The 57,671-nt window shown below is 36.3% G+C and carries 62 protein-coding genes and 1 other RNA gene (2 of these 63 cut by a window edge); 58 read left to right on the top strand and 5 right to left on the bottom strand.

The window, feature by feature from the left end:
• From JOC86_RS04300 to JOC86_RS04170, 27 genes are all read left to right on the top strand, one after another.
• Window positions 1-13: the 3' end of a DUF2768 domain-containing protein gene (locus JOC86_RS04300; RefSeq protein ID WP_205168524.1), read on the top strand. It extends 185 nt beyond the left edge of the window; the window shows 13 of its 198 coding nt (coding positions 186-198); its start codon lies beyond the left edge, outside the window; the stop codon is at window positions 11-13.
• A gap of 24 nt (window positions 14-37) precedes the next feature.
• Window positions 38-748 (top strand): hypothetical protein, encoded by a 711-nt coding sequence (locus JOC86_RS04295; protein ID WP_205168523.1) that lies wholly within the window; start codon window positions 38-40, stop codon window positions 746-748.
• A 348-nt stretch (window positions 749-1,096) separates the two neighbouring features.
• Complete coding sequence (gene spoIVA, locus JOC86_RS04290; RefSeq protein WP_205168522.1) at window positions 1,097-2,575, top strand: stage IV sporulation protein A; 1,479 nt, start codon at window positions 1,097-1,099, stop codon at window positions 2,573-2,575.
• A gap of 808 nt (window positions 2,576-3,383) precedes the next feature.
• Window positions 3,384-3,656, top strand: a complete 273-nt coding sequence (locus JOC86_RS04285) for an HU family DNA-binding protein (RefSeq protein ID WP_205168521.1) — start codon at window positions 3,384-3,386, stop codon at window positions 3,654-3,656.
• Between the two features lie 194 nt (window positions 3,657-3,850).
• Window positions 3,851-4,417, top strand: a complete 567-nt coding sequence (gene folE / locus JOC86_RS04280; RefSeq protein WP_205168520.1) for a GTP cyclohydrolase I FolE — start codon at window positions 3,851-3,853, stop codon at window positions 4,415-4,417.
• Window positions 4,418-4,484: 67 nt separating this feature from the next.
• A complete protein-coding gene (gene mtrB / locus JOC86_RS04275; RefSeq protein ID WP_205168519.1) occupies window positions 4,485-4,712 on the top strand; it encodes a trp RNA-binding attenuation protein MtrB in 228 nt (75 codons plus the stop codon).
• Between the two features lie 351 nt (window positions 4,713-5,063).
• Window positions 5,064-5,885, top strand: a complete 822-nt coding sequence (locus JOC86_RS04270; protein WP_205168518.1) for a heptaprenyl diphosphate synthase component 1 — start codon at window positions 5,064-5,066, stop codon at window positions 5,883-5,885.
• A gap of 2 nt (window positions 5,886-5,887) precedes the next feature.
• The gene (locus tag JOC86_RS04265; RefSeq protein WP_205168517.1) at window positions 5,888-6,598 is read left to right on the top strand and encodes a demethylmenaquinone methyltransferase; all 711 of its coding nucleotides are present in this window, start codon (window positions 5,888-5,890) and stop codon (window positions 6,596-6,598) included.
• Between the two features lie 89 nt (window positions 6,599-6,687).
• Window positions 6,688-7,650, top strand: coding sequence for a heptaprenyl diphosphate synthase component II (hepT, locus tag JOC86_RS04260; RefSeq protein ID WP_205168516.1), 963 nt, complete (start codon window positions 6,688-6,690; stop codon window positions 7,648-7,650).
• Between the two features lie 111 nt (window positions 7,651-7,761).
• Window positions 7,762-8,208 carry a nucleoside-diphosphate kinase gene (gene ndk / locus JOC86_RS04255; protein ID WP_205168515.1) on the top strand — a complete coding sequence of 149 codons (447 nt, stop codon included), beginning with the start codon at window positions 7,762-7,764 and terminating at the stop codon, window positions 8,206-8,208.
• Between the two features lie 276 nt (window positions 8,209-8,484).
• A complete protein-coding gene (locus JOC86_RS04250) occupies window positions 8,485-9,258 on the top strand; it encodes a CheR family methyltransferase (RefSeq protein WP_205168514.1) in 774 nt (257 codons plus the stop codon).
• Window positions 9,259-9,542: 284 nt separating this feature from the next.
• On the top strand, window positions 9,543-10,715 hold the full coding sequence (gene aroC, locus JOC86_RS04245; protein WP_205168513.1) for a chorismate synthase: 1,173 nt from the start codon (window positions 9,543-9,545) through the stop codon (window positions 10,713-10,715).
• Between the two features lie 2 nt (window positions 10,716-10,717).
• The gene (aroB, locus tag JOC86_RS04240; RefSeq protein WP_205168512.1) at window positions 10,718-11,800 is read left to right on the top strand and encodes a 3-dehydroquinate synthase; all 1,083 of its coding nucleotides are present in this window, start codon (window positions 10,718-10,720) and stop codon (window positions 11,798-11,800) included.
• 13 nt (window positions 11,801-11,813) lie between these two features.
• The gene (aroH, locus tag JOC86_RS04235; RefSeq protein ID WP_205168511.1) at window positions 11,814-12,191 is read left to right on the top strand and encodes a chorismate mutase; all 378 of its coding nucleotides are present in this window, start codon (window positions 11,814-11,816) and stop codon (window positions 12,189-12,191) included.
• Window positions 12,192-12,248: 57 nt separating this feature from the next.
• Window positions 12,249-13,358 (top strand): histidinol-phosphate transaminase, encoded by a 1,110-nt coding sequence (hisC, locus tag JOC86_RS04230; protein ID WP_205168510.1) that lies wholly within the window; start codon window positions 12,249-12,251, stop codon window positions 13,356-13,358.
• Window positions 13,355-14,458 (top strand): prephenate dehydrogenase, encoded by a 1,104-nt coding sequence (locus JOC86_RS04225; RefSeq protein WP_205168509.1) that lies wholly within the window; start codon window positions 13,355-13,357, stop codon window positions 14,456-14,458. The genes hisC and JOC86_RS04225 overlap by 4 nt, the downstream gene beginning before the upstream one ends.
• Window positions 14,459-14,471: 13 nt before the next feature.
• On the top strand, window positions 14,472-15,761 hold the full coding sequence (gene aroA / locus JOC86_RS04220) for a 3-phosphoshikimate 1-carboxyvinyltransferase (RefSeq protein ID WP_205168508.1): 1,290 nt from the start codon (window positions 14,472-14,474) through the stop codon (window positions 15,759-15,761).
• 149 nt (window positions 15,762-15,910) lie between these two features.
• Entirely contained in the window at window positions 15,911-16,807 is an 897-nt protein-coding gene (locus JOC86_RS04215; protein WP_205168507.1) for a hypothetical protein, read from the top strand.
• A gap of 143 nt (window positions 16,808-16,950) precedes the next feature.
• On the top strand, window positions 16,951-18,237 hold the full coding sequence (locus JOC86_RS04210; RefSeq protein WP_338021707.1) for a tetratricopeptide repeat protein: 1,287 nt from the start codon (window positions 16,951-16,953) through the stop codon (window positions 18,235-18,237).
• Window positions 18,238-18,282: 45 nt separating this feature from the next.
• Complete coding sequence (locus tag JOC86_RS04205) at window positions 18,283-18,828, top strand: ReoY family proteolytic degradation factor (protein ID WP_205168506.1); 546 nt, start codon at window positions 18,283-18,285, stop codon at window positions 18,826-18,828.
• Between the two features lie 310 nt (window positions 18,829-19,138).
• Complete coding sequence (locus tag JOC86_RS04200; protein WP_205168505.1) at window positions 19,139-19,597, top strand: YpiF family protein; 459 nt, start codon at window positions 19,139-19,141, stop codon at window positions 19,595-19,597.
• Between the two features lie 153 nt (window positions 19,598-19,750).
• On the top strand, window positions 19,751-20,260 hold the full coding sequence (locus JOC86_RS04195) for a QcrA and Rieske domain-containing protein (RefSeq protein WP_205168504.1): 510 nt from the start codon (window positions 19,751-19,753) through the stop codon (window positions 20,258-20,260).
• A 13-nt stretch (window positions 20,261-20,273) separates the two neighbouring features.
• Window positions 20,274-20,948: a menaquinol-cytochrome c reductase cytochrome b subunit gene (gene qcrB, locus JOC86_RS04190; RefSeq protein WP_205168503.1), complete on the top strand. Its 675-nt coding sequence runs from the start codon at window positions 20,274-20,276 to the stop codon at window positions 20,946-20,948.
• Between the two features lie 61 nt (window positions 20,949-21,009).
• Window positions 21,010-21,780 carry a menaquinol-cytochrome c reductase cytochrome b/c subunit gene (locus JOC86_RS04185; RefSeq protein WP_205168502.1) on the top strand — a complete coding sequence of 257 codons (771 nt, stop codon included), beginning with the start codon at window positions 21,010-21,012 and terminating at the stop codon, window positions 21,778-21,780.
• 152 nt (window positions 21,781-21,932) lie between these two features.
• Window positions 21,933-22,532, top strand: coding sequence for a lipoprotein heptaprenylglyceryl N-acetyltransferase LhaT (gene lhaT, locus JOC86_RS04180; RefSeq protein WP_205168501.1), 600 nt, complete (start codon window positions 21,933-21,935; stop codon window positions 22,530-22,532).
• Between the two features lie 99 nt (window positions 22,533-22,631).
• Window positions 22,632-23,420, top strand: a complete 789-nt coding sequence (gene ypjB, locus JOC86_RS04175) for a sporulation protein YpjB (RefSeq protein ID WP_239587373.1) — start codon at window positions 22,632-22,634, stop codon at window positions 23,418-23,420.
• A 58-nt stretch (window positions 23,421-23,478) separates the two neighbouring features.
• Window positions 23,479-24,159, top strand: a complete 681-nt coding sequence (locus JOC86_RS04170; RefSeq protein WP_205168500.1) for a zinc metallopeptidase — start codon at window positions 23,479-23,481, stop codon at window positions 24,157-24,159.
• A 52-nt stretch (window positions 24,160-24,211) separates the two neighbouring features.
• On the opposite strand, the gene JOC86_RS04165 is transcribed toward JOC86_RS04170, so the two are convergent.
• Entirely contained in the window at window positions 24,212-25,084 is an 873-nt protein-coding gene (locus JOC86_RS04165) for a YitT family protein (RefSeq protein WP_205168499.1), read from the bottom strand.
• Window positions 25,085-25,285: 201 nt separating this feature from the next.
• Here JOC86_RS04165 and JOC86_RS04160 point away from each other — a divergent pair, with 201 nt between their 5' ends.
• The 19 genes from JOC86_RS04160 to JOC86_RS04070 all read left to right on the top strand — a co-directional run bounded on the left by JOC86_RS04160 (window position 25,286) and on the right by JOC86_RS04070 (window position 42,979).
• Window positions 25,286-25,636, top strand: a complete 351-nt coding sequence (locus JOC86_RS04160) for a nucleotide pyrophosphohydrolase (RefSeq protein ID WP_205168498.1) — start codon at window positions 25,286-25,288, stop codon at window positions 25,634-25,636.
• Window positions 25,623-26,423 (top strand): 4-hydroxy-tetrahydrodipicolinate reductase, encoded by an 801-nt coding sequence (gene dapB / locus JOC86_RS04155; RefSeq protein WP_205168497.1) that lies wholly within the window; start codon window positions 25,623-25,625, stop codon window positions 26,421-26,423. Before JOC86_RS04160 ends, dapB begins: the two co-directional genes overlap by 14 nt.
• A 16-nt stretch (window positions 26,424-26,439) precedes the next feature.
• Window positions 26,440-26,859, top strand: a complete 420-nt coding sequence (gene mgsA, locus JOC86_RS04150; RefSeq protein ID WP_205168496.1) for a methylglyoxal synthase — start codon at window positions 26,440-26,442, stop codon at window positions 26,857-26,859.
• Entirely contained in the window at window positions 26,856-27,560 is a 705-nt protein-coding gene (gene bshB1 / locus JOC86_RS04145; protein WP_205168495.1) for a bacillithiol biosynthesis deacetylase BshB1, read from the top strand. Before mgsA ends, bshB1 begins: the two co-directional genes overlap by 4 nt.
• Before the next feature lie 2 nt (window positions 27,561-27,562).
• Window positions 27,563-28,693: an N-acetyl-alpha-D-glucosaminyl L-malate synthase BshA gene (gene bshA / locus JOC86_RS04140; RefSeq protein ID WP_205168494.1), complete on the top strand. Its 1,131-nt coding sequence runs from the start codon at window positions 27,563-27,565 to the stop codon at window positions 28,691-28,693.
• A 9-nt stretch (window positions 28,694-28,702) separates the two neighbouring features.
• Window positions 28,703-29,908 carry a CCA tRNA nucleotidyltransferase gene (locus JOC86_RS04135; protein ID WP_239587371.1) on the top strand — a complete coding sequence of 402 codons (1,206 nt, stop codon included), beginning with the start codon at window positions 28,703-28,705 and terminating at the stop codon, window positions 29,906-29,908.
• The gene (locus tag JOC86_RS04130; protein ID WP_205168493.1) at window positions 29,893-30,885 is read left to right on the top strand and encodes a biotin--[acetyl-CoA-carboxylase] ligase; all 993 of its coding nucleotides are present in this window, start codon (window positions 29,893-29,895) and stop codon (window positions 30,883-30,885) included. The genes JOC86_RS04135 and JOC86_RS04130 overlap by 16 nt, the downstream gene beginning before the upstream one ends.
• 268 nt (window positions 30,886-31,153) lie before the next feature.
• Window positions 31,154-31,993 carry a 3-methyl-2-oxobutanoate hydroxymethyltransferase gene (panB, locus tag JOC86_RS04125; RefSeq protein ID WP_205168492.1) on the top strand — a complete coding sequence of 280 codons (840 nt, stop codon included), beginning with the start codon at window positions 31,154-31,156 and terminating at the stop codon, window positions 31,991-31,993.
• Window positions 31,990-32,838, top strand: a complete 849-nt coding sequence (gene panC, locus JOC86_RS04120; RefSeq protein ID WP_205168491.1) for a pantoate--beta-alanine ligase — start codon at window positions 31,990-31,992, stop codon at window positions 32,836-32,838. The genes panB and panC overlap by 4 nt, the downstream gene beginning before the upstream one ends.
• 18 nt (window positions 32,839-32,856) lie before the next feature.
• Window positions 32,857-33,240, top strand: a complete 384-nt coding sequence (gene panD / locus JOC86_RS04115) for an aspartate 1-decarboxylase (protein WP_205168490.1) — start codon at window positions 32,857-32,859, stop codon at window positions 33,238-33,240.
• A gap of 358 nt (window positions 33,241-33,598) precedes the next feature.
• Entirely contained in the window at window positions 33,599-36,406 is a 2,808-nt protein-coding gene (dinG, locus tag JOC86_RS04110) for an ATP-dependent DNA helicase DinG (protein ID WP_205168489.1), read from the top strand.
• 68 nt (window positions 36,407-36,474) lie between these two features.
• Window positions 36,475-37,353, top strand: a complete 879-nt coding sequence (locus JOC86_RS04105; protein ID WP_205168488.1) for a ComEC/Rec2 family competence protein — start codon at window positions 36,475-36,477, stop codon at window positions 37,351-37,353.
• A gap of 203 nt (window positions 37,354-37,556) precedes the next feature.
• Complete coding sequence (locus tag JOC86_RS04100) at window positions 37,557-37,727, top strand: YpmA family protein (protein WP_205168487.1); 171 nt, start codon at window positions 37,557-37,559, stop codon at window positions 37,725-37,727.
• Between the two features lie 14 nt (window positions 37,728-37,741).
• Window positions 37,742-38,218: a cell wall elongation regulator TseB-like domain-containing protein gene (locus JOC86_RS04095; protein WP_205168486.1), complete on the top strand. Its 477-nt coding sequence runs from the start codon at window positions 37,742-37,744 to the stop codon at window positions 38,216-38,218.
• Window positions 38,219-38,235: 17 nt separating this feature from the next.
• Window positions 38,236-39,447 carry a pyridoxal phosphate-dependent aminotransferase gene (locus tag JOC86_RS04090; RefSeq protein ID WP_205168485.1) on the top strand — a complete coding sequence of 404 codons (1,212 nt, stop codon included), beginning with the start codon at window positions 38,236-38,238 and terminating at the stop codon, window positions 39,445-39,447.
• A gap of 108 nt (window positions 39,448-39,555) precedes the next feature.
• On the top strand, window positions 39,556-40,848 hold the full coding sequence (gene asnS, locus JOC86_RS04085) for an asparagine--tRNA ligase (RefSeq protein WP_205168484.1): 1,293 nt from the start codon (window positions 39,556-39,558) through the stop codon (window positions 40,846-40,848).
• Between the two features lie 176 nt (window positions 40,849-41,024).
• Window positions 41,025-41,732 (top strand): DnaD domain-containing protein, encoded by a 708-nt coding sequence (locus tag JOC86_RS04080; RefSeq protein ID WP_205168483.1) that lies wholly within the window; start codon window positions 41,025-41,027, stop codon window positions 41,730-41,732.
• A 76-nt stretch (window positions 41,733-41,808) separates the two neighbouring features.
• Window positions 41,809-42,465: an endonuclease III gene (gene nth / locus JOC86_RS04075; RefSeq protein WP_205168482.1), complete on the top strand. Its 657-nt coding sequence runs from the start codon at window positions 41,809-41,811 to the stop codon at window positions 42,463-42,465.
• A gap of 7 nt (window positions 42,466-42,472) precedes the next feature.
• Window positions 42,473-42,979: a YpoC family protein gene (locus JOC86_RS04070; RefSeq protein ID WP_205168481.1), complete on the top strand. Its 507-nt coding sequence runs from the start codon at window positions 42,473-42,475 to the stop codon at window positions 42,977-42,979.
• Window positions 42,980-43,016: 37 nt separating this feature from the next.
• Here JOC86_RS04070 and JOC86_RS04065 read toward each other — a convergent pair whose 3' ends face one another.
• Together JOC86_RS04065 and recU are read right to left on the bottom strand one after the other, a co-directional pair.
• Window positions 43,017-45,704, bottom strand: coding sequence for a penicillin-binding protein 1A (locus JOC86_RS04065; protein WP_205168480.1), 2,688 nt, complete (start codon window positions 45,702-45,704; stop codon window positions 43,017-43,019).
• 28 nt (window positions 45,705-45,732) lie between these two features.
• Window positions 45,733-46,350 (bottom strand): Holliday junction resolvase RecU, encoded by a 618-nt coding sequence (gene recU, locus JOC86_RS04060; RefSeq protein WP_205168479.1) that lies wholly within the window; start codon window positions 46,348-46,350, stop codon window positions 45,733-45,735.
• Between the two features lie 115 nt (window positions 46,351-46,465).
• Here recU and JOC86_RS04055 point away from each other — a divergent pair, with 115 nt between their 5' ends.
• The 3 genes from JOC86_RS04055 to JOC86_RS04045 all read left to right on the top strand — a co-directional run bounded on the left by JOC86_RS04055 (window position 46,466) and on the right by JOC86_RS04045 (window position 48,747).
• Window positions 46,466-47,461 carry a DUF2515 family protein gene (locus JOC86_RS04055; protein ID WP_205168478.1) on the top strand — a complete coding sequence of 332 codons (996 nt, stop codon included), beginning with the start codon at window positions 46,466-46,468 and terminating at the stop codon, window positions 47,459-47,461.
• 343 nt (window positions 47,462-47,804) lie between these two features.
• Entirely contained in the window at window positions 47,805-48,065 is a 261-nt protein-coding gene (locus JOC86_RS04050) for a hypothetical protein (protein ID WP_205168477.1), read from the top strand.
• A 334-nt stretch (window positions 48,066-48,399) separates the two neighbouring features.
• On the top strand, window positions 48,400-48,747 hold the full coding sequence (locus tag JOC86_RS04045) for a YppE family protein (protein ID WP_205168476.1): 348 nt from the start codon (window positions 48,400-48,402) through the stop codon (window positions 48,745-48,747).
• A gap of 184 nt (window positions 48,748-48,931) precedes the next feature.
• Here the strand turns inward: JOC86_RS04045 and yppF are convergent, their stop codons facing one another.
• The gene (gene yppF / locus JOC86_RS04040; protein ID WP_205168475.1) at window positions 48,932-49,117 is read right to left on the bottom strand and encodes a YppF family protein; all 186 of its coding nucleotides are present in this window, start codon (window positions 49,115-49,117) and stop codon (window positions 48,932-48,934) included.
• A 192-nt stretch (window positions 49,118-49,309) separates the two neighbouring features.
• Between yppF and JOC86_RS04035 the strand changes: the two genes are divergently transcribed.
• Window positions 49,310-49,795, top strand: a complete 486-nt coding sequence (locus tag JOC86_RS04035) for a YppG family protein (RefSeq protein ID WP_205168474.1) — start codon at window positions 49,310-49,312, stop codon at window positions 49,793-49,795.
• Between the two features lie 194 nt (window positions 49,796-49,989).
• Here JOC86_RS04035 and JOC86_RS04030 read toward each other — a convergent pair whose 3' ends face one another.
• Window positions 49,990-50,463, bottom strand: a complete 474-nt coding sequence (locus JOC86_RS04030) for an Hsp20/alpha crystallin family protein (protein WP_205168473.1) — start codon at window positions 50,461-50,463, stop codon at window positions 49,990-49,992.
• A gap of 139 nt (window positions 50,464-50,602) precedes the next feature.
• Between JOC86_RS04030 and JOC86_RS04025 the strand changes: the two genes are divergently transcribed.
• The 8 genes from JOC86_RS04025 to JOC86_RS03990 form a co-directional block, all read left to right on the top strand.
• The gene (locus JOC86_RS04025) at window positions 50,603-51,379 is read left to right on the top strand and encodes an alpha/beta fold hydrolase (RefSeq protein WP_205168472.1); all 777 of its coding nucleotides are present in this window, start codon (window positions 50,603-50,605) and stop codon (window positions 51,377-51,379) included.
• A gap of 184 nt (window positions 51,380-51,563) precedes the next feature.
• Complete coding sequence (locus tag JOC86_RS04020) at window positions 51,564-53,858, top strand: DEAD/DEAH box helicase (protein WP_205168471.1); 2,295 nt, start codon at window positions 51,564-51,566, stop codon at window positions 53,856-53,858.
• Window positions 53,849-55,078: a ribonuclease H-like domain-containing protein gene (locus tag JOC86_RS04015; protein WP_205168470.1), complete on the top strand. Its 1,230-nt coding sequence runs from the start codon at window positions 53,849-53,851 to the stop codon at window positions 55,076-55,078. Before JOC86_RS04020 ends, JOC86_RS04015 begins: the two co-directional genes overlap by 10 nt.
• Before the next feature lie 397 nt (window positions 55,079-55,475).
• Window positions 55,476-55,796: a CotD family spore coat protein gene (locus JOC86_RS04010; protein ID WP_205168469.1), complete on the top strand. Its 321-nt coding sequence runs from the start codon at window positions 55,476-55,478 to the stop codon at window positions 55,794-55,796.
• Window positions 55,797-55,992: 196 nt separating this feature from the next.
• Window positions 55,993-56,571 (top strand): SLOG family protein, encoded by a 579-nt coding sequence (locus JOC86_RS04005; protein WP_205168468.1) that lies wholly within the window; start codon window positions 55,993-55,995, stop codon window positions 56,569-56,571.
• 59 nt (window positions 56,572-56,630) lie between these two features.
• Window positions 56,631-56,930, top strand: coding sequence for a cell division regulator GpsB (gene gpsB / locus JOC86_RS04000; protein WP_205168467.1), 300 nt, complete (start codon window positions 56,631-56,633; stop codon window positions 56,928-56,930).
• Window positions 56,931-57,008: 78 nt separating this feature from the next.
• An RNA gene (gene rnpB, locus JOC86_RS03995) (RNase P RNA component class B) lies at window positions 57,009-57,399 on the top strand.
• A 122-nt stretch (window positions 57,400-57,521) separates the two neighbouring features.
• Window positions 57,522-57,671, top strand: the 5' end (the start) of a protein-coding gene (locus JOC86_RS03990) for a THUMP domain-containing class I SAM-dependent RNA methyltransferase (RefSeq protein ID WP_205168466.1). Its footprint extends 990 nt past the window's final position; only the first 150 of its 1,140 coding nucleotides appear in the window; the start codon lies at window positions 57,522-57,524; the stop codon falls past the right edge of the window.

The raw sequence follows: 57,671 nt of genomic DNA, 5'->3' as shown, positions 1-57,671 counted from the left end.
ACCGACAAATTAGCGTAGAAGAGAAGGGAGTATAACGATGAAAAAAAAGCTTTTAAACGCTCTGCTTCTATGTCTAACAGCATCCTTATTATCAGGATGTTTATATCCAGAAGAGAATCGGACCCAGAATCAGGTTCCATATAAGGACCAATTACTGACTGTTCAGACAGCTGTAGAGCAATTTCAAAAAGCTGAGGGTGGGATTTTACCAATTAAAACAAGAGATGAAAGTACCCCAATATATCGAAAGTACCCGATAGATTTCAAAAAAATCGTACCACAATACACGGCTGAAATTCCAGGGAACGCATTTGAGAATGGAGGTATTTTTCAGTACGTATTAATTGACGTTGAAGAAAATCCGACCGTAAAGCTATTTGATCTAAGAATGGCTGAAAAAATAAGAGAGATTAAAATTAGAATTAAAGCACAGGGCTACCCACCATTTAAAGAAGAAATATCAAAAAATGTTTATACATTGAATTATAAAGAAATTGGCTATAAAGAAGAACCGTATGTAATGAGTCCATATACAAATAATAATCTCCCCCTTTTAATTTCAGGTGATGGGAATATTTATGTGGATTATCGTCCAGACCTTTTTCAAAAAATAAAAGAAGAAAATTTGAAGCCCGAGCAAGGAGAGGACATCCGAAACATCCTAGTAAAAGATTCGGAATTTGTTCCCGCCTATTCGCTCCCTATAACAGTTAATAAAAATAATGAACCTGTCTTTCTGATGAAGTAGGCATAACCCTTCCCTTACAAAATATATTGTAGGGGAAGGGTTTTTTTATCCTTTCAAAAACTCTAGGGAGCAGATTTTCCTTTTTTAAAAAGTGCCTTAAATCATTTTATATTGTTTATTAATTTATTTTAGAATGAGGCTAAAACAAAGAGGAAGATGTATTCATAAAGGCAATATAAATCCATCATGTCCTAAAAGCATAAATACTATTTACTATTTCTAGTCATAAGGAGGTAAAAAAATCATATTAATAGTCATAAGTCATTAGGACAACGTCATAAACATATAATGTCCAAACATAATATCCGGATGAAACATCCCTGGAAGATAAAGATGGGAGGGAATCTCTTGGAAAGAGTAGATCTATTTAAAGATATTGCAGAAAGAACTGGCGGAGATATTTATTTAGGTGTAGTAGGAGCCGTTCGTACAGGAAAATCCACTTTCATAAAAAAGTTTATGGAATTGGTCGTCCTTCCTAACATTGCGAGTGAAACAGATCGTGCGCGTGCACAGGATGAACTACCTCAGAGCGCAGCTGGTAGAACCATCATGACAACGGAACCGAAGTTTGTTCCAAATTCAGCTGTATCTGTTCATGTAGATGAGGGGTTGGAAGTAAATGTTAGATTAGTAGATTGTGTCGGCTATACGGTCCCTGGTGCCAAAGGGTACGAAGATGAAAATGGACCTAGAATGATTAATACACCTTGGTATGAAGAACCAATTCCTTTTCATGAAGCGGCAGAGATTGGAACGCGTAAGGTTATTCAGGAGCATTCTACAATTGGGGTAGTCGTAACAACAGATGGTTCAATTGGTGAAATTCCTAGAAGCGATTATTTAGAAGCAGAAGAAAGAGTCATCGAAGAACTTAAAGAAGTTGGCAAACCATTTATCATGGTCATTAACTCAGCAAGACCATATGCACCTGAAACAGAAGATCTTAGATTAAAACTACAGGATAAATACGATATTCCAGTATTGGCTATGAGTGTGGAAAGTATGCGGGAATCAGATGTGCTTAGTGTATTAAGAGAAGCACTCTTTGAATTCCCTGTGCTTGAAGTAAATGTGAACCTTCCAAGCTGGGTAATGGTTTTGAAAGAAGAGCATTGGTTACGTGAAAGTTATCAAGAGGCCGTGAAAGAAACGGTGAAGGATATCAAACGTCTTCGTGATGTTGACCGAGTAGTTCATACGTTCAGTGACTTGGAGTATATTGAGAGAGCCGGGTTAGCTGGCATTGATATGGGGCAAGGTGTTGCTGAAATTGATTTATACGCACCAGATGAACTCTATGATGAAGTGTTAAAAGAGATCGTTGGTGTTGAAATCCGTGGTAAAGATCATTTATTAGAGCTAATGCAGGATTTTGCTCATGCTAAGGCGGAATATGACCAAATATCTGATGCCTTAAGAATGGTGAAACAAACAGGGTATGGAATTGCTGCACCTTCATTAGCTGACATGAGTTTGGATGAACCAGAGATCATTCGCCAGGGATCACGATTTGGAGTCAGCCTTAAAGCTGTTGCCCCATCTATTCACATGATCAAAGTGGATGTCCAATCAAAATTTGAACCAATTATTGGTACTGAAAAACAAAGTGAAGAACTCGTCAGGTATTTAATGCAGGACTTTGAAGATGATCCATTATCTATATGGAATTCTGATATCTTTGGTAGAAGTTTAAGTTCTATCGTGAGAGAAGGAATTCAAGCAAAGCTCTCACTAATGCCTGAAAATGCACGCTATAAATTAAAGGACACATTAGAAAGAATTATAAATGAAGGCTCTGGTGGGCTCATAGCGATTATTTTGTAGCGACTCTCGAAAGGGGGTCTTTTTTTTATTAAAGGAAGTGAAAAGGTTCTTAATGAAACATCAAATACCTTAATTAATAAAGATTTAGCACATTTTCGATTAATCGATTTTATTAAAGTGCATCAAAAGGTAGCTCAAAAATCATAAAATGCTGAACTCAAAATGTAAAAAAATTGATGATGCCTTGAAAAAAAGCGAAAAAGCCGAAATGAGGGTCTCAATAGAGCAGAATAAGGTCCTGAAGAAGCGAAAAAGCTGGAATGAGGACCTCAAAGGAGTCGAATGAGGTCCTGAAAAAGCAAACAAGCCGAAATGAGGGTCTCAATAGAGCAGAATGAGGTCCTGAAAAAGCAAACAAGCCGGAATGAGGACCTTAATAGAGCAGAATGAGGTCCTGAAAAAACAAAAAAGCCGAAATGAGGACTCAATAGTGAGGAATGCTTATAATTTATTTCGTTTCTTTTAAAATGTGAAATTCTCGATTTTTAAACAAAACATGTTAATTCTTTGTTGATTAGGAAAAAGAAAAAGAATAAGCAATAATCGCAATTATTCGGGAAAAACAGGAGATTTTATTACATTTATGTATCAAATAAGAAAAGATTCCCATTATTTCTTGATTTATTCTTGCTAACCGTATTTTAATGTGATAATCTTTTAAAAGAATTGTTGTTGAACATTGATTCAACAACGTTTCTGACGGTTTTTTTTACGTCTGATGTATAGAAACCGTCAAAGTTGTTTACTAATGTAACAAACAGTTAATGAATCATGACTGAAACATTTCCTTTGGGAGGAGGTGAATGGCATGAACAAGACAGAACTAATTAATGCTGTTGCAGAAGCTGCTGAGCTTTCTAAAAAGGACGCGACTAAGGCAGTTGATGCCGTTTTTGATACTATTCAAAACGCACTAGCAAATGGTGATAAAGTACAGTTAATCGGTTTTGGTAACTTTGAAGTTCGTGAACGTGCAGCTCGTAAGGGTCGTAACCCACAAACTGGTGAAGAAATCGAAATCGCAGCTAGCAAAGTACCTGCATTCAAACCAGGTAAAGCGCTTAAAGAAGCTGTTAAGTAATTACATAGCTTTTTAGCGTAAAGAAAAGGTCCGCAATTAGTTTGCGGACCTTTTTGAATTTTATGCAGAAATATTTGAATCATTGATTTAGAAAGTAGACAATATTAAAGCGTCATGTTTTGCCGGTCTTAAATGCTTATGCTAATATAAGTACAGTTAATAATTTTTAGTTATAGTTGTAGGAGGAAAGCATTATGGCTGAAGTCAACCGTTCTCAAATCGAGGAGGCAGTTCGTCTAATATTAGAAGCAATAGGTGAGGATCCAAACCGTGAAGGTTTATTAGATACACCGAAAAGAGTGGCAAAAATGTATGAAGAAGTTTTTGCTGGTTTAAATCATGATCCAAAAGAATATTTTGAAACCATTTTTACAGAGGATCATGAAGAAGTCGTATTAGTTAAAGATATTCCTTTTTATTCAATGTGCGAACATCATTTAGTACCTTTCTTCGGGAAAGCACATGTAGCATATATTCCTCGTAATGGCAAAGTGACAGGCTTAAGTAAGCTTGCTAGAGCGGTAGAATCTGTTGCGAGAAGACCGCAGCTTCAAGAACGAATTACCTCTACTGTTGCGGATACGATTATGGAGAAATTAGAACCATATGGTGTGATGGTGGTTGTCGAAGCCGAGCATATGTGTATGACGATGCGAGGGGTAAAGAAACCGGGGTCTCAAACTGTCACAACAGCAGTGAGAGGGAATTTCAAGGAAGATGGTCAAGCTCGTTCGGAAATTCTGTCTTATATAAAGAACTAAAGTTCTCCTATTTTGTGGTGTCAAATAGAGCTTTAATGGGAGCTTGTATAAAAATGAGGTGGCAATAATGAGTCAAGGTCAATCAGATTTTGTCATGATTAAAGCAATAGAAGATGGAGTGAATGTGATCGGATTAACTAGAGGTTCTGATACAAGATTCCATCATTCAGAGAAACTTGATAAGGGAGAAGTGATGATTGCTCAATTTACAGAGCACACTTCTGCCATTAAAGTGAGAGGTAAAGCCAAGATCATCACCTCCTTTGGAGAGACAGAAAGTGATTATAAGAAATAACCTTTCAAGGTCAGTACTTTTTCGAAGTGATTCCCTCGCTTTGAAGAGTGGCTGACCTTATCTATTATTAATGTTGGCCGATTTCGCTCACTTTGCTGAATATTAGAATAAAGCAATGCCTATGATGATTTGTGTGCTTAATGGTCAGAGGTAAGAGGACGGACTCGAGGCAATTGGCGATTGACCAATAGCTTAATTTAACAGACCTAAACAACAATCTTTACGAAAAGAGTCATTTACGCTTTTCTATCATTTAATTTGAGTTATTCGCTCAACTACAACTGTTGTGTTATAATATTTGTTGCCGAAAGTAAACTGATATACATATATAGAAATGAGGATAAAAGGGTTATGAATTTAGTCAATTGGTTCCAACAAACATCAACTATTAAACAATATCTAGAACATAAACTTACCCATTCCTATTTAAAAAAATATATTGAAAATCCTCATATAGATGAAGAGAGAATTTCATTTTTATTATTGCCTTTTTATGAGGAAAAGCACAATGAACGAGATATTGTGAAAGTAATTTCAACAGTGATGCTTATACAAATTGCTTTGGATACCCACGAGAAAGTGACAAATTCAAATACTGATCCTCTCAAAGAAAGACAGTTGACCGTTTTAGCGGGAGACTACTTTAGTGGTTTATATTATAAAATTCTAGCAGATATTGACAATGTAAAGCTTATTCGTTCATTAGCGGAAGGTACAAAGCTTGTAAATGAGCATAAAATTGCCGTTTACAAATCTGAAAAGAACACTCTTGATGGAATTATAACTAGCATTAAAAAAGTAGAATCCAGTATAATCTCGAAATTTTACTCTTTTTATCAACAAGAATATTGGCAGGAATTAATGGAAGAGTTTCTTTTATTAAGAAGACTGCTAGCGGAAAAGAAATTATTTGAAAATGGTTCTCCATCGTTACTGTTTGAATCCATTAAAAAGGTTACATTTCCGAATATTTCTGAAGAAAAATACTTAACTAAAGATCAAAGCAAATATTTGATTTCCATTTGTGAGGACTATATTTCTAAAGTGAAAAAAACATTATTGAATATTCTTGAAGATATTGTCATCCCTGTTGAAATAATAGAATCGGAAATAAGAATACTGATTCAATCGCCACATCATCTTAGAACGAAAATATATGCGGAAGAGGGTTAACCATGCAACAGTCTAAAGAAGAAAGAGTTCATAATGTATTCGAAAAAATCTATTCAAATTATGACAAGATGAACTCTGTGATCAGCTTTCAACAACATAAGCGTTGGAGAAAAGATACCATGAAGAAAATGAATGTCATGAATGGGGCACGTGCTCTTGATGTCTGCTGTGGTACAGCTGATTGGACTCTTTCATTGGCGGATGCGGTTGGTGAGAATGGCAAAGTGTACGGGTTAGATTTTAGTCAAAATATGTTGAAAATCGGAGAGGAAAAGGTTAAGAATTCCCATCATCATAATCTAGAATTAATTCATGGAAATGCGATGGAGCTACCTTTTAAGGATAATACCTTTAACTATGTTACAATTGGATTCGGCTTACGTAACGTCCCCGATTATTTACACGTTTTAAAGGAAATGAATCGTGTATTGAAGCCAGGTGGAATGGCCGTTTGTTTAGAAACCTCTCAACCAACTATGTTTGGCTATCGCCAATTATATTATTTTTATTTTAGATTCTTTATGCCGGCATTTGGAAAAGTATTTGCGAGAAGCTTTAAAGAATATTCGTGGTTACAGGAATCTGCACGTGATTTCCCGGGAATGAAAGATTTAGCCAAAATGTTCGAAGAAGCTGGCTTTGAAAAAGTAAATTTCAAACCATATAACGGTGGAGTGGCAGCAATGCATATGGGATTCAAAACGAACGAATAAGGGCAAAACATAAGCCTTCTGTACCAAAGTGGGTCAATTTTAAGATCTACCCCTAATGCGAGAAACTATTTAAGCTAGGTGGAAATGACATGAAGTTAAAAATGATGTATTCGTTCCTTAAAGCGGATATCGACTTAATTGAAAAGGAATTAGAGGCGGCTATTGAATCCCAATCCCCTCTTCTTCAAGAAGCCTCCCTACAATTGATTCATGCAGGTGGAAAGAGAATTCGTCCTGTGTTTGTTTTGTTAGCGGCTAAATTTGGTGATTATGATATTCATAAGATAAAAAATGTGGCAGTAGCACTTGAATTAATTCATATGGCATCACTGGTTCACGATGATGTCATTGATGATGCTGAAATGCGCAGAGGAAAGCCAACAGTTAAATCACAGTGGGATAATCGAATCGCTATGTATACTGGAGATTATATGTTTGCACGAGCATTGGAATACATGACTGTTATTGAAAACCCTCAAGCGCATAAAATTTTATCTGATACAATGGTTGAAGTATGCGTTGGTGAAATTCAGCAAATAAAAGATAAATATCATTATGGTCAGAATTTAAGAGATTACTTAAGAAGAATTAAAAGGAAAACAGCCATTTTAATAGCCGCAAGTTGCCAATTAGGAGCTTTGGCCTCAGGTGCAAAAGAGAATATTCATAAAGCTTTATATCAATTTGGTTATAACGTCGGTATGTCTTTTCAAATCACAGATGATATTTTAGATTTTACAGCCACTTCAGAGGTTTTAGGGAAACCTGCAGGAAGTGATTTACTTCAAGGGAATATTACCCTCCCAGTCCTTTATGGTATGGAAAATAAAGAAGTCCATGAAAGGGTTATGAAAGTACATGAAGGAACGAAAGAAGAAGCCATGACGGAAGTGATTCAAGCCATCAAAGCTTCCAATGCAATAGAACAATCTCATGAGCTCAGTCAACGTTATCTCCAAAAAGCATTATCTAATCTTGATGAATTACCAAATGGCCGCACAAAGAAAACTCTAAGAGATATTGCCCTTTACATTGGAAGAAGGAAATTTTAGAAAATTTCAAATGGAAACGTTGCCAAATGAATCAATCAATGTTACTATTTTCGTGGGTTGTCCAAAAAAAGTGACAACTATACATACATAATGAATGTAGGAGTGGGAAAGATGGAAAAAACATTTCTAATGGTAAAACCAGACGGAGTACAAAGAGGGTTAATCGGTGAGATCGTTTCACGTTTTGAAAAAAAGGGCTTTCAACTTGCTGGGGCAAAATTAATGAGTATTTCTCAAGAGCTTGCTGAAGAGCATTATGGAGAGCATAAAGAGCGTCCTTTCTTTGGAGAACTTGTTGACTTTATCACTTCAGGTCCAGTATTCGCTATGGTATGGCAAGGAGAAGATGTCATTGCAACTGCGCGTCAAATGATGGGAGCAACAAACCCTAAAGATGCTGTGCCTGCTACAATTCGTGGCGATTTTGGTCTAACAGTTGGCAAGAACGTTATTCACGGATCTGATTCACCTGAAAGCGCTCAAAGAGAAATCGGCTTATTCTTTAAAGAGGAAGAGCTAATTGAGTATTCAAAATTAATCAACGAATGGATTTATTAATCTATTATTAAGAAAAGGGCCAAAATTGGTCCTTTTTTTAATGGAAGTAAAATAGTTAGCCTTACCTGATAAAACAAAATAGTTTAACAAGACGACACTGTAGTTGAATTTGTTGTCGACAATCCTTAGAAGTTTCTATCCCTTCGTTCCATTTACAAGTCGTTCCTCCAAATTGTTCTTAAATAATTGTGAAAGTATAAAACAATTTACTCTACTTCCTTTAATTTTCGCTATACTAGAAATGGTGGACATTTACTGTATTGGAGAGAATTACATATGACTAATGATTATCCGAGGTTTGTTGAATCAATAAAAGTTAAAACCGGCATTGATCTTTCACTTTATAAAGAGGAACAAATGAAAAGAAGATTAACATCTTTTTTTCAAAAGAAAGGCTTTAAGAACTTTAATGAGTTGTATAAAGAGTTAGATTGTAACTCACATGTACTAAATGAGTTTCTAGATCGTATGACGATTAACGTTACTGAGTTTTATAGAAATTATAAAAGATGGGAAGTTCTGCAGAATAAGATATTACCAACACTTATTTGTGAAAACAGCAAACCAAAAATTTGGAGTGCGGCATGCTCTACTGGAGAAGAGCCTTACACAATCGCAATGGTCTTAAATCAATTTATGCCATATTCACAAATAGCTATTACTGCTTCAGATATCGATGGAAATGCTATTATGAAAGCGAAAAGAGGGGTTTTTTCAGAAAGATCATTAAATGAAGTGCCAAATGAGATAAGAAAGAAATATTTTACACGTAATGGTGAGTTCTATAAAATATCGGATGAAATTAAGCAGACAGTTATTTTTAATAAGCATAACTTGTTAGCAGACAAATTTGATCAAATGTTCGATTTAATCATTTGCAGGAACGTATTAATTTATTTTACTGAGGAAGCAAAGTCCATAATCTATAAGAAATTCAGTGATGCTCTTCGCCCTGGAGGAGTATTATTTGTAGGAAGTACAGAACAAATCTTTCATCCACAAACCTATGGGCTAGAGACAGAAGAGACGTTTTTTTATAGAAAAAAATAATTAATGCTTTAATATCGAATGCAGATAGATTATGATGTTATGAAAGTAGATAATGATGGAACTAAAGAATTCATCATACACATACAAAATGTGTGAAAAAGCTAAAAATAAATGCCGGGGTGATCCGTATAAAGGGGGTCAGCCCTTGTTTTATAGGAGAAACGATAAAAAAAACTATGAAAAAAATTTATAAAATTTGAAAAAATATACTAGGAACGTTAAACATGAATATGTTATATTGGTACATAATCACGATTTAACGCGTTGAAGGGAGAAAGTTTTTTATGAGGTATTTAACATCTGGAGAATCACATGGTCCACAACTAACAACGATCATTGAAGGTTTGCCAGCAGGAATGGCTATCGCTGCTTCTGATATTAACAATGACTTAGCCAGAAGACAAAAAGGATATGGTCGAGGAAGACGAATGCAAATTGAGACGGATCGCGTCCAAATTGTCGGAGGAGTTCGGCATGGCTACACACTTGGCTCACCAGTCTCCCTTGTTGTTGAAAACAAAGACTGGACTCATTGGACAAAAATTATGGGGATAGAACCTTTAGAGGAAGGTGAGGAAGATTCTGTTAAGAGAAAAGTATCACGTCCCCGTCCTGGTCATGCTGATTTGAATGGTGGAATGAAATATGGTCACAGAGATATGAGAAATGTGCTTGAACGTTCATCTGCTAGAGAGACCACCGTAAGAGTGGCAGCAGGGTCAGTTGCAAAAAAATTACTGAGTTTATTAGGAATCAAGGTTGTTGGTCATGTTGTAGAGATTGGTGGGATCAAAGCCGAAAATCTAAAATATGAATCCATCGAAGATCTTGTCAAACGAACGGAGAATTCTCCCGTCAGATGCCTTGATGAGCAAGCAGGTGTAAAGATGATGGAAGCTATAGACGATGCCAAAAACAAGGGAGATTCCATCGGTGGTGTTGTAGAAGTAATCGTTGAAGGCATGCCTGCTGGTGTTGGGAGTTATGTTCACTATGATCGTAAACTAGATGCTAATATAGCTCGAGCGATAATGAGTATCAATGCGTTTAAAGGAGTAGAGTTTGGATTAGGTTTTGAGATGGCTCGTAAACCAGGTAGTGAAGTTCATGATGAGATTGCCTGGACAAAAGAAGAGGGATATTACCGGAGAACCAATCGGTTGGGTGGCTTTGAAGGGGGGATGACTACAGGTATGCCTATCGTAGTGAAAGGAGTTATGAAACCAATTCCAACCCTCTATAAACCATTAAAGAGTGTTGATATTGAAACGAAGGAAGAATTCCAAGCTAGCATTGAACGTTCTGACAGCTGTGCTGTACCATCGGCTAGCGTTGTCGCTGAATCCGTTGTGGCTTGGGAACTTGCATCTGCTCTTACGGAACAATTTTCTAGTGACCGTTTCGATATTCTTGAAAGGTCACTAGAAGAGCATCGACAATACACAAAGGAGTTTTAATAGTGGAATCGATGATAATTGAAACTCAATCCAAATCCTATCCGGTATTTATCGGTAAAGGGGTAATTGGAGAATTAGAAGAGTGGTTTATGAAACACTTGCCTCAAGCTTCTCATATATTAATTATTGCAGACGAAGAAGTTTTTGGTCTTCATGGTGAAATGTTGGTTAACGCATTACCGAAAAATTTTTCTTGGTCTGTTCATAAAGTGCCTGCAGGTGAAAAAGCTAAAACCTTTCAAACATATGAGAATTGTTTAAGCGATGCACTTGAGAAAGAATTGGACAGAAAAGCTGTTGTTATCGCGTTTGGCGGTGGGGCGATAGGGGATTTAGCAGGATTTGTGGCCTCTACTTTTATGAGAGGGATAGGTTTCATTCAAATTCCTACTACGATTCTAGCCCATGATAGTGCAGTCGGAGGAAAAGTAGCGATAAACCATGAAAAAGGCAAAAACATGGTGGGGCAATTTTATCAACCTGAAGCGGTCTTTTATGATTTAAACTTTTTATCAACTTTACCTAGGAAAGAAATTCGATCAGGGATGGCTGAAGTGATCAAGCATGCATTGATTGCTGACCCTAAGCTATTAAAGGAACTGAAAGATAATTTAACAAGCTTAGATAAAATGGATGCTATTTCTCTAGAAAATTATTTAAAAGCCGGAATAAAAATTAAAGCAAAAATTGTTTCTCAAGATGAAAGAGAAACGGGAGTAAGAGCCTATTTGAATTTCGGTCACACCTATGGTCATGCAATTGAAAATGTTAGTGGGTATGGTACTGTCACGCATGGAGAAGCCGTTATGGTAGGGATAATTTTTGCATTATATTTAAGCAAAGAAACTTCTTCGCTTTCAATAGATTTAGAGCAGTTTACGGGATGGGTCCGCTCATTGGGATATAAGATGTCCATTATTGATAAGCTTCCATTTGAAGATTTATATAATGCGATGAAAAGAGATAAAAAATCATCCAAAAGTAAGCCTCGTTTTGTAGTATTAGAAGAAATCGGGCAACCAAAATTAATCGAAGTTGATATCGACCATCTTCGAAAGGCTGATCAGTTTATAAGAAATCGGTAAGGGGGAGAATGACATGATCAGAGGAATCAGGGGAGCAATCACGATTCATGTGGATAATGAATCACAAATTATTGATTCTACAGAGAAACTCATTCGAACCATGATAGCTAAAAATGATATAGAAGCAGCCAATGTTGCTTCTGTTTTCATATCTGCTACTTCTGACATTCAAACTGGGTTTCCAGCAAAAGCATTAAGGAAATTTCCGGGTTGGACATATGTTCCGGTTATGTGCATGCAAGAGATGGATGTTGAAGAAAGCTTAGCAAGATGTGTTCGAGTGATGATTCATTATAATACAAACAAGTCTCAAGAGGATATTCATCATGTTTATTTAGAAGAGGCCATTAAATTAAGGCCGGATCTTATTAAACATAAAACATCAAATTAATGTCGTTTTAGTTTATTTATGAACTAAATAACACATAAAGATCAAGGAGGATTGGCAGTGGATTGGAAAAAGCAAATTAAAGGCTTAAAAGCTTATCAACCAGGAAGAACAATAGATGAGGTAAAAGAAATATATGGCTTGGATAAAGTAGTGAAGCTTGCTTCAAATGAGAATCCTTTTGGTTACTCTTCACTCGTTGATGTGTTTTTAAGAGATTCTTATTTAAATCACGCCATCTATCCTGATGGTTATGCAAAGAATTTACGGACAAAGATCTCTTCTAAGTTAGGCGTGAATCTAAATCAGATTCTACTTGGGAATGGTTCTGATGAGATTATTCAGATGATTTCAAGAGCCCTCTTACAACCAGGAAAGAATACGGTTATGGCAATACCGACATTTCCACAATATAAACATAATGCAACCGTTGAAGGGGCGGAAGTTCGGGAGGTCGCTCTGAATTCGAAGGGTGAGCATCGTTTAGACGAAATGTTAGAACAAATAGATAACTCTACAACAGTTGTTTGGTTGTGCAGTCCTAATAATCCAACAGGCACCTATATTACGGAAAAGGACATTATTTCGTTTTTAGATAATGTCCCTGAACATGTTTTAGTAGTTTTAGATGAAGCTTACTACGAATATGTGGTGGCGGATCATTACTATGATTCACTAGAACTTTTAAAAATCTATCCTAATCTGTTAGTTACAAGAACATTTTCAAAAGCCTATGGATTGGCTGGGTTTAGAGTTGGATACGCGATATCTAGCGAGGAAATTATTAGTCAATTAGAACCCTTAAGAGAGCCATTTAATAATAATTCCTTAGGTCAAGGTGCAGCTGCTGTCGCGCTTCAAGATCAAGAATTTATTGCCGAATGCAGACAAAATAATAAACAAGGATTAGAACGATTCTATCAATTTTGTGATGAAGAAGGACTACTCTATTACCCTTCGCAAGGAAATTTTATCTTAATTGACTTTGGAGTTAATGGTGACGAAGTGTTTCAATTTCTTCTTAGCAAAGGTTATATTGTCCGTTCAGGGCAAGCTCTTGGTTTTCCAACGAGTGTTAGGGTTACAATTGGTTCAGAGGAAGAGAATAAAGGTGTCATTGAAGAGATGAAAAATTTTATAAAAGAAGCTAAACAGGAAGCGAGCCTATGAAAGGCAAAGTATTTATAGTCGGATTAGGTTTGATCGGAGGCTCCCTCGGGCTCTGTATAAAAGATAAGCATCCCGAGGCAACAATAATAGGGTATGATTTAAATGTGAATGAACAACGTTTAGCTCAAACAAGGGGAATTATTGATGAAATATCAGACTCATTTCAATTAGATGCTGAGTCAGCGGACTTAATCATTCTTTCCACCCCAGTATTTCAAACCGAAATATTAGTAAAGCAATTAAGCTCCTTTCAGCTTAAAAGGAATGTCATCATTACAGACACGGGGAGCACGAAAGAACAAATTATGAAGACAGCTAGTATCCTCAATAATAAAGGAATATCTTTTATTGGAGGACATCCAATGGCTGGTTCGCATAAAAGTGGTGTATCTGCAGCGAAGAAAATCTTATTTGAAAATGCTTTCTATCTCCTTACCCCATTTGAAGGAACAACGAAGGAAGTGAAGGAGGAGCTTTGTGAATGGCTACAAGGAACCTCTGCGAAGTTTGTAGTTGTGAATCCTAGAGAACATGATGAACTAACAGGTGTTGTCAGTCATTTTCCTCATGTCATCGCGGCATCATTAGTGCATCAGGCGAAGTTTTCAAATGAAAAGAACCCGGTTTTAAGCCGTTTAGCAGCTGGAGGATTTAGGGATATAACAAGAATCGCTTCTTCTAATCCAGTAATGTGGAAAGATATTACACTTCACAATCGTGAGGTACTCTTGCATTTAATGGAACAATGGAATGAAGAAATGAACTTAATTCAACAAATGATTTATACTGGCAATGAAGAAGCCATCCAACAATATTTTCAAGAAGCGAAATCGTTTAGGGATGAGCTGCCTGCAAAGGATAAAGGAGCCATTCCATCCTTTTATGATTTATATATAGATGTACCAGATTACCCTGGTGTGATTTCAGAGGTGACAGGATATCTTGCAGAAGAACGGATAAGTCTTACCAATATACGAATTTTAGAAACAAGAGAAGACATTTATGGTGTTATGGTGCTGAGCTTTCAAACCGATGGCGATCGTGAAAGAGCGAGAACATGCCTTAATCACAAAACAGGATATGAAATGTTTTTAGCTTAAGGAGGCTTGTAATATGCAAAGTGAAATGAAGTTAAGTCAGCAGGTTCAAGGATTGAATGGGTCCTTAAAGGTTCCTGGTGATAAATCGATTTCTCATAGAGCGGTGATGTTTGGTTCCGTAGCCAATGGGGAAACGGTTATACATAACTTTTTAAAGGGAGAAGACTGCCTTAATACAATCCATTGTTTTAAAGAGATGGGCGTCGAAATCGAAGAAAAGAACGGTAAGATTCATGTTCACGGAAAGGGCTGGGATCACTTAAAGGAACCAATGAACATTTTAAATGTCGGTAATTCCGGTACCACCACTAGACTTATGCTTGGAATACTTGCCGGACTTCCTTTTCATAGCGTTATAATTGGAGATGATTCGATTGCAAAACGACCAATGAAACGTGTAACAGAGCCGTTAAGGAAATTCGGGGCAATAATTGATGGAAGAGAAGATGGTCAGTTTACACCAATATCAATAAGAGGAACAGCTATCGAAGCTATTGAATATAAACTACCTGTTGCTAGTGCCCAAGTAAAATCATCATTAATGTTGGCTGCTCTGCAAGCAAAAGGAACGACTGTTTTAGTTGAACCTGCGCCTACAAGAAACCATACAGAATTAATGATTGAACAATTCGGAGGCGAAGTGCATTCACAAAACAATACAATTCAAATTCCTGGTGGCCAACAATTAAAAGGAACTAATGTGTTGGTACCTGGTGATATTTCTTCTGCCGCCTTCTTTTTAGTAGCAGGAGCCATTGTTCCTAATAGTAAACTAGAACTTCCGTTAGTTGGGCTTAACCCAACAAGAACTGGGATTATAGATGTTTTAGAAAGAATGGGAGCAACTATTCATGTTCAAGAACAGAATGATGATCAATCAGAGAAAACGGGGACCATTACCATTCAATCTTCTTCATTGAAGGGGATTGAAATTAGCGGGAACATGATTCCAACATTGATTGATGAACTACCTGTCATCGCACTGCTTGCAACACAAGCTGATGGAACAACTGTTATCAAAGATGCAGAAGAATTAAAGGTAAAAGAAACGAATCGAATAGATGCCATCGTAAATGAATTAAGAGAGCTAGGGGCTGAAATCGAAGCAACTGATGATGGGATGATTATTCATGGAAAGACAAATCTACATGGCGGAAAAGTGAAATCATGGCATGATCACCGCATTGGCATGACAATGGCCATTGCTGCATTAATTGCAGATGGAGATGTTTACTTAAAAGACCATGAGTGTGTAAAAATCTCCTATCCAGAGTTTTTTGCAGATGTAAATTCCTTGCTTTAATAAAATAGAGGTGAGAAAAAAGGAAGATATCCAATGGGGTTTCTTCCTTTTTTAAGTCTTTATTAGTTTACTGTTCTTTCTCCACTGTTTTTATCATAGCTTGTCTAATAAGTATGAATTTAGACAAGAATACAGGGGGAGATATGACTATGTCCTATATTATTGATCAAGCTAAATGGATTGTTGATAATGAAATCATACAGAATTCAATCCTCATTAAAGAAAATCGTATCCAATCTCTCAGGAAAGACTTTCGATATTATAACCATATTCGAATGAATGTATCACCTTTCCTTATGTCACCTGTACACGTAATGGCTGATCTTCATTTTCCATTATATCAAAACCATATAGAGCAAAAGGAGTACTACAAGGAAACATTTCTTTCAAAAGGCTGTACTACGTTTTTAACGACCTTCTCTATAACTTTCTTATCACAATTTGAACTTCAATTAAAAAAGCTGAGAACCTCTCTAATCAATAGTCCAATAGATTATGTTATTGGATTAGAATGTCCCGCACATCTTCTAACACCTGACTTAATCCGTAAATGTAAAAAGAACAAAATCCCGGTAATCTTTCTGATTTGGGACCATGATGCGGATTTAAGTAATATTCCATGGGGGTGGATTAAAGAAGCATCATTTGGATATCCTATTACTTTTGCACCTAAATTAATGACAAATGTCGACGTGAAAAAGAGGAAGAAAAAGATCGAATTTTGGGAAAAGTTGTTCATAAAAGAGAAGCTTCCGCATTTAATCGACGAAATTCCACAAAAAACCCCACTATCCCTCATGACTCTGAAAAAACTTGGAATTTACCCGAAAAGAGGGAATTTTTTAGTCGGTGGAGAAGTTAGTTATAACCTTTATGAAATCGAATCAAATCAAAATCTTGATGAAGAACCTACATTTCATTATGATATGAATAGGATTATGCTGTCCGTTAATAAAGGTAAAGTGTTAAAGTTATACGATCAAATGTTTTTCTATCCTGGTGAAGGAGAAGAACTAAGGATTGATATACCAGGATTCTTCAAATAAAAATACTCTATTCATGAAGAGTGTTGTTTTTACAAGGTGAAGGTCTTATCAATAAAGCAATTGGAAAATCGCCAATTGGTTCTTAGTCCGATCATTCACTTCTAACATCAAACACACTGAAGTATGCGAAAACAGCAAAAAAAATGATGCATCAAAGAAAGGGATTTGTAATGAATTATGTAGAGAAAATGATTTCAACCTTGGAAGAGGGAAATTTAAAAGAAGCGGAGAAATATTATAAAAGAGTTAAAAGTCTAGGGACAGATGAAGATAAATTTTACTTGGCAGAAGAGCTCTATCATTTAGGTTTTTTAGAAGAAGCCAAAGAATTGTTTGAAGGCTTGTTGAAAAAATTCCCTGGAGAAGGGGAATTAGTAGTCTTGCTTGCTGAAACCCTTGTAGAAATGAATAACGAGGAAGAGGCAATGTCATTATTATCAGGGCTAAATGAGAAAGATCCTGAATATCCGAGAGCATTGCTTTTGTTAGCAGATCTATATCAGATGCAGGGGCTTTTCGAGGTAAGTGAACAGAAGCTTATAAAAGCGAAATCAATTTTACCTTATGAGCCTATCATCGATTTTGCATTAGGAGAGCTATATTCGGAAACAGGAAGGTTTTTAGAAGCCTTACGTCATTATCAAGAGCTAATAAAAGCAGATATGAAGGAAGTGGCAGGGGTTCAAATTAACCAACGAATTGCAGAATCTCTAAGTGCTGGCGGGGCATTTGAAGAAGCACTTATTCAATACGAAGAGGCTTTGGAGGATCATTTAGAAATTAATACCCTCTTCGGGTACGCTTTTACTGCATTTCAAGCAGGATTTTATCAAAAGGCAATCGAAAAATTTAATGCAGTGAAGGAACTTGATCCAGATTATCATTCGGTCTACCTTCTTTTGGCTAAAGCGTATGAGAGAGAAGAGGATTTGAAAAACAGTCTTCAAACGATAAAAGAGGGTATAAAGCATGATGAATATAATAAAGAAATGTATTTCTTCGGAGGAAAGATTGCTTTAAAGTTAGGGGAAGAGGAAGAAGCAGAGAAATTATTAAGAGAATCTTTAGCCATTGATCAAGGTTATTTAGATGCTGCCCTTACTTTAAATAAACTATTCCAAAAACAAGATCGTTTTGAAGATATACTCGAGATTGTTAATATCATTGAAAATGAGGGAGAAGAGGACCCCCAGTTATATTGGGATTCGGCTGTTGCAAATCAGGGTGTAGAAAATTATAAGGATGCATTAAAACAGTACCAGCGTGCATATACTTTCTTTAAAGAACACCCAGAGTTTCTTAAAGAATATGGAGACTTCTTGGTTGAGGAAGGACGTCATCAGGAGGCAATGAAGATTTATCAACAGCTTCTGAATAAACAACCGTCAAATGATGAAGTATTATCAATTTTAGAGAGACTTCAAGAGTAAACAAACTAATAAATGAACGCCAATAAATACAGAGGAGGGAAAGAAATGGCTACCCCTGTATCTGTCAACGAGAAGAAAGATTTTATCCGATGGTTTTTAAACCGTTACCAATTAAAAAGAAGAGAATGTGTTTGGATACTTAATTATTTAATGAGTCATGATCAATTGATGAAGAAAGTGCATTTCGTTGAAGAGGCACAGTATTGCCCGCGTGGTTTAGTGATGTCGACTCACTGTGTTGAAGATGTACCGTTCCGATTCTATAAAGAAAATATTATGACAACAGATGCAGAAAAATCATTTCATGATATTCGCTTAAACCGTGATGAGGATATTTATATTCAGTTAAACTTTAATAAAGCGAATGCTTCTTATCAATATGCTGCGGTTTTAGAAGATAACCCGTTTATGCCAAAATATCTTCAAATAAATGAAAAAGACCGCATTATTGCAGAACAGCTTTTAGAACATAGCATTGAAACATTTCATAAAGAAAAACTTTTGAAAGCTATTGATGACTCACTAGATCGCCAAGATAAAGACGAGTTTGAACGATTGGCCAAAAAATTAAGTGAGTTGCAAACAAAATAAAGGATAAAAAGATTGACCCTAGTTTGGGTCAATCTTTTTTAGTGTGTATAAAAACTATAAGCAAACATGTCTATAATTTTGGCTCTAATCTAGCTCAAGTGGTAAAACCTAAAAAGTCTAAGCTAAGTCATGATGGAAAGGCCGCCTTTCCTTCATGGTTTGATTTATTCCAGCCGACTGCATTTTTATTTCATGTAATGGAATACCTTTTTTTGGTTTTTGGACATAAACAATATCCCCTTATTATTCTTTTTTGTATTGGATTGAAATGGTATGATAGTCATTGAAATAGAATGAAAGGGATGAACTTATGAATTGGAATGCAAAAGATATTGAAATGTATTTAAAAGAGAAACAATATATAGACACCGCAGTTATACCATTACTGCCGATTGATTTTAATGAGGGTATGAAGGCTGCAGCTGCACAAGGGGAATTTATTACCCTATTAACGAGTCACTTAGAACATCAGTTTAAAGGAAGAATCCTATTGTATCCATCATTTACATACTTGAAGGGTACTTATGGTAGTAATGATGCTGAAAGACTATTAGATTGGACAAACAGTATAAAGGAGAATGGAACAAAACATGTTTTCTACTTAACTTCTGACAGTGATTGGAAGAATAAAGGGCATACTATAGAGGATTCTCTTATTTGGATTCCGTCAATTCCGTTAGAAAACTTAGATGAGCAGTACAAACATTCTATAATGGAAGACCAAGTTAAACAATTATTGAATGTTATAGTACAAAAATGGCAAATGTAATAGTAAAGGTAAAAAACGTCACATAGTTGCCATGTTTTAAATTGTTGATATATTGACCTTGGATAAAGATTAATATATCATAGTTATGTCCTAGTTTTATATTTGTGCGAAAAATGTCCGTTGGACTTACCTTACGATAGAGGGGGGAAAAGGATGAGCAAACAACGTGTATCAAGACGTCAATTCCTTAACTATACGCTTACTGGTGTAGGCGGTTTCATGGCTGCTGGAATGCTGATGCCGATGGTTCGATTTGCAGTAGATCCAATGTTGAAAGCGGAAGCTAGCGGAAAATTTAGAGCAACTAAACAAAAAGTAGCTGAATTAACGAGTACACCTGTTCGTGTCGACTTTGAATACGAACAAAAAGATGCCTGGTACACATCAACGGTTACACAAACGGCTTGGGTGTTCAAGAACAAAGAAGGGGAAGTAATTGCCCTTTCTCCTGTATGTAAGCACTTAGGTTGTACTGTAAACTGGAATGGAGATAAGAACAATGAAAATATGTTCTACTGCCCATGCCATGGTGGTTTATACCATAAAAATGGTAAAAATGTACCTGGAACACCACCGCTTGGTCCGTTGGATTCATATCCAACAAAAGAAAAAGATGGAATTCTTTATTTGGGCCAACCAGAACCAAATAAATACGTTAAGTAAGGGGGCGTAATCAGTGCTAAACAAAATCTATGATTGGGTTGACGAGCGTTTGGACATTACGCCTATGTGGCGCGACATTGCGGACCATGAAGTTCCTGAACACGTAAACCCAGCGCATCATTTCTCTGCGTTCGTTTACTGTTTTGGGGGTCTTACATTCTTCATAACCGTAATTCAAATCTTATCTGGGATGTTCTTAACAATGTACTATGTTCCAGATATTAAAAACGCTTGGGAATCTGTCTATTACTTGCAAAATGAAGTCGCATTTGGGCAAATTGTCCGCGGTATGCACCATTGGGGAGCAAGCTTGGTTATTGTAATGATGTTCTTACATACATTGCGTGTATTCTTCCAAGGAGCATACAAAAAACCTCGTGAGTTAAACTGGGTAGTTGGAGTTTTAATCTTCTTCGTTATGCTTGGTTTAGGTTTCACAGGTTATTTATTACCTTGGGATATGAAAGCGCTATTCGCTACAAAGGTAGGTTTAGAGATCGCTGGAGCAACACCATTCATTGGTGAGCAAGTGAAAATGCTATTAGCAGGAGATGCAGACATTGTTGGTGCACAAACGCTGACTCGTTTCTTTGCGATTCATGTATTCTTCTTACCTGCAGCACTTCTTGGGCTAATGGGAGCTCACTTTATAATGATTCGTAAACAAGGAATTTCAGGTCCACTTTAGGATCTAGTCGTTTAATATGTTTAGTTAGTTTTAGACCTTTACTACAAAGGAGGGGGACGCAATGCATCGAGGAAAAGGGATGAAGTTCGTTGGTGATTCAAGAATACCAGCAGAACGTAAACCGAATATTCCGAAAGACTACTCGGAATACCCTGGAAAAACAGAAGCCTTTTGGCCAAACTTCTTGTTGAAAGAATGGTTGGTTGGAGCGGTATTCTTAATCGGTTATCTATGTTTAACGGTTGCTCATCCATCGCCGTTAGAACGTATTGCCGATCCAACGGATACGGGATATATTCCATTACCTGACTGGTATTTCTTATTTCTTTATCAATTACTGAAGTATACGTACGCATCTGGACCTTATAATGTTATAGGTGCATTTATTATTCCTGGTTTAGCATTTGGAGCATTGTTACTTGCTCCGTTTATTGACAGAGGACCGCATCGTCGCCCGACGAAGCGTCCATTTGCTACTGGATTCATGTTATTAGCTCTTGCAGCAACAATTTTCTTAACTTGGGAATCTGTTGCAACACACGATTGGGAAGCAGCTGAACAACAAGGTAAAATTGTTGCAGAAGTTGAAATTGATAAGGCATCTGAAGGCTATAAACTCTATCAAGAAAATGGATGTATTAACTGTCATGGTGATACACTCCAAGGTGGAGGCGCTGCCCCGCCACTAGTCGATTCAGGATTAAGTAAGGAAGAAATAGCAGAAATCGCCGTGAACGGTAAACCACCTGCTATGCCTCCTGGTTTATTTAAAGGTTCTGATGAAGAGCTTGATAAGCTGGCAGATTTCATTGCAAACTTAAAGAGTGAATAAATGACATCTAAAGAGCCAACAATCTTGTTGGCTCTTTTTTTCTTATAATAAGGCTTATATGTGGATTTTTATAAGCTGAATGCTTTACATAAAGGCTGTTTTCTAAAATTGCAATATTGAATGCATCTTCTATACTAATTAGAGGTGAATCTATGAATTACATGTATCTACTTTTAACGAATAAGTCCTTTTTATGGCTGTTACTTGTCGTAAACTTATTAGGTACAATTTATGGGTATATTTGGTATATCCCTCAGCTAGAAATAACGAAAATTTATTTTCTACCTTTTGTTCCTGATAGTCCAACCGCGAGTTTATTTTTTTGCTTTGTATTATTCGCCTTTTTACTTGGGAAAAATTGGCCAATCTTTGAAGTGTTGGCTATTATTACACTTTTTAAATATGGAATATGGGCTGTTGTCATGAATATTCTTACACTTATCGTGACTGGATACCTGCCTTGGGAGGGGTACATGTTAATTGGTTCTCATTTAGCAATGGCCATACAAGGGGTTCTATATGCCCCGTTTTATAGGGTTAAATGGTGGCATATTGTCATAGCGGCGATTTGGACTTTACATAATGATATTATTGATTATGTCTTTATGCAGTACCCAATCTATTCTAAACTGAGTCTTTATATTAGTGAAATTGGTTATTTCACATTTTGGCTAAGTATCCTTTCGATTCTTCTTGCTTATGTCTATACAATTAAGGTGAAAAGACGAACTTTGTTTTCATCAATCCGATAGGTCTATTTATCAGTATAGGTTTGAGACGAAAATAATTTTATAGGTCTACTCTTGTCCACCCCCTCATAGAATTTATTAGTAGTTTTAGGGGGGACAAGTATGAAAATGAAAGGGACATCAATCATTGTCTTATTACTAATATTCTTTTGCCTGCCGGTATATACATTTGCTCAAGAGTCTCCGTTGTCTAAATTAGATTCTATCGCTGATGAGGCACTTCAAATGACTAAAGTAGGGAGATTGGAAGAGGCGAAAATGCTTCTGAATTATTTTTCTGAGGAGTTTGAAAACGTTACTGTAGAAGAAAAAATGTTTTCTATGGATGAATTAAGAATTTTGACGGTAGCTCATGATGACGCATTACAATCTGTTACAAATTCCGCTATTTCTAACGAACAACGTGTAAATTCAGTCACAACCTTTCGTTTAGTGTTGGACGCCCTTTCTTCAAAGCATCAACCCTTATGGACAGAAATGGAGGATCCTATTATGGGCGCTTTTCAGCAAGTAAAAGAGGCTGCACATAATAAGAACTCTGAAGCTTACCATGATCATTTAAATGCATTTTTAAATAAATATAATATTATCCAGCCAAGTATTAAACTTGATATCCCTATTGAAAAAGTTCAGCAGCTAGATGCAAGAATTACATTTATTGACCGCTATCGACAGGATATGATGGAAAGCACCGATGCAATGAAAGAATTAACCCAGCTTGAAACAGAATTAGAAAAACTATTTGATGGTGTAACAGAAGATGAAGCAGATCCTTCATTATGGTGGGTGATCATCTCAACGGGAAGTATTATCATCCTTACACTATCCTATGTAGGATGGAAAAAATATAGAGGCGAAGAAGAAAATAAAACGGAAAGGCTTAAAGATTGACATTTTACCGTAGGACAGCTAAAATTTTTAATAACAACAAAGATAATGGGGGTTTAAAATGGCTGGATTTTTGATTTACTTCCTTATTATAGCCTTGATTCCAATCATTGCACAACTCAATGTGAAGAAGACTTTTAAAAAGTATTCTCGAGTTGCCACGACATCAGGGATGACAGGTAGTGAAATGGCAAGAAGGATTCTTGATGATAATGGGCTACAACATGTCAAGGTTGTAGAAGGTAGAGGGTTTCTAAGTGATCATTATAATCCTTTAACGAAAACAGTCGCTCTCTCACCTAATAATTATCGAGGAACGTCTGTTGCTGGAGCAGCAGTTGCGGCGCATGAGGTAGGACATGCTATTCAGGATCAAGAAGATTACAGTTTCCTTCGCTTTCGCCACGCATTAGTACCGGTAGCTAATATTGGTTCTAATCTTTCTTGGGTTTTTATTCTAATCGGAATTTTTACATCACTGTCTCAAATGTTCTTACTTGGTATTATTTTGATGGCAGCAGGTGTTCTGTTCCAATTAATCACTCTTCCTGTTGAGTTTAATGCATCTTTTAGGGCGATGGATCAGATTGTTTCGTTAGGTTTAATACGCAATGAAGAGGAAAGACATGCGAAGAAAGTATTAAACGCTGCAGCTCTTACGTATGTAGCAGCGGCAGCAGTAGCGATAATTGAATTATTACGTCTTGTTCTTATCTATGTAGGAATGCAAGGGGACGATTAATAAAGAAAAAAGAGATGGACACTTGAGTCCGTCTCTTTTTATATGGCTAAAACTAATCATTAATTGGGTTCTTTTCAGAATCCAATGTAAACCCTTCTCCGAGTACATCATGAACAACTGTTACAGATACAAATGCATGTGGGTCAATAGATGTTATGATATTCTTTAATCTTACAATTTCGTTTTTTCCCACAACACAGTATAAGACTTCTCTATCTTGCTTTGTAAAGGAACCATGTCCACGGAGAACTGTAACCCCTCTATCCATTTGCTCTAAGATCTTATCAGCAATTTCTTCATGTTTCTCAGATATAACCATTGCCCCTCGTGCTGCATATGCCCCCTCTTGCATGAAATCAATCACTCTTGCACCAATAAATACGGCTACTAATGTATACATAGCTTGTTTATAGTCTAGATAAGTAAGAAGTGAAGCAGCAATAACAAGTGCATCAAACATAAACATAGTCTTCCCCATACTCCAACCAATATATTTATGCGCTAGACGTGCAATAATATCAACCCCGCCTGTTGTACCTCCATATCGAAAGATGATACCAAGTCCGATTCCAATAAATACACCTGCAAATAGAGCAGCGAGGAATAAGTCTTCTTTTAGGGGAATGTGCATCTGATAGCGTTGGAATATCCATAAATAAATGGAAAGGCTAATGGTACCAATAAGAGTGTAAAAGAAGGCTTTTCTACCTAGGAGCCTCCAACCTATTATAAAAATAGGGATATTTAAAGCTAAATTGGAATAAGAAGGATCAATACCGGCAATGAAATAAAGGAGCAAGGTAATTCCAGTAAATCCACCTTCAGCTAACTGATTTTGCATATTAAAATGTACAAGTCCAAAAGCGAAAATAGCGGAACCTAGTAGTATAAAAAAGATATTTTTCAGTTTTAATCCAAGTATCACAAAGAAGCCCTCCATTTCTACAAGTTGACAGAGTCATTATATAGGAATAGAAAGAAAGTAGCAATATAGGAATTATGTCCCAGCAGCGAATTTAGCTACTTCTTACAAATGGATAATGAATCTTATTAGTGTAGTCTAAATTGTTTGTAAAAATGGATTCATTTAGCTAACATTGAATAAGAAAATAGCGAGGTGTGTAGGATGAAAGAATTGAAAACGTTATCTGAAATGCAAGCTGAAGTTGATCAATACATAGGCCAGTTTAAGGAAGGTTACTTTAGTCCGTTAGCTATGATGGCAAGATTAACAGAAGAATTAGGTGAATTAGCAAGAGAAGTAAATCATTATTACGGTGAAAAGCCAAAAAAGCCAACAGAAGATGAAAAAACGATTGAAGAAGAACTAGGAGATATGCTGTTTGTGATTACATGTTTAGCTAATTCTTTAAATATTAGTTTGGAAGACGCTCATAATCGTGTAATGCATAAATTTTCTACAAGAGATAAGAATCGTTGGACTAGAAAGGATGTAGAAGAGAATGGAAACAATTAAGGTAACGATTGCAGGACCACGAGGCAGAATGGGGAAAGAGGCTGTAAAGTTAGTAACAGATACAGACAACTTTGAACTTATTAGTGTCATTGATCATAAAAATAATGGATTATTATTAAGTGAAATTGCTGGTTTTTCTGGAGTAGAAGTGCCTGTGTATACTGACATGGAAGAATGCTTTAATAATCAATCCCCAGATGTTTTAATAGATTTAACCACGCCTGAAGTAGGCTATCAACATACGAGAACTTCATTGGAATGGGGAGTTAGACCAGTTGTCGGAACCACTGGTTTCACTAAAGAACAGCTTGATGAACTAAAAACCTTAGCGGAGGAAAAGGGTATTGGGTGTATCCTTGCCCCTAATTTTGCGATTGGGGCTGTATTAATGATGAAATTTTCCCAAATGGCGGCAAAGTATTTTGATGATGTGGAAATCATTGAACTCCATCATGATCAAAAATTGGACGCTCCGTCAGGAACAGCTGTAAAAACAGCTGAAATGATTTCTGAAAATCGAGGAATCAAAAAACAAGGACATCCGAGTGAAACAGAAACAATGAAGGGTGCTAGAGGAGCAGACTATAATGGTATGCACATACACAGTGTCAGGCTGCCGGGTTTAATTGCTCATCAACAGGTCATGTTTGGTGCAGACGGTCAAACGCTAACAGTTAGACACGATTCATACAATCGGGCTTCATTTATGTCAGGTGTTAAAGTGTGCGTGGACACGGTTATGAAGTTAGACACACTCGTTTATGGTTTGGAAAATATTCTAGACTAAAAAAGGAGGGCTTAAGATGAATATTGCCCTAATCGCTCATGATAAGAAGAAGGATAATCTGATTCGTTTCGTACAAAAATATAAATCGATTTTTACTAATCATCAATTATTTGCCACAGGGACAACTGGTCAAAGAATTATAGACGAAACAGGTCTAGATGTCCATCGTTTTCAATCAGGACCACTCGGTGGTGATCAAGAAATTGGTGCATTTATTGCAAACCATAAGATGGACTTAATATTATTTTTTCGAGATCCACTTACAGCACAGCCCCATGAACCAGATGTTTCAGCTCTTATTCGCCTTTGCGATGTTTATTCTGTACCACTGGCAACTAATAATGGGACAGCAGAAATACTTGTAAAGGCAGTTGAGAGAGGTGAGGTCGAGAACCGATCCACTTTAAAAAAGAATGAAAGGGAAGAAGGAAATTGAAAAAATACGGAATAGATATCCTTGCATTCGGTGCACATGCTGATGACGTTGAAATTGGAATGGGAGGAAGTATTGCAAAATATAGCTCATTCGGAAAGAAAATTGTCATATGTGATCTGACACATGCAGAGCTTTCTTCAAATGGGACCATCGAGTTAAGAAAGAAGGAAGCAGGTAGCGCTTCTAAGCAATTAGGAGTGCATGAGAGAATTACGTTGGACATTCCTGATCGCGGCCTTTTTTTGACTGAAAAGAATATCCAAAAAATCGTAGAGGTTATTCGCAGGTACCGTCCTAAAGTGGTATTTGCACCAAATGAAATAGATCGTCATCCCGACCATGGCAATGCCTCTCGGCTAATTCGAGAAGCTTTCTTTTCAGCTGGCATTCGAAAGTATCAGCCGGAAAGCCCATCACACAAACCAACTAATTTATTTTTCTATATCATTAATGGTTATCATCAACCTGACTTTTTAATCGATATTTCTGACCAGTTAAATGTGAAACTTGCTGCTTTAAAAGCATATGAAAGTCAATTTGAGATGGGAACGGCCGGAGTTGCCACCCCACTAACAGATGGATATATTGAATCAGTAGAAGCAAGAGACCGATTGATGGGGAAGGATGCTGGAATTAAGTATGCAGAGGGCTTCTTTTCACATAAAACACTAATTCTTAAAGAAGACCTGTTAGGAGAATAGTAATGAAATTAAAAATTGGCATAACATGCTACCCCACTGTTGGCGGATCCGGAGTGGTAGCAACAGAACTTGGTAAACTATTGGCAGAACGTGGTCACGAAATCCATTTTATTACTTCAAGTATCCCTTTTAGACTAAATAAAATGTATCATAATATTTATTTCCATCAAGTTGAAGTTAATCAGTATTCTGTTTTTCAATATCCCCCATATGATATTGCTCTTGCAAATAAAATGGCAGAGGTTGTAAAGAGGGAGGGGCTCGACCTATTACATGTACATTATGCGATCCCTCATGCAGTTTGCGCTATTCTTGGTAAGCAAATAGCTGGAACGGATGTGAAGATTGTGACGACTCTTCACGGTACAGATATTACGGTGTTAGGATACGATCCATCCTTAACAGGAGCGATTCGTTTTGGGATTGAAAAGTCTGATTATGTAACGGCTGTATCCGATGCCCTTATAAAACAAACCTATGATTTAATTAATCCAGATAAGGATATACATACTGTTTATAATTTCATTGATGAGAGAGAATATCATTATGTAGATTCCTCACATTTAAGAAAAGAGTATCGCATACTTGAGGATGAGAAAGTCATTATCCATGTATCAAACTTTAGAGGAGTCAAAAGGGTCCAGGATGTAGTGAAAACATTTAAAAATATCCAAGACCACCTACCTGCAAAGTTACTATTGGTTGGTGATGGCCCAGAGAAAACAATCATTTGTCAACTTGTGAAAGAACTCGGCATTGAGGGTCGAGTTCTATTATTAGGGAAACAAGATAATCTTGAGGAACTATACTCCATTAGTGATCTAAAATTATTATTATCCGCGAAGGAAAGCTTTGGGCTTGTTGCCTTAGAAGCAATGGCTTGTGGTGTTCCATGTATAGGGACAAATGTAGGGGGAATCCCCGAGGTTATTTTTGATGGAGTGAATGGATATATTTGTCCATTTGGAGATATTGAAGAAATTTCGAAAAAAGCTATTGCCCTATTAGCTGATAAGAAATTATATAAAAAGCTATCAAATGGAGCCCTAGAGACTGCTAGAGAGAGATTCCATTCTAATAAAATAGTCGAACAATATGAAACAATCTACTATGATCTAATTAATGAAAGCTAGGTGATTTCTTTGCTCCCTAAACAATTTCAAAAAGCCCTTCCGATCCTAATAGAGATTGAAAGGGCTCATTTTGAAGCCTATTTTGTAGGTGGATCTGTTCGAGATTATTTATTAGGTAGACCTATTAACGATGTTGACATTGCAACTTCTGCTCTTCCACAGGAGATAAAATCCATATTTCCTAATACTGTGGATATTGGCATCGAACATGGTACTGTTCTAGTCAACTATAATGGGGAAGGGTATGAAATTACCACTTTTCGAACAGAAACGGAATATAAGGATTTTAGGAGACCAGAAGGAGTTACCTTCATTCGATCATTAAATAAGGATTTAGAACGTCGCGATTTTACAATGAATGCCATTGCAATGAACAAGGAAGGAAGTTTAATTGACCCTTATCACGGAAAAAGGGACATAGCCAATAAGATTATAACGACTGTCGGTTCACCACATAAGCGATTTAATGAAGATGCATTAAGAATGATGAGAGCTATTCGGTTTATTAGTCAACTAGGTTTCGATGTGTCAAAAGAAACGATTCACTCATTGACTGAGAATGCCCATTTACTAGAACATATAAGTGTTGAACGAATCACGGCAGAATTTGAGAAGCTTATAGAAGGGGACTTTAAACATGCAGCTTTCAATCTACTGAATTCTTCAGGAATGTATCAATATTTACCAGGCTATTCAATATCAAAGGAAGCGTTGACAAAATCTGCTGCCTATTCAATATCAACTTTATCGAATCAACAAATATGGGGGTTAATTCTCTTTCACATAAATAGAGAAGCGCAACATGAATTTTTAAAAGCTTGGAAACTTCCGAGTAAGAAAATAAACTATTTAATAAAGGTCCATAATACTTTACAAAATCGAGTGAACATCCATTGGGATTATTATGAATTATATAAGGCTGGCATTCAAATGGCATGTGACGTTGAAATACTCTTCCTAACATTAAATGGAAAAGATATCTCGCAAATAGATTGTGAAATTCAAACTTTAAAAAATAAGTTTGAACAACTACCGGTTAAAAGTCTAAAGGAAATCGATATAACAGGACATGATCTTATTCGATGGAAATCCCAAAAAGGTGGGACTTGGGTGAAGGAACTATTACAGGAGATTGAGGAAGCAGTAGTGAATCAAAATGTAGAAAACAATAAGAATTCAATAAGGGAGTGGCTAATAAGTTGCAATCACCTATAAGAAAAAAATTATTAGAAGCCTTTAGGCAAGCGAATGGAGAATTTCTATCCGGGCAAGCATTAGCTGATATTGTGGGTTGCTCAAGAACAGCTGTTTGGAAGCATATAGAAGATCTTAGAAAAGAAGGATTTAAACTAGACGCAATTCGCAAGAAAGGATATCGTATTTTGCATACACCTGATCGCGTGTCGCAAAATGAAATCCATCTTGGGCTGAATACAAAATCATTAGGGCAGACGATTTATTATGAAGAAACAGTTCCTTCTACTCAGAAGTTAGCACATCAGTACGCTCAGAATGGTGCACCTGAAGGTACATTAGTAATTGCTGATGAGCAAACAGAAGGAAGAGGGCGGTTGATGAGAAACTGGCATTCATCTAAGCGTACTGGAATCTGGATGAGTTTAATTTTAAAGCCCCAATTACCTCCTCAACGTGCACCACAGTTCACTTTAATCGCAGCAGTAGCTGTTGTTCAGGCCATAGAAGAAGTTTGGGATTTACATCCTGAAATAAAATGGCCAAACGATATTTTATTAAACGGAAAAAAAGTAACGGGAATATTAACAGAGCTTCAGGCAGAATCAGATAAAATAAATTCCATTATCATTGGAATGGGTACCAATGTAAATCAAACGATTGAGGACTTCCCACAAGAATTACATTCCATTGCTACGTCACTTGCAATTGAAAAAGGGCAAATGATCCCACGCTCAAGGCTGGTTCAGAAAATCCTTGAAAAACTTGAGCTTTATTATGAAATATATATGAAAGAAGGCTTTTCACCAATCAAGTTATTATGGGAAGGATATGCAATCAGTATTGGCAAGGAAATTACAGCTAGAACAATTACTGGAGAAATAAAAGGAAAAGCATTAGGGATAAATGATGATGGCGTCTTACGAATTCAGGACCATTCAGGACATATTCATGAAGTCTATTCAGCTGACATCGAGGTGAATGAACCCATTCAGTAAATTCTATTATTCAATATTATATTTATTTGTTATAATTTATTTGGGCAGTATCTTTGGAACTGCACCTTAAAACAGTGTTATCTATTTGAATTCTAATTACTATTCTGCCTTGATCCAATAATGGACTGGGACAGAGGGTCGAAACGATAAAAAAAGCTATGGGATCCTTCTGTCATTTTTTATGAAGGATCCCTTTTTGAGTTTAATATGGAGATGGTTGCATTTTCATTGTTTCGTCACCTCTGATCATTCGAGAGGAGGAAAAAGAGTGAAAAGTACAAGTGATTTAAGAAACATGAAAGCGGATGGAACAAAAATTAGCATGCTTACTGCCTATGATTATCCTTCTGCAAAGTTAGCAGAGGAAGCGGGCATCGATGTCATTCTTGTAGGTGATTCATTAGGCATGGTAGTACTAGGGTACGATTCTACGGTGCCAGTAACAATCGACGATATGATTCATCATTCTAAAGCAGTAAAAAGAGGGGCATCTAACACTTTTGTTATTACGGACATGCCATTTATGACCTATCATCTTTCCGTAGAGGAGACATTGAAATCTGCTGCTAAATTAGTTCAAGAAGGCGGGGCCCATGCTGTTAAAGTTGAAGGTGGTGGAAAAGTCATTAATAAAATCACATCTTTGACAGAAGCAGGAATCCCTGTAATGGCTCATTTGGGACTAACTCCACAAACAGTCAATGTTTTAGGAGGCTACAAGGTTCAAGGGAAAACAGCAGAAGCTGCTAAGATGTTGATAGAGGAAGCAAAAAAATGTGAGGAAGCAGGGGCTTTTGCGATTGTTCTTGAATGTATTCCAAGACAAATTGCAAAAGAAGTTTCTGAAAATTTATCCATTCCGACGATAGGGATTGGGGCTGGAAGTGACACGGATGGTCAAGTCCTAGTGTATCATGATTTAATTTCTTATGGTGTAGAACGGGTACCAAAGTTTGTGAAAAAGTATAATGATGTGAATGAAATCACACTATCTTCTATTAAAACATATATTCATGAAGTAAAAGAGGGTCAATTTCCGCAGCAAGAGCATTCATTTACGATGAAGGAAGAGGAATTATCATCGTTATACGGAGGAAAAGTGAAGTGATTGTTCTTAAAAATGTACATGAAATGAAAGAATTTATTAAAGAATCGAAATCTAAAGGCAAAAAAATTGGATTTGTACCGACAATGGGGTTTTTACATGAAGGTCACTTAGCATTAGTAGATAGAGCAAAACCTGAGAATGATCTGGTAGTAATGAGTATCTTCGTAAATCCATTACAATTTGGGCCAAATGAAGATTTTGAACGATATCCAAGAGATGAAGAACATGATTATAAACTTGCAAAAGATACCGGTGTGGATGTTTTATTTATCCCTGGTGTCGATGATATTTACCCTAAGGCTCTATCTATACACATGACAGTAAAAGAACGAGTCAATGTATTATGTGGTAAAAAAAGAGAAGGTCATTTTGATGGAGTTGTTACAGTTTTAACAAAATTATTTCATATTATAGAACCTGATGCTGCTTATTTTGGATTAAAAGATGCACAGCAGGTTGCTGTAGTGGAAGGACTTGTGGAGGATTTCTTTTTCCCTATCGAAATTGTAAGAGTACCTACTGTAAGAGAACGAGAGGGCCTGGCAAAAAGTTCACGAAACGTGTATCTAAGTGATCAAGAAAGAATCGAGGCACCTGTAATTTATCATTCACTTACTAATGCAGCAAATTCATTATGTAATAACAAGGGAGACATTAAGAGTGTCCTACAAGAACTAAGACAATGTATTGAACTAAATACTTCTGGAATTGTTGAATATGTAGATGCTTATACATTCCCTAGTCTTACCCTGCCTAAACAGATAAAAGGGGAAATACTGATTGCTGTTGCAGTTCAATTTAAGCAGGCTAGACTAATTGATAATATTATTGTCGATCTAGGTTAAAACAGGAGGAATATTGGAATGTTTAGAACAATAATGACTGGAAAAATCCATAGGGCAAAGGTAACGGAAGCAAACCTGAATTATGTAGGAAGCATTACTATTGATGAGGATATATTAGATGCTGTTGATATGCTGCCGAATGAAAAAGTCCAAATCGTTAATAATAATAACGGTGCTCGACTTGAGACATACATCATTCCCGGAGAACGCGGAAGTGGTGTCATTTGTTTGAATGGTGCAGCCGCAAGGCTTGTTCATAAGGGGGATGTAGTCATTATTATCTCATATAAAATGATGTCTGAAGAAGATGCACGTATTCATAAACCGAAAGTAGCAATAATGGACGAAAATAATAAAATTTCAGAAATGCTTGGGGTAGAACCAGCGGCTACAATTTATTAATTAGGCTGTTTTCTTAAAGATTGTTATTTTTTATGAACATAAATTTGTCAACCAACATTCGACCTGCCACCATTACAATTGATTGATAAAATGGCGGGTCTTTTTCTATGTTCAAATTCTTGAACCGCTTGTCCACCCTATCAAATCGTTCACAAAATATGATAAACTTGCAAGGAAAGAAAATGTTCTTTTTAATTTATAGCAAATGAGGGGGATAAAGACCATCCCTTATAGGTGAATGTCTTAAACCTGATCGATATATTAACAAAACGTTACATTAAAACAGGATGGCTAAGATGGTACATCGAGGCGACTCCGGTTAAGTGTACTTTCATGTTTTAAAAGGCAGAGTGATAATATGATTTCTCAAAAGATGGTCGTAGTGGACCTTGAAACAACTGGTAATTCTCCTAAAAAAGGAGATCGAATCATTCAATTATCAGCGGTTACGATAGAAAATGGTAAGATTATGAGCCAATACACAACCTTTATAAATCCTGAAATAACCATTCCTACCTTTATCGAAGAACTAACAGGAATTAATGATGAAATGGTGGAAGGAGCTCCTTCATTTGAAGAAATTGCACCAATAGTATTAGAAATAATGGATGGTGCAGTATTTGTTGCTCATAATGTTGACTTTGACTTAGGCTTTTTACAGTCTGAACTAGAAGAAGCAGGATATAATGGTTTTTACGGTCCGAAGGTGGATACTGTTGAATTAGCGAAGATTAGCTATCCTACAGCAGAAAGTTATAAATTAACAGAATTAGCTGACCGGTTTACACTTAGTCATGATCGTCCACACCAAGCGGATAGTGATGCATATGTAACCGCACTGCTACTCCTGCATTTTATTGAAGTTTTGTCTAAGCTCCCCCTTGTTACACTTGAAACGTTACAACCATTGGCAAAGTATTTGAAAAGTGATTTAGAGTTACTTCTTCAATGGATAGTCGATAAGAATAGAATGCATATTGACGAATTACCTGAAACGATTGAAATCTATAGAGGAATCGCATTAAAGAAGAAAGAAGAACAATTGGACGCCAGTTTGCCTTCTGATGATATCGTATATCCTTCAAATGATACAAATAAAGAAAAATTGCTACAGCATGCTTTTGAAAATTTTGAGCGTAGACATAGTCAATTTCAAATGATGGATGCAGTTTATGATGCTTTTTCTTGTAAGGAGCATCTTATTGTCGAAGCTGGTACAGGTGTCGGTAAATCGTTAGGGTACTTAATTCCTGCACTTTATTATAGTAAAGCAATGAAAATTCCCGTCGTGATAAGTACATATACTGTTCAACTACAAGAACAACTTCTTCAAAAAGAAGTGAAACAATTACAGGAAATGACCGATTTCCCTTTTCATGTTGTTCTGTTAAAAGGAAGAAATCATTATTTGAATTTATTCAAATTTGAACAATCTTTAAGGGAAGAGGAATCACAATTTGATGTAGTTTTAACTAAGATGCAAATTCTCGTGTGGTTAACCGTGACAAATTCAGGGGATATTGATGAACTAAACCTTACAAGTGGTGGAATGCTCTTTTGGAATCGAATCAAGCATGACGGTTGGCATCTGCAAAAAGAAAAGGACCCTTGGATTAGCCGGGACTTCTATTTGCATGCTCGGAAGCAATCGAATCGAGCTGATTTAATCATTACTAATCACTCGATGTTATTAACAGACTTGATTGCAGAGACTAATCTTTTGCCATCCTACCAACAAGTCATAATAGATGAAGGACATCATTTAGAGAAAGCGGCTAGAAAACATTTCGGAAAGCTGATAGACTACATTTCAGTTAAATTTACGACAGGTCAGTTGGGAAATTTAGATCAAAAACAACTCTATTATAAACTTGAAACACTACTTGAAAAGTATCATGTTAAGTACGATCTTCATTCGTTTGAACTTGATATGATGATCGTAGAATTTTATCGGGAATTAGACGAATGTTTAAATCTCCTCGCTTCTACTTTTCTTAAGCACGCAAAGAAGAGAAGAGATGTGCAAAAAATTCAATTAAGGTTGACAGATGAAATCATGTCCGAAAGAGCATGGCAACCCGTTTTGATTGCAACAGAAAGAGTTTACTCACAAATGAAGGGGATTGAAAACGCCATTTCTGATCGCTTAGACCAAATTAAGAAGGAGGATGTAAAGTTAGAAGACCAAGAAAAGACACTAGTTGAAGAACTTTATAGCTTTTTAAAGGACTGGTCTCAATTAAAGGAGCAATTGCAACTTGTATTTATAAAAGGTCAAGAAGAACAAGTGATTTGGATAGAAGGAGATTTACGCTCCTTACCAACCAGTTTAGTCATACAATCGCAGCCGATATCTGTTGGGGAATCACTACAGGAGCGATTATTTTCGAAAATTGAAAGTGCGGTTATTACTTCTGCTACCTTAACCGTTCAGTCATCATTCGACTATTTATTAAAAGAAGTTGGTCTCTCACAGGAAAAGATTAAACAGTTGCAGCTTCCTTCTCCGTTTCAATATGAGAAAAACTCAACATTATATATCCCAAACGATCTCCCTGAAATTCAAAGCGTCTCCGTAATTGAGTATGTTGAGGCGATTAGTGCTCATCTAATTGCGATTGCTCAAGCAACAAAAGGAAGGATGCTCGTTTTATTTACTGCCTATGATATGCTAAGAAAAACCCATGAGCTTATGAAGGATAGTGGTTTACTGGATGATTATGTATTGATGGCACAAGGAATATCGAGTGGGAGCCGGACCAAACTTACGAAAAATTTTCAACGATTCGATAAAGCTATTCTGTTTGGAACGAATAGTTTTTGGGAAGGAGTAGATATACCTGGAGAGGATTTGTCTTGTTTAATTATGGTAAGATTACCATTTTCACCACCAAATGAGCCAATTAATCAATCTAAGTGTGATCGTCTTAAAATAGAAGGGAAAAACGCTTTTTCTGCATACTCTCTTCCAGAAGCAGTCATCCGCTTTAAGCAAGGAGTGGGTCGATTAATTCGAAGAAGTAGTGATAGAGGAATCGTTATTGTTTTTGACCAAAGAATTATATCAACTAGATATGGGAGAGCATTCTTGCAATCCATTCCATCGATGCCTGTCAGGAAAGGAAATCTTGAGGAACTTCTTCAATGGATTGAGGAATGGCTTTGAATCAATTTTATGATAATATTTAATGTTTAACGCACTCTAAATGTAGAAGCATTTTCGGAGGCGTTATTATGAAAAAACTAATCGTAATGATTCTATTCTTTCTGCTATCAATCAGCAGTGTATCAGCCATCGGGGAAACGGAACCTCAAGTAGACTTAAAATTACATGGAAATGAATATGGGTTATCATTTTTACCTTTAGCAAAAGGTGAGATTGCCATCCTGCATTTACCGAATGAAATGAATTATTTAATCAATACGGGTCCCGGTGAAAATAAAAAGAATCTCTATTCTGTTCTAAGGCAATTTGGTGCAAAAAAGATACAAGGCATTATTGTGACAGAACAACGAGAATATTATCCAGAGTTCATTGAAGAAATCATAAAGGACTTTAAGGTGTCCAAGGTCTATATGGGAAAGACATTTTTAGAATCTCAGGAACAAAATAGGTTAAAGGTAATTCCTTTAAGTGAAAATGAAAAAGTGAAATTGAGTAATCACTTGCAATTAGAGGTAGTTTATGAAGGAGCGGCTGCAGGTGAAGGTTTAGACTTCAAGATTTCTTTTAATAAACATTTATTTTTGTGGTTATCCTCGTATACAAAAGCCGTTCAATCTCATTTACTTAGTCAGAAATTAAGTGATGTAAATATTATTAAAATCCCGATTTATAATAAATCAAATTTTATTTCTGAAGAACTTCTAAAACATATTGACCCTCAAACAGCGATTCTTTATCGCTCAAAACAGAGAATGCTTAACTCAGAATTTCTAGAGCTTCTTCATGAAACATGGATTGATATTTATTTAACAGGTCAACATGGTCTTATTACAATTAAATTTAATCCGCTTAATTACGAGGTCATCACATTTCCAAATGATGATGCAATAGAAGAAGAGCCGAATCAAATTAAAGAAACCTATCTCCTTTTGCAGACAATTTGCTAAAAAATGCTAAAAAATAGATGACCTTAATCATAAAAAATGGTAAAAGGTCATCTTCAAGAAGAAAGTGTGGAAATTAGAAAATTTTTATTCGGACTAGGTCAAAATACTGTTATAATGTTGTTTAGGTGTTCCGTGTAATAATAATTTAACCACTTTATCACCCGAATATTTGTAGCAATATTTGTGTAAAAGGAGGAGACTAAATGGAAAGCAAGATTGAAGTACTTTCAACTGTTCGAGTTCAATATACCTCTGACTTGTATAAATTAGTTGATTCATTAAATCGTACATTGAAGGAAAAGGATTTAATGTTTGGACTTGCCTTAGATTCCGATGATAAAGAACAAGCAGTTTTTACAATATATCGTACATAAATGAGTGATAAATGATGAAAAAAATGATCTTTATAATTGTATTTATTCTATTGATTGGGATTGGGTTATCGATAAAAGTTTATGTTGATGCAAGATCACCATTCAATGAAAAAACGGAAGAAGCAATAACATTAGCGAAATCTCAAGAAAAAATTTCAAAAGTAGATAGTGCATCAATATACAATGGCACAAAATCCTATGTAGTACTAATTGGAAAAAATGCTGAAAAAGAAAAAGTGATCGTGTGGGTGCCTAATAAAAAGAAGGATAAAATGATTACCCAAAAATGGGCAAATGGGATTTCAAAAGAAAAAGCAGTTAATAAACTAAAAAATGAAGAAAGCACTAAAGAAATTCTATCGGTTAAATTAGGATTGGAAGAGGTTGGACCTGTTTGGGAAATTACCTACCTCAATAATAAAGATCAATTAAATTATTATTATCTTCTTTTTGAATCAGGAGAATGGTGGAAAAAAATTGAAAACCTTTAATGAGTGGAGGACATATCATGAGTTGGACATTAGCAGAGAGAGTTAAAGCACTTACACCTTCAACAACTTTAGCCATAACAGCAAAAGCGAAAGAAATGAAGTCACAAGGAATCGATGTAATCGCTCTTGGTGCAGGAGAACCCGACTTCAACACACCAGAGCATATCATTTCAAGTGCCTACAATTCAATGCAAGAGGGGCATACCAAGTATACTCCTTCAGGCGGACTTCAACAACTAAAAGAAGCGATTGCTCAAAAATTTAAAACTGACCAAGGGATTGAGTATAAAAACAGTGAGATTATCGTTACAAGTGGGGCAAAACATGCTCTCTTTACATTATTCCAAGTATTGTTAAATGAAGGTGATGAAGTCATTATCCCTTCACCGTATTGGGTCAGTTACCCAGAACAAGTTAAGCTTGCTGGTGGTATTCCACGATTTGTTGAAGGAAAAGAAGAGAATTCATACAAGATTACACCAGAACAACTAAAAGAAATGATTACACCGACTACAAAAGCAGTCATCATCAATTCTCCGAGTAATCCAACTGGTATGCTTTATTCTGAATCTGAACTTAAAGCACTTGGTGAAGTTTGTATTGAGCATAATCTTCTTGTTGTTTCAGATGAAATTTATGAAAAGCTAGTTTATGGAGATCATCAGCATATCTCGATTGCACAGATTTCTGAAGAACTAAAAGCTCAAACGATTATTATAAATGGTGTATCAAAATCCCATAGTATGACTGGATGGAGAATAGGCTATGCTGCAGGGGATGAAACGATTATTAAAGCGATGACCAATTTAGCAAGCCATTCAACATCTAACCCTACAACTACTTCTCAACATGGAGCAGTTGCAGCATATAAAGGCACACAGGTACCTGTGGAGACCATGCGAAAGGCATTCGAGGAACGCTTGAATATAGTATTTGAACAATTGAATGCAATTCCAGGTTTTAACTGTTTAAAGCCTCAGGGTGCATTTTATCTTTATCCAAATGTAATGGAAGCGAGTAAACTCTGCGGGTACGATAGTGTAGACAGCTTTGCAAAAGCGTTACTTGAAGAAGCAAAAGTAGCGGTAATCCCTGGGTCAGGGTTTGGCACACCACAAAATATTCGATTATCATATGCGACATCCCTAAATCTATTAGAGTCAGCAATTGAAAGAATTCATACATTTGTGCAAAGTAAAATGGATGGGTTGACCTTTACTGAAAAGTAATGGTCAGCCCAATACATCATCCTGCTCTATTGCGGCACTGTTAATGGATATGTATAATAAAAGCAATACATATGTAAGACTTGTTTTGATTTTTGGAGGGAAATAATAGTGAAAACAACAATTACGGAAGTAAGCAAGTTTGTTGGAGAAGAAGTAACCATCGGAGCATGGTTAGCAAATAAACGTTCAAGTGGAAAAATTGCCTTTTTACAGCTTCGTGACGGAACCGGGTTTATTCAAGGTGTTGTTGTGAAGAGTGAAGTAGAGGAAGAAGTTTTTCAGAAAGCTAAAGGCCTAACTCAAGAGACATCTATTTATGTCACAGGTGTCGTGCAGGAAGACACTCGTTCCCCTTTCGGATATGAACTACAGGTGAACAGTCTTGAGGTCATTCACGAGGCGGTAGATTACCCGATAACACCAAAAGAACACGGAACAGAGTTCTTAATGGACCACCGTCATCTATGGTTACGCTCTCGTCGACAACATGCTGTCATGAAAGTAAGAAATGAAATCATTCGAGCAACCTATGAGTTTTTTAATAAAGAAGGCTTTGTAAAAGTAGATCCTCCAATATTAACAGGAAGTGCACCGGAAGGTACGACAGAACTATTTGCTACTAAGTACTTCGATGAAGATGCTTACCTTTCACAAAGTGGACAGCTTTATATGGAAGCAGCAGCAATGGCATTAGGAAAAGTATTTTCATTTGGACCAACTTTCCGAGCAGAAAAATCTAAAACTCGCCGCCATTTGATTGAATTCTGGATGATTGAACCAGAAATGGCTTTCTATGAATTTGAAGATAATTTAAAAGTGCAGGAGGAGTATGTATCCTTTATCGTCCAATCCGTTCTAAGTAATTGTAAGCTTGAATTAGAGCGTTTAGGAAGAGATACATCTAAGCTTGAGAAAATCAAAGCGCCATTTCCACGCATAAGCTATGATGAAGCGATTAAATTCCTACATGAAAAAGGATTTAATGATGTTGAATGGGGAGATGACTTTGGTGCCCCACATGAAACAGCTATTGCAGAAAGCTATGATATGCCAGTCTTTATTACTCATTATCCAACTTCATTAAAGCCTTTCTACATGCAGCCAGATCCAAATCGTGATGATGTAGTACTATGTGCCGATTTAATTGCACCAGAAGGATATGGCGAAATTATTGGAGGCTCTGAGCGCCTTCATGATCATGATGTATTAAAACAGAGAATTGAAGAGCACGATTTATCTCCTGAAGCGTATAAATGGTATCTAGAATTACGTAAATACGGTTCCGTACCACACTCAGGCTTTGGACTTGGTTTAGAAAGAACAGTAGCATGGATTAGCGGGGTCGAACATGTCCGCGAAACCATTCCGTTCCCTAGACTCCTAAATCGTTTATATCCATAATGACCAATAAGGGACTTTTCGTCAAACAGACGGAACGGTCCCTTATTTATATGGACATTCTGAGGCATTAGAATGAAAATCATCCCATTAGGAATGATTTACTTTATTTAAATTAACACTATCCATGTCTTTTTCGAAGGACAACATGATATACTTACTAATGAGGTGTAGGCGTCATGGATGAAAAGAATTTATTAATTGCATGGATGGAAGAAGGTACAATCAGTATTCCTCAGCTTCTTTTATCAAACTATCATAAGCTTGGAGTATCAGAAACTGAATTTGTTTTACTGTTACAGGTTTACAGTTTTTTAGAAAAAGGTAATCAATTCCCCACTCCAGAAGAGCTTTCGGAACGAATGAACCTTACTGGGACGGAGTGTGCTATACTTCTTAGAAAACTGGTTCAACATCAATTAATATCGATAGAAGAAGGACACTCGAGTAGTGGTATACTTTTTGAAAAATACACTCTTGCCCCATTATGGAATAAACTCACAGAGTTACTACTAAGTGAGTGGAAATCGAATAACAGAGAAGAGACTCTTAAGAATGAGACCGATTTATATACTTGTTTTGAGCAAGAGTTTGGCCGTCCACTTTCTCCACTTGAATGTGAAACATTAGCAATGTGGCATGATCAAGATGATCATGATCCCGTCATCATTAAGTCTGCCTTAAGAGAAGCAGTCATATCTGGAAAATTAAATTTTCGCTATATTGATCGCATTTTATTTGAATGGAAGAAAAATGGAATTAAAACGGTAGAACAAGCTAAAAGTTATGGGGAAAGATTCCGACCATATCAAAAAGGGTATCAAAAAAATGCAACAAATGAACCAAAGAAAAAGACAGTTCCTTTTTACAATTGGCTTGAACAATAAATAATGATGGGACTGATTTACAATCTTTTTTGTAGTCAGTCTTTTTTCATTTCTTTGAAAAGGTGGAGAGGCAAGATTGTTAAATAGAGACCAAATAAATTATTGTCTAGACGAAATAGATAAAATGTTTCCAGAGGCTTTTTGCGAGTTAAGGCATAATAACCCCTTTGAATTAGTAATTGCTGTTTTAATGTCAGCTCAATGTACAGATGCTCTTGTAAATAAAGTGACAAAAACTTTATTCGAGAAATATAAAACACCTGAGGACTATTTAGCTGTGTCATTGGAGGAATTACAGGAGGATATCCGCTCCATTGGTTTATACCGAAATAAAGCGAAAAATATTCGTAAGCTTTGTGAGCTTCTTTTAACCGAATATGGCGGAGAGGTCCCATGTGAACGAGATGAGCTAGTGAAATTACCTGGGGTAGGAAGAAAAACAGCTAATGTTGTCGTTTCTGTAGCATTTGGACAGCCTGCATTAGCTGTTGATACTCATGTAGAAAGAGTAAGCAAGCGATTAGCAATCTGCCGCTGGAAGGATAGTGTTTTAGAAGTTGAAAAAACGTTAATGAAAAAAATTCCGAAAGAAAAATGGTCTAAAACTCATCATCAACTCATTTTCTTCGGTAGATATCATTGTAAGGCACAGTCTCCACAATGTGAAATATGTCCATTACTCGATCTATGTCGAGAAGGAAAGAAACGAATGAAAAGCAAAAAGGGGGCTTGATTATGGTATGAATCCTATTCAAATCCCGAGTCAGTTAAGAAGTGAATTGTTCTATTTTTTAAATGAACCCCGAGTGGCTTTTGATGAATCAACAAATCGCTTACATCCATTTTTCTATTATGAGATCCTCTTTTACACTGGAAAAAATGGTGAAAGGCCATGGGAGAATCCAGAAACATTTATTATGAAATTGATTGAAGAGTGGAATCTTATTAAACCTACACTTACAGAATTATTTACGAATAGATCAAAAGAAGTAGAGCTTCACATGAAAAAAGGGATCGCGATCTTTTTTATGCTTCTATTTTGGAGTAATAATAAACCTGTACGGTTAAAAGATTGGGAAGAAGAAATAAAAGAAATGCATGTCAAAGCTGTAAATCTTAATGAGCGGCTTACTTTTGTTTTATCTAATCCTAAAATGTATCATTCGTTTATCCAATTGTCCGAATTAATAGGAGAGCAGCATAAGCAATATGCTAAAGCATTAGCGATCACAAAAAAGAAGGCGTAACCTCATTGCGAGGTTACGCCTTTGGTCTTTTGAAAAATTATTGGAATAGATCTAGCGGACTCCCTTCTTCAACAGGTTCCTCTGGTGGTTGAGTACCACCACCATCACCTCCGCCGCCTTGACCACCGTCAGCGCCGCCAGGGTCTTCACCGCCGGTTCCAGTATCTCCACCTTGGCCATCACCTTCTTGACCATCACCAGGTCCACCGTTACCTTGACCATTTCCATCTCCAGGGCCTTGACCATTATTACCTCCAGGTCCGTTACCTTCGCCATTTCCAGGAGGACCATCACCAGGTTGACCTTCTTCATTGCCTTCATTTTCATCTTCGTCATCTTTTTCTTTATCTTTCACTTCGATAGATGTTGTTGCAGGATCACTTCGTTGATCCCCTGAAATAGCGACTACTTCAAAACTATATTGACTTCCTGGTTGAATATTCTCGATGTTAAGACCTTTTTCTTTTGTAGTCGTTAACACTTGCGATGCTCCACCATTAATGGATGCAGACACCTCAAAATGGACGTCTTTATCCTTTTTGTAATCCCATTTCAATGTAATTTTGTTTGCTTTTTGATCATATTTCGCTTTTAATCCTGCAGGTGCATCAATCCGGTCGAATTCCTTAGAAACCTTTTGAGGTGCTGTACCTTTCAAGAAGAGTTCATAAGAAATTCTATTTTCTGGTGTAAAATCACTTGGAAGCTTAGCAGGAGAACTTCCAATTTCTACAGGGGATTCGACAACATTAGCTGGTTTTTCAAAATCTGCTGTTTCGATTCCCTCATGCACATAACTCATAATGTCTGCAGTAATGTATTGAGCGATCCTTCTCTCCCTAGGGTTTAATGAATATTTCCGCTCTTCATATCCAGTCCATACAGATGCTGTATAATTGGTTGTATAGCCGACAAACCAGGAGTCAGGTGCTTCTCTTGTATCTGTTATTCCGTAATTTTCCCTATCTTCATCTGTGTAGTTAGTGGTTCCGGATTTTCCAGCCATCGGAAGACCTGGAACAGCGGCATAAATCCCCGTACCATTGGATTTATAAATAACATCTTTTAGCATATCTGTAATCATATATGCTGTTGAACTCTTCATTGCAGTCTGTGGTTCTTCTGTGTTTTTCACTTCTGTTTCACCGTCACGAAGAACAACTTTCTTAACTGTATGAGGTTTATTGTATACACCTTTATTACCAAAAGCAGCATAAGATCCAGCCATTTGTACAGTATTAACTCCAGGACTTATACCTCCAAGTGCATAAGACTCGTAAACATTTTCAAAGTTTAATCCAAGATTTGCTACAAAACCTTTAGCCTTATCTAAACCGACCTCTTGCAGGGTTTTGACAGCTGGAACGTTACGTGAATCCCAAAGTGCTTCACGAATAGAGATGTTTCCTTTATACTGCCCATCCCAGTTCCCAATCTCCTGTCCAGTAGAGTATTCATATGGTTCATCGTTAATCTGATGGTAAGTAGACCAATCTAAATATTCAATAGCAGGAGCGTAATCAATTAGTGGTTTGATTGTTGAACCTGGTTGACGTTTACTATCAATGGCAAAGTTGAAACCGCGTTTCACATCACCTCGTTCACGTCCACCCCCAATTGCTCTAATTTCACCGGTTTTCGTATCCATAAGTGTAATTCCAGCCTGCATTGGAGCTTCATGTCTAGTAGGGTATTCAAAGTCAATTGCTTCCCCATTTAGGATCTGTTCCACACGTTTTTGAGCATTTGGATCCAGTGTGGTATACACTTTTAATCCGTCAGAGAATAGATTATAGTCTCCCATTTTATCGACTTCATCAATGACAGCATCAATAAATGCACTATATTTATCACCTGTTGCTTTTTCACGTTCTTCTTTTGGAATCAAGCTATCTTTGACAGGCATATTTTGTGCTTTTTCCATTTCTTCTTTAGTAATTTTTTTATGCTGGTGCATAAGAGAAAGTACAATATCTCTTCGTTTCTTTGCCGTTTCAGGTTCTTCGAATGGATTATAGTTATTAGGGCTCTGTGGCATCCCCGCAAGTAATGCTGCTTCATGTAACTCGAGATCCTTTAAATCTTTACCGAAGTAATGTTTAGCAGCGGTTCCAAATCCATGGATCCCATCAGACATATATACTTTATTAAAGTACATTTCAAAGATTTCTTCTTTTGTATATTCTTGTTCGAGTTTAATCGCAAGCCATGCTTCTTGAGCTTTTCTCTCTAATGTTTTCTCGGGGCTTAGGAAAGATCGCTTAATGACTTGCTGTGTTAAGGTACTTGCTCCTTCAGAACCAAAACCTTGGGTGATATTGGCTACTACCGCACCACCAAGTCGGATTAAATCAATTCCATTATGCTTATAAAAACGGTTATCTTCAGTTGCGAGTATGGCATCTTCCATTAGAGAAGGAATATCATCATAATTTACATAGTCTCGTTTTTCTTTACCGACAGTTGTGATCAGATCCCCGTTCATATCATAAATATCCGATGCAATCGGGTCTTTTAATAATTCTTCATTTAATTTTGGTGCATTACTAGCATAATAAGCAAATAATCCAGCACCAGCAAGCATTCCTACTATTCCGATTAGGAATAAACTAATAATGATTTTCTTAAATAAGGAACGATTCTTTCCTTTCCCTTTTGGCATATTTTTTTTACTAGTTTGCTGGGCCTTACGTTTTTCTTCACGTGATTTATATTCACCAGCCATATTAGATCCTCACTTTCAACATCTTCATCTATTTTTGAGATTCAAAAATTATATGATGAACGATTTTTAAATAATCAATTCTTGGGTTTAACCCGATAGGGATGTTATACCCGTTTTGTTCTACTTCGCTTTTCGTAATGGATTTACGACCACCTGTTATCATTCGTTCCCAAAAGTTAAGAAGCGATGAAAAGGGTAGATAATAAAATTCTTCAGTAGCTGAGAAACGTAGTATAACAAAAACAATCCCTTTTTGCTCATAAACTTCCTTCATATGTTGAATTTGGTGTTTATGGAAATTTTGAAGAGGGAAGGATGTCTTATTCCTTGTCTCTTTAGCTTCAAAGTCAATGTATTTCCCTTGATAAACACCATTATAATCCGTAGTGGAAGGTTGTTTAAAGTAAGCTTCTTTAATAACGGCAGCACTTCGCTGCGGATAATGCACATCCACAATTTGGACAGGTGTCGGTTTTTTATGAATAACAGCGATACCATGTGTTAAATAATATTTATTGGTTTCGTTGAGATCCTCCTCAAGTGTCATCCCCCGATTGCTATATGAAACTTGTTTCGTGTTGGTCTTTTTTTTTATGGGGGAAGTACTAGCTTTAAATTTTTTTCCATTCGGATAATGGAAATTCATTCTTTCCCACCTCGCAAACTAATCTATATCATATCAGAAACGTCAAGGGTATGGGTGAATAAAAAGTATCATTTCTCGTAAACATATGCCTATAGACTAAATGGGAGAGTGTTTTATGAACAAAAAAGGCATTTTTCAACGTTTTTTACCCGATTTCTCTCATATTAAAACAATATCAGAACTAATTGACAAGATTCATACCATTACCTTCGAAAAAAATCTAGATAATATCTCAAGAACAATTGCTTATCAAAAGTATTTCCTACTTCATCCCGAAATAAAATGGAGTTTTTTAGCTTCAATGGTTTCAAGAAACGCAGGCTGGAACATGTGTGACTTGAAAGGGAATTGGTTAAATAAAATTTTAGATGAAAAGATGACAAAACAACTATTTCTCACATATGAACGAGCCAATTGGCTCATCTTTCAAGATGTATTTCCACAATTGTTAATCTACCACTATTCGACGTATAGGAAGAAAGAAATGTTTCATTTATTAAGTGAATTTTTTGTGTCTAAATTTATGAGAATAGAATGGGAAAAATTTTGGAGAGATAGAAATGAGAAAAGGCTAGTTTATTCATTAATTATAAATGAACAAAATGTCATTCAAAAGCCGGTAATAGAGCATCCAATTTACAAAAGAAGAGTGTTTTCTTCAAAATTTTTTATATTCCAAGACCTTTTCCATTTTAGCTCATGTATTTTCCCGACTGTCAATGGAAATCTCTATGGTGCTAGTGTGCATAATTTTAGAAAATTAGATCAAAGAATTAATCTGGGGAAGAGCTTATATCAAATTCTCTTCCAGAAAGAGTTATTTCCATATTTTTTACAGTTCTCCTTGGAGACAGAACCAACTGGTTCAAGAAAAGATTATGAAAGATATATGATCAACTCTCCTGGTTCTAGAACCCCGATTCTAAGAGCGGTTTTTCCTGTTGTTGAGCACCATAGACATTTGGATGATAATTGGACGGGTAAAATAAAGCCGAGTTGGGAGCAGGACCCTCCACAATTAAAAAAAATTGAACTTACCGATTGGTACGTTCATAAACAATACCAGCTTCATTCTTTAATTTGTCTTAACGAACTGTTATTCAATAGGTGAAAAGGGGGTTGACCGAAAGTGGTCAACCCCATACGTCCCTTAGGTGGAAGGTCGATTTGGACCCTCTAATTTAGGATTTCCTTTTGAAGCTTTAGTTTGCGAAGTATTGGTTTCGTTTCTTTTCTGTTCCTTACTATTGTGTTTTGTCATCTTCTGCACCTCCAATATTATTGTTTAACTACCCGAACACTTTCATACCCGATTTTTTGTGTCGAAAAGACTAAGACTTTTTGTATAATAAGCACTTTGTTTGACGAATAGATTCTAGTTTTGTCTAAGAGGAAGGGAGTTATGAATGGAAGGAGAATATTAGATATAAAAGAAATCAAAGGAGGAAAGGGTTATGATGCAGAAAGATCAGCTTTTAAATCTATTATCGGAAATAGAGAAGGAACTTGAACAATTAGAAACCAAAATTACAGAGAAAGCTAATGAGGAGGCTTCTGATGGCCTTCAATCACAAAATAAAAGCATCCAATTAGCTGAACAAAAGCTAATTCAATTAGAAAAGCAAATGGAACAAGCACCATTTGTAAAGGAACATACATTATTGAAGCCTCACCCTCCATTCTCACATCTTGAATTAAGATATAAAACCTCATAAAATAAATAAGTATTAAATTTAGTATAGTAGCTGAAAGGCTGCTTTTTTTGTTTGGCGGTTTACTAAAAGATTGTGTTTTTTAAGATTTTTGTAAAAAAGTGGTCTTCGCTTCAGGTGTGAGACTCCTGCGGGAGAAGCGGGTCAGGTGAGACTAAAGCAGGAGCAAGGCGACGAGGAGACTCACCGTTTGCCCCGCGGAAAGCAAGCATCCTTTTGCTGCAACCCCCCCCTTTTTCAAATAACATTGTTTAGGAAACAGCCTTTTGTTTTTAATAATGAATTTTCAACATAAAGGATTAGAAATACGATACTTTTTAAAAAGGAGAGATATTCTTTGAGTGAATTAAAAACGTTAACGGAAGAATTACTTCTATTAAATAAACACTTATCGGATCGTTATCAATTAGCAAGAGAAACTGGGGAGAAAGGGGACTTTTACAAAGAAGTAAAACCATTTGCTGATAAGGTAAAGGAAGTATCAGATTTATGGGAGATAAAGGCAAAAGAGTGGATTCTAGAAGAACAGCCAAAACATATCCACTTTCCACAAATCATTCACACAATTGAGAATTTAGAGCTCGTCTCAGTACAAGCTTTCTTTCCTGAAACAAGCTATAAACGGTTTGTAAGTTATATACAATCAATTGACTATGTATTACATTCGGTATTAGAGGAAATTTAAAAAATGAAAGGGTGTCCGAAAACCAGGTGCCAGGAACCGAGACTTCATATAATGAAGGAACCTAAAATAACTTCATATATATGGGCAGTCAGAGTGTTTCAGGACCCTTATAGGACATCCCCTTTTCATGTAGAAAACGATAAAGATTCTAATTATTTATCTCTGTTACCCAATAAAAAGCCCATTATAAGGTTGGAGTTATTTTATCATATGATGATGTTTCTAGCTCTTTGATAAGACTACGGTAATCTCCGATAGATATTTCGTTACGGATGTAACTTTTTTTAACAAACAATAATAATTCATGCAAGTCTTCGGCGTGGTAGCGGTTCTTTACATAGAAGTTTTCTTTAAGAGTTTTCAAGTTCATCCTTTTTCCTCCCCTTTTGAATGGTTCGTACAAATTCATCCTAACACAGATTTTTATCTGTTTGAGAAGTTAGAATATTGTAACTTCCGACAAGATTCAATGGAAATTGTTTTATCATCAAATAGGACATTTCACCATTTTAAACATTGGTCATAGAATACAGTAGCAACTCTCTTGTCAGGAGGAAGAGTGATGAGAAACAGACAGTATATGATGAGAAATCCTCATTTTCATAATAATCCTTACATGATGTGGAGGCCACCTCAAGAAGCAAATTATTTTCATCAAGGATTTCCACCAGGATATCAACCATTCCCTCAGGGGTCACCACAAGCAAATCAACCCTATTCTAACCAGAACCTATATCAACAACATAAGACACATTACCAGCAACCGCATTATTTTCAGAATCCTCTTCAATCAGAAGAAATAGATCCATATAGTCAAGGTGGATTTCAACAGAATCAGAATAACCAACACTTTGCTAACCCTTATCCAAAAGCTAATTTTATGAAAAAACAGACTTCTTCTGGGATTGGTTCGGTCATGAATTCCTTTAAGTCACAGGATGGTTCAGTTGATTTTAATAAGATGATGAATACCGCAGGACAAATGATGAGTGCAGTTAACCAAGTTTCAAGTATGGTAAAGGGACTTGGCGGACTATTTAAAGTGTAATAGGGCTATCTCATATGGGGAAGGAACCACAATTTCTAATATAGAAGATGCTTTAAGAGTTTCTTCTACTATTGGGGAATGTGGTTTTATAAGCTTTGATACTAGACAGGCCTATTCGTTTGAATTTGAATGAAGGGATTATAAGAAACACCACTGTGTCGTAATGAAGTATTTTCCACAGTGGTGCAATGGCTTTATTCTAAATTTAATTTTTTTCCTTGAATTTTCGGTAGTTTCAATACTAGTAGTCCATCCTCATAGGAAGCACTTGCATTTTGATCATCAATCAGACTGGGCAACGGAATAGTTCTTGTCGTTCTCTGCATCGACTGCTTTCGCTGAATAATTTTATTGTCTTCATTTTCTTGGGTGAAAAGCTTGGTATTTTTAACGGAAATCGTTACATACTGTTGAAAAACATCGATATTGATTTGATCTCTTTTTACTCCTGGGAGTTGAACTTTAACAATATGCTCAGAATTGTTTTCTTCTAAATCAACAGGAAATCCACCCATACCACTAGGAAAAGGAGATTGAAAAAACTCATCAATACTTTGAAGAATGCCCTTTACTGGTCGTTCTTGAAAAAAATCATTCATCGAGTTCATAAGTTCTCCAAATGGAGAAGGATTTTTTTTAGCAGGTTTCTTTGGAGTGTTATCACTCATTATACTCTCTCCTTTCAGGCAGACAATTTCGTATATAGTATATGAATGTGTTGATAAATTGTGTGAATGTCCTTAGTTTAAATAGGTGCTAAATGGGAAAATGTAAAGTGTAACCTATTAGAAAAAAGGGTGTGATTTGATGAAAACACAACGTGTCGGTGACCATGAACTTGCATACGAAGATAAAGGGGAGGGAAATACGATTATCCTTCTTCATGGATTTTGTGGAAGCTCTAAATATTGGGATAAAATCGTTCCTCTCTTGGATACACACAGAGTTATTACAATTGACTTAAGAGGTCATGGAGAATCAGCTGTGATTGAAGCAGGGTTTTCAATCGAGGATTTGGCTAAGGATATTAATTATTTTTTAGATCAAAAGCAATTAGATCAAGTTTACCTTTTAGGACATTCGTTCGGGGGGTATGTAACTCTCGCCTTTGCTGAACTTTTTCCTGAGAAGTTAAAAGGGTTTGGATTAATTCACTCCACTCCGTACGCTGATACTTTTGAAGCTAAGGAAAATCGAACAAAAGCGATTGATGCCATTAATGGTCATGGTTTACCTTTATATATAGATGATCTTGTTCAGAATTTATTCAGTCCATACCAGACCGAAGAATTGAAAGAGGAAATTCAATTTGCTAGAGAGATCGGATACAATACAAATCCAGTGGGGGCGAAAGAGTCATTAAAAGCAATGAGGAATCGTGTCGAACGTTTACAAGTTGTATTAAATAGTAATGTGCCAGTTTTATTAGTAGCAGGAAAACATGATCAAATCATCCCAAACAACAGAACGTTCACAGATAATGGCCCGATGATGACTGAAGTTCTACTAGAGAATTCAGGTCATATGGGAATGATGGAGGAACCAGAAGTGTTAGCAATGGAAATTAAGAATTTTGCCAGATAAAAAGGTATTAGTTACTAGTTACTTTATATCGAGTGGTAGAATCACGCTTTACTATATAGGCTGATTTTCTTTAAGGAGATCTACTGAAATAGTAAGCGGTGTAGTTCTTGCCACTTTTTATTTTGCCATTTTTCGCTTTGTATTCGAACGTTTATTCGCTAAAATAGAAGAGGGGTGAAAATAGATGTTTCAAAAACGAACCTTACAAGAAACAATCAATCTTTTACAATCGGATCCACAATTTAAAAAACAAATTGTCTACTGGCACACGATTGGTGAAAAGAAAGCCATTAATGTGGATATGCCAGAAACGATTCATCCTAAAATAAAAGAAGCCCTTAACAAAAAAGGGATTCAACAACTATATAGTCATCAAAGAGAAGCGTTTGATTTAGCGATGCGTGGTGAGAATTTTACAGCAGTCACTCCTACTGCTTCTGGAAAAACTTTGTGTTACAACTTACCTGTATTACAAAGTATCATGGATGATCCAACGACAAGGGCACTGTATATTTTTCCAACAAAAGCGTTAGCGCAAGATCAAAAGAGTGAATTAAATGAGATCATCCAAGAGGCAAGCGTGGGGATCAATAGTTACACATATGATGGTGATACATCTGCCAATATTCGACAAAAGGTTAGAAAAGCAGGGCAAATTGTTATTACAAATCCAGACATGCTCCACTCAGCCATTCTTCCACACCATACAAAATGGGTGTCTTTATTTGAAAATTTACAATATGTAGTTATTGATGAGTTACATATATACCGGGGAGTATTCGGAAGTCATGTTAGTAATGTGATTCGTAGATTGAAAAGGATTTGCAGCTTTTATGGAAGTGATCCCATTTTTATTTGTACATCGGCAACAATTGCTAATCCTAAAGAGCTAGCGGAATCATTAACTAACTCCTCCATGAGATTAATCGATCGTAACGGTGCTCCGAGTGGTAAAAAGCATTTTGTTTTTTATAATCCTCCAATTGTTAATAAACCACTAAACATAAGAAGAAGCGCAACACTTGAAGTACGGAATATTGCCGGAGAGCTTTTAAAAAATAAAATCCAAACCATAGTCTTTGCAAGAAGCCGTGTGAGAGTTGAAATCATTTTAACGTATCTTCAAGAGCTGGTAAACAAACAATTGGGACCTAAATCGATAAGAGGGTACCGTGGTGGATATCTCCCGACTCAAAGACGTGAAATTGAAAAGGGTCTACGCAATGGAGAAATCTATGGAGTCGTGAGTACGAATGCATTGGAGCTAGGAGTAGATATCGGACAATTACAAGTTTGTATTATGACAGGATATCCAGGAACAATTGCAAGTGCTTGGCAGCAGGCTGGTAGAGCAGGGAGGAGGCACGGAGAATCTCTAGTTATAATGGTGGCAAGTTCAAATCCTCTTGATCAGTATATTGTCGATCATCCTCAATACTTTTTTGAACAAACTCCTGAGACAGCGAGAATTAACTCCGATAATTTGATCATTTTAATAGATCATCTCAAATGTGCTGCCTATGAATTACCTTTCAAAGAAGGGGATCGATTTGGCTCTCTAGAAATAGAAGATATTTTAGAGTTTCTTGTGGAAGAAACTATCCTTCATAAAAATGGTGAAAAGTGGTATTGGATGAATGACTCTTTCCCGGCACATAATATCAGCTTGCGCTCAGCATCTCAAGAAAATGTCATCATTATTGACCAAAGTGATGTTGCGAATGTGAAGGTAATAGGAGAAATGGATCGTTTCTCCGCCATGACACTTCTTCATGATGAAGCTATCTATCTTCATCAAGGAGTTCAATTTCAAGTTGAAAAGCTGGATTGGGATGAAAAGAAAGCTTTCGTTCGTGAAGTCGACGTAGACTATTTTACCGATGCAAACCTTGCTGTTAAGCTTAGTGTTCTAGAAGTAGATAAAGAAAGAACTTCATTCATGGTAGATATTGGATATGGAGATGTTTCTGTTATAGCCATGGCAACTATATTCAAGAAAATAAAATTTGATACTCATGAAAATATCGGTTCAGGACCTATTCACCTTCCTGAAGAAGAGCTCCATACAAATTCTGCTTGGGTTTCATTAAAGAACAATGATTTTATTTCACAAGATCGACTTGAGCAGGCATTAATCGGTCTTTCCCATGGTTTAAAAGGAGTTATTCCATTATTTGTTATGTGTGATCCTAGTGATATTTTTGTTGTCCCTCAAGTCAAAGCAGCACATAATGATCAACCAACGATTTTTATCTATGATCGCTACCCTGGCGGGATTGGGCTCAGTGAAAAGGTCTACGAGCAAATGGTCGAGATTTTTATTGAATCAAAGTCAATGGTATCCAAATGTCCATGTGATAATGGGTGTCCATCTTGCATAGGGTCGGATCATTCTTCAGCAAATTCCAAAAGAGATACTTTAAAATTATTCAATATCTTTCTTTCTCAGTTGGAAGGAAGGGGAGAGACATGTCAATAAAGAGCAAACTAAATCGTATGAAAAAGCATATTGTCACAGAAGCAGCAGCCCCAATTATCGAAAACAGGAAAACCCTAGAGATCCCAAATGAAAAGATATGGGAAAACGCAAATGTCCGTCCATATTTTTTAGATGATGATTATTGTTTAATAAGAGAAGTTCGTTACAAGCTTGAGGAATGTCATGGGAAATATTCCTTTAAGGATTTTTTGAATGTAGTAGAAAAATGGCAAGGATTTGATGGGTCACATCCTTTGTCTGCAAAGGGGCTTCATCCTTCTCAAATTTTTTTCTTTGATACGGAAACTACAGGGTTAGGAGGAGGTGCAGGCAATATGATTTTCTTGTTAGGGTATGCTCAATTTAATGAAAAGGAATTAATACTGAAACAACATTTATTACCGAGTCCTGGAAACGAAATTCCCCTTTATTATAGTTTTTTAGAAAATATCGATTATACAACTCTCGTTACTTACAATGGCAAGGCTTTTGACTGGCCCCAGGTGAAGACCAGACATACTCTTATACGGGATCATGTCCCAAAACTTCCGTCATTTGGGCATTTTGATTTATACCACGCTGCGAGAAGAATGTGGAAGGATGAGTTAGAATCAGTAAAATTATCAAATGTTGAGAAGAAGATTCTTCAGTTTCATCGTAAAGGCGATGTCCCAGGATATTTAGCTCCAATGATTTATTTTGACTTTGTTGAGAGAAAAGACCCAGAAGGAGTGCTAAAGGTTATGTCTCATAACGAACTCGACATTCTTTCTTTAATTACTCTATATACACATCTTTCCCTTCAAATCCTTGGTCTTGATCACAATCAAACAAGCAAGGAAAAATGGCTTGTTGGAAAATGGTTTGATTATGTTGGAGAAGAGAAACTTGCCGTCCAGCACTATCAAAAAGTGATGCATTCAGTTGGTGAAGAAAAAAATCTTGCTAGTTATGCATTGGCATTGCACTTTAAAAAAGAAAAGGCATTTGATGAAGCAGTTGTTTTGTGGAATAAAATCTTTCAAGCAACAAAGGATCAGCCTTTAAAAATAAAAAGCCTTATAGAATTGGCGAAAGTGTATGAACATTATTATAAAGATTATAAAAAAGCCATTTCCTATGCTAATGAAGCTTATAAGTCTTTAACTGAAAATGACCATAATTCAAGTGAAAAAGTCTTGATTCGAATCAAGCGGTTAAATCGAAAATTATCGAAGTAAGAATACATTTCCCGGGGAAGCGCATTTTTCGACGAGTTCCGTAATGTAAACGTAATATTAGAATAATAAATGACAAATTACTTCATAAAATTAGGAGAAATCTATTGAGTGTTAAGGTTAAAAGTTGTAAAATGTAGAATTGTGTTGAAATTAATTTTAGATTGAAAAGTTAGGGCGGATATAAGCATGAATAGAGCAATTTTAATCCTTTTTTTTGTTGTAATAGGTTTAACGGCATTTGTTTTTTCTAATATGAGAGGAACTTTCCTTACACTATTATAAAATCGAACAAGATCCGTATTGAAAAAATAGGTATTTGCATTAGTACATGTTATAAACTTCCATCATAGGCTGATATTGAAGTAAAAATATAGATAGATGGAAGGAGAAAAATAAAATGAAATGCAGACCTAACAATGTTTTACCTGCGGTAGTTCATCCGACAAAATGCTGTGTAAAGCATGTAAACAGCGTCTATGAAGTACCTCATATTCATCCAGTGCATACAACCATTATGAATAATCAAATGTATCAGCATAAACACTATTTCCCACAAACACAATCAATGGTAGACTCGGCTTCACATCAACAATTTAATTGCGGTGGAGGTCCAGGTGGCCCAGGAGGACCTGGTTTTGGCCCAGGCCCAGGAGGTCCAGGTGGTCCAGGACCAGGATTTGGCCCAGGAGGTCCAGGATTCGGACCATATGGTAGATAGTAAGAATATTGGATGTCGAATTATATTAAATAATTAAAATACAACAAGAGGTTGACAGAAGATAAAATGCTCTTGCTAACAATTCCTTTTATATGTTAAAGGCATGTGGTAAAGCTATCTTTAGCGTCACCTCTTGTTTTATTTGATTAGTTTCATTAATATAAAGATAATATAGCTAATGAAGGAGGTTTTGAAAATGACCTCGGTAGTAACAGTTTCTGGCTATAAGCAACATGAACTTGGGCTTTTTAAGCAGGACGATCCTGCAATTGGCTATATAAAAAAAGCCTTAGAAAAAGAATTAGCTTCGTTTGCTGATGAAGGGCTAGAATGGGTTGTGATTAGCGGGCAATTAGGTGTTGAGCTTTGGGCAGCAGAAGTGGTTATCGATATGCAATTAGATTACCCCAACATAAAGCTTGCTGTACTTACCCCATTTTTAAATCAAGAAGAAAATTGGAATGAAAATAATAAAGAATTGTATGAAATGATTCTTACTCAAGCTGAATTTGTGGACAGTATTTCTAAAGAACCTTATAACAACCCTCAGCAATTTCGTAACAAAAATCAACTGCTGTTACATAAAAGTGATGCCCTCCTTATCTTATATGATGAAGAAAGAGAAGGATCACCTAAATATTTATATGAAGGAGCTAAAATATATCAAGAAAGTCATCCTTTAGAAATTCGGCAAATTACATTTATGGATTTGCAATTTATTGCAGATGAAGAACAACAACGTTTGTTGGAAGAATATTACTTAAATGATCATTGACAAACATCCTATTTTTTGAAAAAATAATATTGATGTAAGGTGAACTCTGAGGTGAAAATATGATATCTGATAAAGTAAAATTAACGGCTAAAGATATTTTAGAAAAAGAATTTAAATCAGGCATGCGTGGGTATAAACCAGAAGATGTAGATAAGTTCTTAGATTTGATTATAAAAGATTATGAAACATTTCATCAGGCAATTGAAGATCTTCAACAAGAAAATCTTAGGTTGAAAAAGCAGTTGGAGGAAGCAGGGAGAAGAACTCCATCACCACAATCTGGTACGACGAATTTTGATATCTTAAAAAGACTATCGAATCTTGAAAAGCATGTGTTTGGAAGCAAATTATACGAATGATGGCAGAACTGGTGAAAAGTACTACTTGAAAATTTAATTCCAATCATCTATAATTGTTTTTTGGATACATTGTTAATAGCGTTTAGGTAATCGCTGCAACATTTGTTGTAGAGGAAAGTCCATGCTCGCACGGTGCTGAGATGCCCGTAGTGTTCGTGCCTAGCCAATTCATAAGCTAGGGCACTCGAGAGGATATCTCCGAGTGACGGCAGGGAACGCACCTAAGTCCTTGTGATATGGTGTTACTACCTTGAAAGTGCCACAGTGACGGAGCCTTGAAAGAAATGACAAGGGTGGAACGAGGTAAACCCCACGAGCGAGAAACCCAAATTAGGTAGGGGCACCTTCTTGGAGGAATTGAACGAAAAGAAGGACAAGGATTTCGATTCTTGTAGATAGATGATTACCACCGGAGTACGAGATATCCCTATCGCTTGTAGTACGATGGTACAAAACATGGCTTACAGAACGCTTTTAACGGGGATTTATATTAAATGTTCGCTCTCCTGTATAATAAGGAGAGCTTTTATTATTTTACATATATTAATTTACGTCAATACTTATGGGTATGACAAAAAAAGGTGTGAAAATATGGCAGAGTATACATTAATCGCAACGGCGGCAATGGGGTTAGAGTCACTTGTAGCGAAAGAAGTTAGAGAACTAGGATATGAATGTACTGTAGAAAATGGAAAGGTAAGGTTTCAAGGTGATGAAAAGGCCATTGCAAGAGCAAATCTT

The sequence above is a fragment of the Rossellomorea pakistanensis genome (assembly GCF_016908495.1).
Taxonomy (GTDB): Bacteria; Bacillota; Bacilli; order Bacillales; family Bacillaceae_B; genus Rossellomorea; species Rossellomorea pakistanensis.
The sequence above is the reverse complement of the archived record's forward strand: the minus strand, read 5'-3'. Positions and strand labels throughout refer to the sequence as shown.

What these genes read in the sequence shown, in the direction of transcription:
- JOC86_RS04295 (WP_205168523.1), top strand. Translation starts at nt 38, where the DNA reads ATGAAAAAAAAGCTTTTAAACGCTCTGCTTCTATGTCTAACAGCATCC.
- JOC86_RS04285 (WP_205168521.1), top strand. Translation starts at nt 3,384, where the DNA reads ATGAACAAGACAGAACTAATTAATGCTGTTGCAGAAGCTGCTGAGCTT.
- folE (WP_205168520.1), top strand. Translation starts at nt 3,851, where the DNA reads ATGGCTGAAGTCAACCGTTCTCAAATCGAGGAGGCAGTTCGTCTAATA.
- mtrB (WP_205168519.1), top strand. Translation starts at nt 4,485, where the DNA reads ATGAGTCAAGGTCAATCAGATTTTGTCATGATTAAAGCAATAGAAGAT.
- JOC86_RS04270 (WP_205168518.1), top strand. Translation starts at nt 5,064, where the DNA reads ATGAATTTAGTCAATTGGTTCCAACAAACATCAACTATTAAACAATAT.
- JOC86_RS04265 (WP_205168517.1), top strand. Translation starts at nt 5,888, where the DNA reads ATGCAACAGTCTAAAGAAGAAAGAGTTCATAATGTATTCGAAAAAATC.
- hepT (WP_205168516.1), top strand. Translation starts at nt 6,688, where the DNA reads ATGAAGTTAAAAATGATGTATTCGTTCCTTAAAGCGGATATCGACTTA.
- ndk (WP_205168515.1), top strand. Translation starts at nt 7,762, where the DNA reads ATGGAAAAAACATTTCTAATGGTAAAACCAGACGGAGTACAAAGAGGG.
- JOC86_RS04250 (WP_205168514.1), top strand. Translation starts at nt 8,485, where the DNA reads ATGACTAATGATTATCCGAGGTTTGTTGAATCAATAAAAGTTAAAACC.
- aroC (WP_205168513.1), top strand. Translation starts at nt 9,543, where the DNA reads ATGAGGTATTTAACATCTGGAGAATCACATGGTCCACAACTAACAACG.
- aroH (WP_205168511.1), top strand. Translation starts at nt 11,814, where the DNA reads ATGATCAGAGGAATCAGGGGAGCAATCACGATTCATGTGGATAATGAA.
- JOC86_RS04225 (WP_205168509.1), top strand. Translation starts at nt 13,355, where the DNA reads ATGAAAGGCAAAGTATTTATAGTCGGATTAGGTTTGATCGGAGGCTCC.
- aroA (WP_205168508.1), top strand. Translation starts at nt 14,472, where the DNA reads ATGCAAAGTGAAATGAAGTTAAGTCAGCAGGTTCAAGGATTGAATGGG.
- JOC86_RS04215 (WP_205168507.1), top strand. Translation starts at nt 15,911, where the DNA reads ATGTCCTATATTATTGATCAAGCTAAATGGATTGTTGATAATGAAATC.
- JOC86_RS04210 (WP_338021707.1), top strand. Translation starts at nt 16,951, where the DNA reads ATGATGCATCAAAGAAAGGGATTTGTAATGAATTATGTAGAGAAAATG.
- JOC86_RS04205 (WP_205168506.1), top strand. Translation starts at nt 18,283, where the DNA reads ATGGCTACCCCTGTATCTGTCAACGAGAAGAAAGATTTTATCCGATGG.
- JOC86_RS04200 (WP_205168505.1), top strand. Translation starts at nt 19,139, where the DNA reads ATGAATTGGAATGCAAAAGATATTGAAATGTATTTAAAAGAGAAACAA.
- JOC86_RS04195 (WP_205168504.1), top strand. Translation starts at nt 19,751, where the DNA reads ATGAGCAAACAACGTGTATCAAGACGTCAATTCCTTAACTATACGCTT.
- JOC86_RS04185 (WP_205168502.1), top strand. Translation starts at nt 21,010, where the DNA reads ATGCATCGAGGAAAAGGGATGAAGTTCGTTGGTGATTCAAGAATACCA.
- lhaT (WP_205168501.1), top strand. Translation starts at nt 21,933, where the DNA reads ATGAATTACATGTATCTACTTTTAACGAATAAGTCCTTTTTATGGCTG.
- ypjB (WP_239587373.1), top strand. Translation starts at nt 22,632, where the DNA reads ATGAAAATGAAAGGGACATCAATCATTGTCTTATTACTAATATTCTTT.
- JOC86_RS04170 (WP_205168500.1), top strand. Translation starts at nt 23,479, where the DNA reads ATGGCTGGATTTTTGATTTACTTCCTTATTATAGCCTTGATTCCAATC.
- JOC86_RS04160 (WP_205168498.1), top strand. Translation starts at nt 25,286, where the DNA reads ATGAAAGAATTGAAAACGTTATCTGAAATGCAAGCTGAAGTTGATCAA.
- dapB (WP_205168497.1), top strand. Translation starts at nt 25,623, where the DNA reads ATGGAAACAATTAAGGTAACGATTGCAGGACCACGAGGCAGAATGGGG.
- mgsA (WP_205168496.1), top strand. Translation starts at nt 26,440, where the DNA reads ATGAATATTGCCCTAATCGCTCATGATAAGAAGAAGGATAATCTGATT.
- bshA (WP_205168494.1), top strand. Translation starts at nt 27,563, where the DNA reads ATGAAATTAAAAATTGGCATAACATGCTACCCCACTGTTGGCGGATCC.
- panD (WP_205168490.1), top strand. Translation starts at nt 32,857, where the DNA reads ATGTTTAGAACAATAATGACTGGAAAAATCCATAGGGCAAAGGTAACG.
- dinG (WP_205168489.1), top strand. Translation starts at nt 33,599, where the DNA reads ATGATTTCTCAAAAGATGGTCGTAGTGGACCTTGAAACAACTGGTAAT.
- JOC86_RS04105 (WP_205168488.1), top strand. Translation starts at nt 36,475, where the DNA reads ATGAAAAAACTAATCGTAATGATTCTATTCTTTCTGCTATCAATCAGC.
- JOC86_RS04100 (WP_205168487.1), top strand. Translation starts at nt 37,557, where the DNA reads ATGGAAAGCAAGATTGAAGTACTTTCAACTGTTCGAGTTCAATATACC.
- JOC86_RS04095 (WP_205168486.1), top strand. Translation starts at nt 37,742, where the DNA reads ATGAAAAAAATGATCTTTATAATTGTATTTATTCTATTGATTGGGATT.
- JOC86_RS04090 (WP_205168485.1), top strand. Translation starts at nt 38,236, where the DNA reads ATGAGTTGGACATTAGCAGAGAGAGTTAAAGCACTTACACCTTCAACA.
- JOC86_RS04080 (WP_205168483.1), top strand. Translation starts at nt 41,025, where the DNA reads ATGGATGAAAAGAATTTATTAATTGCATGGATGGAAGAAGGTACAATC.
- JOC86_RS04070 (WP_205168481.1), top strand. Translation starts at nt 42,473, where the DNA reads ATGAATCCTATTCAAATCCCGAGTCAGTTAAGAAGTGAATTGTTCTAT.
- JOC86_RS04065 (WP_205168480.1), bottom strand. Translation starts at nt 45,704, where the DNA reads ATGGCTGGTGAATATAAATCACGTGAAGAAAAACGTAAGGCCCAGCAA.
- recU (WP_205168479.1), bottom strand. Translation starts at nt 46,350, where the DNA reads ATGAATTTCCATTATCCGAATGGAAAAAAATTTAAAGCTAGTACTTCC.
- JOC86_RS04055 (WP_205168478.1), top strand. Translation starts at nt 46,466, where the DNA reads ATGAACAAAAAAGGCATTTTTCAACGTTTTTTACCCGATTTCTCTCAT.
- JOC86_RS04050 (WP_205168477.1), top strand. Translation starts at nt 47,805, where the DNA reads ATGATGCAGAAAGATCAGCTTTTAAATCTATTATCGGAAATAGAGAAG.
- yppF (WP_205168475.1), bottom strand. Translation starts at nt 49,117, where the DNA reads ATGAACTTGAAAACTCTTAAAGAAAACTTCTATGTAAAGAACCGCTAC.
- JOC86_RS04035 (WP_205168474.1), top strand. Translation starts at nt 49,310, where the DNA reads ATGAGAAACAGACAGTATATGATGAGAAATCCTCATTTTCATAATAAT.
- JOC86_RS04030 (WP_205168473.1), bottom strand. Translation starts at nt 50,463, where the DNA reads ATGAGTGATAACACTCCAAAGAAACCTGCTAAAAAAAATCCTTCTCCA.
- JOC86_RS04025 (WP_205168472.1), top strand. Translation starts at nt 50,603, where the DNA reads ATGAAAACACAACGTGTCGGTGACCATGAACTTGCATACGAAGATAAA.
- JOC86_RS04020 (WP_205168471.1), top strand. Translation starts at nt 51,564, where the DNA reads ATGTTTCAAAAACGAACCTTACAAGAAACAATCAATCTTTTACAATCG.
- JOC86_RS04015 (WP_205168470.1), top strand. Translation starts at nt 53,849, where the DNA reads ATGTCAATAAAGAGCAAACTAAATCGTATGAAAAAGCATATTGTCACA.
- JOC86_RS04010 (WP_205168469.1), top strand. Translation starts at nt 55,476, where the DNA reads ATGAAATGCAGACCTAACAATGTTTTACCTGCGGTAGTTCATCCGACA.
- JOC86_RS04005 (WP_205168468.1), top strand. Translation starts at nt 55,993, where the DNA reads ATGACCTCGGTAGTAACAGTTTCTGGCTATAAGCAACATGAACTTGGG.
- gpsB (WP_205168467.1), top strand. Translation starts at nt 56,631, where the DNA reads ATGATATCTGATAAAGTAAAATTAACGGCTAAAGATATTTTAGAAAAA.